This is a genomic window from Brevibacillus nigriterrae, assembly GCF_049846925.1.
Lineage (GTDB): Bacteria > Bacillota > Bacilli > Brevibacillales > Brevibacillaceae > Brevibacillus_H.
In genome coordinates, this window is sequence record NZ_JBNCMT010000002.1 from 7885 (window position 1) to 65555 (window position 57671).

Here is a 57671-nt window from a genome sequence, read left to right on the forward strand (position 1 = left end):
CTGGTTTCTGTAAAAAACGTCTCGACGTTTTTTATAAAAAGTTGATGTGACCGCAGGTCGTCAAAAAAACAGTCAGCTGTTTTTTTGACACACAATGTTCAAACTATTCCGATAGTTGCCCTCTTGTCTATACTAAAATATGGAGCAAGGGGGTAATCGCCATGCTAGAAAAGCTAGATTTACAACAAAGCTACGCAACCGAAAAAGAATATAAATCCATGCTGAAAGAATACCAGCTAGAATTACTCACCCTGCAAAGAGAACTGCACAGTACAGGAATTCCAACAATCATCCTGTTCGAAGGTTGGGACGCCGCAGGTAAAGGTGGCACGATTCGCCGGCTGACAGAACGGATGGACCCTCGTGGTTTCCAGGTGCATTCAATCGCAGCACCCGATGGTATCGAGAAGAAGCATCACTATTTATGGCGTTTTTGGAACCGCTTGCCTCACCAAGGCAGTGTAGGCATATTCGACAGATCCTGGTACGGACGTGTTCTGGTCGAACGGGTTGAGAAATTTGCACATGAATATGAATGGAAACGTGCCTACGACGAAATCAACCAGTTTGAAAAAATGCTGACTGATGACGGCTATCTCGTGATCAAGTTCTGGCTTCAAATATCGAAAGATGAACAGCTTCGTCGGTTTGAGGAACGTCAGAAAAATCCGTTCAAACAGTGGAAGCTGACCAAGGAGGATTGGCGAAACCGCGAAAAGTGGGACTTTTACGAAGAAGCCGTCGAAGAGATGCTGTATCGTACGAGCACGACGTACGCACCCTGGCAGCTCATTGAAGCTGAATACAAGTGGTTCGCCCGTGTGAAGGTTTTACGAACGGTTGTTGATAAAATTAAAGAACGCAAAAAGCTTTAAAAACAAAAATCCCCGCCTAAGCACGAGGATTAACAACTTCTGACAGCCCTTAAATTTCATCACCTCTGTATATAAAATGTCACTTGGTAGGTTCCTTCTTCATTTGGCACAAAAGTACCATATGTGTAATAATTCTTCTTTGTTGTAGTAGTATTAATATTACTTAGGGATAACACTTTACCGTAAAAAGTTTATCGGTGCCTGTAATGAGTTTGCTGAAAGTTACTGGCTTTTCAGATGAGAAAGTATTGAATCTAACACACAAAACACAGCGGCCGTCTAAGACTTTTTTTAATAAGTCCTAGTCCTGCCGCTGTGTTTTTTTATCTATTTCATATCCCAGTAACTCAAGAATTCCAATCCAAAACTTATTTATCGCTGGACACAATCAGCTCAAGCGCATGTTTGATGATAGTTTCTCCCGATACAGTTCCTGCTCCGCCACCTTGACCCATCTCCGGCTTGCCTCCGCCTTTGCCATCGATGAGCGGGAGCACCTGCTTCAATAGTTGTGTTGCGTCGAGTGAGATTCCTTGGCCTCTGGCAAAAACAAGCTGTGTCCGTTCCCCCTCGGAGGCTAACAGAACAACACTGTCTTCGAAGCGAGCTGTGATCGTCTGAGCCATCCGCTGCAATTCCTGCATGGATGCCTGATCAAGCACCTTCGTGATAATATGCATTCCTTGGTGAGTGATTGCCTGCTCTCTTAATTCACTGATTTCATACTCCATCAATTGAAGACGAGCTTCTTGCAATTGGCGAGTGGAGTCTTTTTGTTCATCCAGCACACGAGTCATGTTATGCAGCAATTCTCCTTCACCACAGGTAAGCAATCGAGTGAGACTTTGCAATACGTCCATCTTATCCCGCAATAATCCAAGTACGCGTGAGCCACTTACAAAGCTAAGCCGGATTTTCCCTTTATTCCGCTCCCAACCAATGACCTTGATCATACCGACTTCCCCGGTGAAACGAGGATGAGTTCCTCCGCACAGGTTATAGTCGAAATCTGGAATAATGACCATCCGAATATTTTCGGTAACCGTTGGAGCTTTACGAATCGGCATTTTCGCCAATTCTTCCTGGCTTACAAACCGTGCTTCAATCGGACGGTTATTCACAACCATCTGATTCGCCACATCTTCTACACTCCGTACCAGATCTTCCGTAAGTTCGGCAGTATCAAGATCAATGGTCACGATCTCTTTGCCTAAATGAAAGCCGATCGTTGCAATATCAGCCTGATGATAAAATGCTGCTGAAAGAATATGCTGCCCATTATGCTGCTGCATGTGGTCGAATCGTCTTGCCCAGTCGATGCGTCCCTCAATTTCCGCAACATCCTCTGGCAGCGGACTCTCCAGATAATGTCGAATCTGTCCGTCTACTTCCTCCACTTGTGTAACACAAATGCCCTGAATCATTCCCGTGTCACAAGGCTGGCCCCCGCCTGTTGGATAAAAAGCGGTCTTGCTCAGTTCTATGTAATTTCCGATTGGATCGATCCCCCGATTGGTCACGGTGGCGTTGAATTCTTGTATGTAAGCATCCTGGTAATATAATCTGTCTTTCATACGAACCTCTTTTCTGTGGAAATTTATTCCTGATACCATTCTATTTTACTTGTTTGCAAACAACTGTACTAATTATTCTAAGTCATGTAAACTGTGATGATCAAAACAGACTCTTACATGTCGTTCTGATAATGTAAAATGGACTTGATAACCGAAACCACCAAATAGAAATAAACAGGGAGAGAACAAGTAAAATGAGTAAAGAGATTGCAACAATTAAAGAAATTATCAGGCATCCCGTCAAATCATTCCGTGGTGAGAGTGTGGCTTCTTGTTCAGTTGAAGCCTATGGACTGTATGGCGATCGGAGCCATACCTTTTTGGATGAGACAAGACCAGGCAGCTACTTAACATCTACTCAAATTCCAGCAATGCTCGAGTACAAGGCCGAATTCATCGGTGAAGAAGATTATGATACATACCCGGATGTAAAAATAACTACACCACAAGGAAACGTATATTCCTGGAACGATCAAGCGCTTCTTGAAGAAATCCAGCGTCTTGCCGACCGCCCGGTTTCACAAATGAGGTACACTCCCGATCATGTACCCGTCGGAGCCATTGATGTGGAACCCCTCACCATCACAACGGAATCGTCCATTCGCAAACTGGAAGAGCTCTGGGGGAAATCGATACACCCTCGTCGCTTCCGCTCCAATCTTTTGCTCACTCTGGATGAAGATCGTCCGTTTGCAGAAGAAGAATGGATCGGCAAACATCTGGTAGCAGGCGATGTAATCATTCGTATCACGGGCGCTGTTGATCGCTGCCCTATTATTAATATTGATCCAGATACGTTAGAAAGTGACAAATCCTTGCACAAGCTGGTACTGGATAAACGCAACAATTTCTTTTGTGTGTACGGACAGGTTATTCGCACCGGGAAAATTAGTGTGGGAGACCGAATCGAACTTCACGATCCAGAAACCTTATAGAATGAAAAAGGAGCGTGGCAATAGCCACGCTCATATTGTTGCTACCATTGTCCACGACGTGCCTTCTTCGCTAACTCTTGCAAAGCCGAAGCGCTCATAGAGTCTGCGGGCAGGATTTTCCGGATTGACGCTCAAGGAAATGGACGAAATCTGATTCCTTTTTGACTGGCTAATTATTTCATGGAGTAATGACGTTCCAACACCTTTTCCCCGATGCTCAGGGAGAAGGGCAATACCCAGGATTGGGGTACTCTCGCCTACGTATCCGTAAGTCCGGTTCAGCTCATCGAAATGGCGAATCCACACTGCTCCAAGGTTTTGATTGGCTCGATCAGTCGCAATGAGCGCAACGTCGCCAATCCGTCCCCAATTCTCCAGACATCTTGCCAACTCTGGCTGTTTCAGAATATCTCTTGATGGCCGCTTTTCCCCTTCTGGAATGAACAAGGCTTGATACAGCATTTCCCACAGAAAAGGCAGATCCGAATCAGTAGCTGCTCGAATGTGAAAATCCGTCATTCCCATCAAATCTCCCCTCAACTTATTTGAAGAGAAGCCTATTTTGTAGCAGTGACCAATCGATCAGCCGTCTGAGCAATATGATCAAAGGCATGATGCAATTCCTGCATGCTCGCCGAGTGCTGTTGTGTATAACTCGCAACTTGCTGAATCGTATCGTTTATTTTGATCACAGCATCCTGTATGTGTTGAAGCTGGTCGTGAATATTCTTGGCAGAGACCTTGCTTTGTTCAGCCATTTTTCGTATTTCATTCGCTACAACAGAGAACCCTCTTCCATGCTCACCAGCCCGTGCAGCTTCAATGGCCGCATTCAGGCCCAACATATGGGATTGACTGGCAACATCCTGAACAAACGCCAAAACGGAATGAATTTCTTTAATATCGTTGATCATGTTCTCTGATTCACTTAACAACCCTTGCAACCGGTGAGCCATATCGGCTGATGCAGATGAAACTTCTTGTGTCGTCGCTGACATTTCTTCAACCGTAGCGGATAATTCAGTGGCACTGGTGCGGAGTGTATCAATTTGCTCGGATGAAACAACAGCACAAATGACACCGATCACCTTGCCATTTTCACGAATCGGAACACCAGAGGATATATATGCCATGCCAAACTGCTCAGGCCCCCGTTCTTCCTGAACCACTTTTCCTGTTTCAAAAGCTTTATAAGCCACTGTACCTTTAAACATCTCAATGGGTGTCCCCACCTTTACCTTGAGATCAACCTTTTTTCCTGGCAGATAGGCAACCACCTTTTCCGTATCTGCTACCACTATACAGGCATCCTCCGGGTAAGTTAACTGGTATGTCTCCATTGAGTTCATGATTTCCACGATCTTATGATTCATATGAATCCCCTCAATCCTGTATTTCTATTTGATATAATTATGAATAATATTTGCTTCTGTGGTGCTTTATTCTATATCGGTGGAATCAAGAAGTTTTTTAAGTCAAAAAAAGACGCCATAATAGCGCCTTTTTCCATTTATTGTTTCTGAATTACATACAAAATGCGGTCTATTTTTGCATCGAGTTCAGCCAGTTTGCGAAGCACTTCCTGTTTGAATTCCAGATCAATTGCCCCACCGGATACAGACTCCCGCATGTGAGAGACTTCATCACGGATTTGGTCGTTCGGAATGTTGAATAATTTGTAAGCTAATTCTTTCTTTTGTTCCATACGCCCCACCCCCACTTAGTTTAGTAGGATTTTTCGACGAGGGTGATCGGCTTCCTTCACTAATTTGTTACCAAAATGTGAGCATTTCAGTTCACTAGACAGAAAAATGTTTTTCAACAATTGCGGCTCTGAGCGATTGCAAACAAATGGACTCTTTCATAATGTGCAACGCTTTTCTTTCACGCAAAAAGGCTTGTTGAATCTCATCTACCATTCGCGTTTGAATCGTCAGGCTTGGGCAAGGAACAGGGATCTGAAAGACCTCTCTCGCATAGATAGCCGCTACATTTGTGGTAGCTCTTTTTATCTGTCCCAGACCGGTCAACCCGTCAGGTGATTGAAGATAATAGTGGACATACCATGGATGAACTCCCTCTTTGAAACGAATCCGCATGATGTTGTTATTAAACAGATCAGGTATAGCTGATTTGTTCGTAAAAATCGCGTTTTTGCCAACCAGCCCCCAACTGTTCCGCATATTGAGCAGGAGGTCATCATTACAAAGGGTGTATGCTTCCACTTCTTCTTCAGTCGCATGCACCTTGGTAAGATCATCCCAATCAAGCTCGCCAGCAGCAGTAATGTTGTTCATTTTAAAATAACCGTAGGGGTGATTGATCGACTGGTCCACTTGTTTACGAGCTAAACCAACCTTCGATTCCCTCACGAGTTCCCCAAAGGGCATCACATTCCAATCCGCAGATTTCCTCCGGTAGCTGGAAAATGTTTGAGCGAGAATCGATTGACGCAGCTCGTTACCTAATTCTTTCGCTTCCCTGACCAGTTGCTCGATTCGATCAAGCCTTGCCAAATCCCGCTCGATTTCGTTCACAATCTGTAACTGCTCATGCATAGACGGCAGAGGAAAGGGCAGCTTGGACAGCCTGCTTTTACTAACAATGGCAATTGTCGTAATGGAGACCTGTGCATGCAGCAACCGCTGAAAAAACGGAGTAAGTGAATAGTAATACGTATACTTCGGGAAAACAGCAGCAGAAGGAATGAGGCTGTTGATCTGCTGGTTGGTCCGCACGGGGATCCGTGTAAATGCTGATTTCCCCACTGAACCGATACAGCATACCAAGGTGGAGTTGGCTGGGATGCAAGGAACGGATTGTGCGCCCTTCTCAGTCAGGTATTCACTTGACTGCACCAACTGTTCACCCTGAGACAAGTCAGGTGGTTTGACGAAAGGGATATCTCCTCCATAACACTCTTCACACTGTCTGGAGGGGGTTGAACCTGTTATAATTTCATGCGCCTCTCCCAGTGTGACCCATTTTCGGCCAAAAGCCATAACTACCCCTCATCTCTTCTCGTCTTCAAATCCTCCAGCAGTTCTTGTAAAAGCCGGGATGCCTCTTCTAGCTTACCGATCGCATTCTCTGCCAATCGGACCGGATCTGAATTATTTTCCAACGCCTGACGGTGGAGCAATCCCAGATCGAGATTATCCCCCTGTTGGCGAATCTGCTCTCTTGAATAATACGACCATCGCTGATCTGCTATCGCATGCCGATCATTTGCACGATACGCCTCGATAAAATCAGTAAAATACTGCTCGGTCAGTTGTACTCGCTTGCCGAAGTTGGGCATGTCTGATCGCAAATCATAAAACCATACACCCTGGGTATTCGCCTCATCACTTGTACCTCTCGTAAAAAACAACACACTGGTATGGACGCCAGTCGCATAAAAAATTCCCGTCGGCAGGCGAAGCACCGTATGCAGATTGCACTTTTCCATCAGATCACAGCGTATCTTCTGTGCTTCATTGTCCTGAAACAACACATTGTCTGGAACAATAACAGCCGCACGTGCGGAACCATTGGGACGGAGCGCTGAATATATGTGCTGAATAAACGCCAATTGCTTGTTAGAGGTGACAAAAGGCAAATCAGGACGAGCAGGACGTTCCCCCCCTTTTTTTGATCCAAAGGGTGGATTCGTTAAAATGACGTCCATATTCATTTGTGACTCTCTTCGGACGGCAAGGGTATCACCTAAAATGATTTGACTTTCCAATCCGTGAAGCATGGCATTCATCAAGGCAAGGCGGTGTGTATCCTGCACCAATTCACACCCGGAGAACGCTGATTGATGCTGGAATAATCTTTCCTCTTCACTGAGCTTCCTGTAATTGTTGCTTAATGCACGAACATGGCGCTCTGCTGCAATCATAAAGCCGAATGTGCCGCAGGCAGGATCGTTACAGCGGTCTCCTACCTGAGGGTTCATTAACTCTACAAGGAGCGTAACAAGTGGCCGAGGTGTAAAATATTGACCTGCCCCCGACTTCTTTTCGCTTGCATTTTTGGCGAGCAGCCCCTCATACAGGTCTCCCAACCCTTCTACAGAAGAACTGTACCAATTTCCTTCATTCATGGCTTGGATAATTTTCTCCAGGTTTCTTGGCTCGGCAATATGCGTTCTGGCTCCAGCATAGATTTCTCCAATCAAGCCTGTCCTTGTCGCACCTAATTGTGTAAGCAGGTGAGAATAGGTTTCGAGCAATTTTTCTCCTTTCAACTCAGTCAGGCGATCCCAACGAAAGGCAACAGGTAGAATGTGCTCCTGCCCTGTCTCCCGGAGCAGCTTGATAAACAGCAAATAGGTTAATTCAACAACGTACTGATGATAGGTGATTCCGTCATCCCGCAGCACATGACAGAGATTCCACAGTTTCTGAACCAGCTCTTGCGTCTTCATCCGTTAACCCTCTACAAGTGATTTTAGATCTATCATATCAAAAAAAGCTCACCCTTTCGCAGATCGCTTAACAATCTGGTGTGGATGAGCTTTCCGGAGATTACTTAACGAAAAGTGGGTTGCCTAACGCTACCGCTCTGCCTGTCAAATCGATCTTCAGCTTCACAACGCCTGTCAAATCAACTTGAATCCTGTACGGTTTCTCGAGATCGGAAGGAATGGCTTTGCTGTCATAGACAAGCTTGTCATCACAATAAATCTTGAGGCTGCCGATGTTATCCGATTTGTTCCGTAGCCCCCATGCTTCCCCAGGAGCCAGATCAGCCACAAAGCGCTTGTATTGACCATTCAGGGCGTACTCGTAGCGAATAAACCCATCCTTGGCATCCAAACCGACTTTATATCCTGCATCTAGGGTCACGTCCCGATTAGTTGTAACTGTTTCCGAAAATTTGCTATTGTTTTCACCTGCAGCCGTTGGTTTGATGTCCTTCATATGAACCGTTTGCTCATCTACAGAGCTTCCGATGTACAGCGAATACGTCTTTGGCACATAAGTGACGGTTTTTCCTATCGCATCGGCCATAAAGCGCAAAGGAACATAGGTAGTTCCGTTATAAATAAAGCTTTGCTGCCCTTGAGGCGGAGCCTTCACAGCCCCGTCAAAATAAAATGTGAGCGGCAAAAATGTCACATTGATTCTCGTTGCGGCAAAAGCCACGCTGGTAAACAGGATGGAACCAACGAGAAATCCCGCTGATATGTACAAGTATTTTTTCCAGTTCATCGAGCTTCCCCCTCCTTATTGGATTAACCGTGGATCGAGCATGGCTACCTGATCCTTTGCAAACCCTTCAATTGTAAGTTTGTTGTATTCACTTACATCCAGGTCGATCTTGATCGGTTCCTCGAGATTGGAAGGTATCGTTCCTGAATCATAAATTTCTCTACCGTCACCAAAAATTTTAAATCTGCCTACATCCGGATCAACTGGCTTATCAGCCCAATAGATGGAGGGAGCCAGTTCAGCCAGGAATTTGGTATAGCCCTTACTCAATATATATTCTGCTTTAAAATTGCCTCGGTCCAGCTTGAATCCTTTCACGACTTCATACCCATTCGAGTATGCCTTGCCTGATACCGTAGTGAAAGACGTAATCGGTTTCACCATATCTCCACTATTCCCTTTGCTTTTGTCAAAAGTACTTGGTTTCAATGCAGTCAGATAGGTAACCGTACCTTTCGGGGCCTTTCCCACATATACGGAGCGTGTCTCGGGAACATACGTGACTGATTTACCGATGGAGTCTGCCATAAATCGAAGCGGAACATACGTCGTTCCGTTGTAGATCAACCCTTGTTGCCCACTGGCAGGTTGTTTTTGCTGACCGTCAAAATAAAATTGTAAAGGTAAAAAGTTCACGTCAATCTTCGTGGCCGCAAAAACAGCACCTGTACAGAACACAGTACTTAACAAAAAACCAACAAGCATATACTTCCATTTGTCATACCGTTTCATTCTCATCCCCCTATGTATTGTGCCTTGTTCGAAAAAGTTCTGCCTCGCCAAGCCTTTTTCCTCCCGTCGGAATGTATATCACAGATGGTTTGTCTATATTCTTTTGAATTTTTGGTATTTTGTGAACTTTATCACTCTTTATGGTATGCTTACTGTAATGAAAACGCTTACGAGGTGAGCTGATGGAACAAAAGATGAGTTTTATGGAACGGTATAAAAAGGACCATCAACATCCTATGAACAAGCTGACACATGCGATTGGTATACCGATGATCGTTGTTTCGCTTCCGGTCTTCTTCTTTGATTGGAAGTGGGGGATCGGTTTGTTTATCCTCGGATGGGTGTTTCAATTTATTGGTCATTTTTTTGAAGGCAACCCTCCTTCCTTTTTCAAAAATCCAATCTTTTTACTGGTTGGCCCATGGTGGATTGCCAAGCGAATGTGGGGTTTTGTCACTGGAAAGCCGTACAAATAAAATGAAAAAGAGCAGTTAGCCTGTTGCATGCTAACTGCTCTCTTTTTAAGATTTACTCCCAGCAGCAATGGTTATTTTTTTTTCTGTTGTGGTGTCTCTTCTTTTTGTTATCCTCTTTAACGATAACTGTTACTTTTACAACAATAACCTTTTTGCCTTTTTTGAAACTAAAAGATTTTGCATCTTCTCCGTACATGATGGCTCCCCCCTTATCGTTAGGATAGGATAGTCTACGCTTTTTTCCGATTGCTTGTCACGGCATTTGTACGAGACCGAACGCATATTTCAATCGAGTAAACTGGAACCTATCCCTAAAGGAAGAAATGACTACAGCAATGAATCCAGAGCCACATGAATCATGTCGTTGAAAGTGGTTTGACGTTCTTCTGCAGTCGTCTCTTCACCCGTAATCACATGATCGCTTACAGTCAGAATGGACAGTGCTTTGCGATTAAACTTGGCAGCAAGTGTGTACAGAGCTGCTGTCTCCATTTCCAGTGCCAATATCTGATAGTCTGCCCAACGCTTGATGCTCTCTTTATCCTCGTTATAGAAAGTATCACTCGTAAATACATTTCCGACCTTCACTGCCAAGCCTCTGGATGATGCCGTATCATACGCTTTTTTGAGCAAATCGAAATTGGCAGTAGGAGCAAAATCGATTCCGTTAAAACGAATGCGATTTACTGCTGAATCCGTTGAAGCACTCATGGCAATAATAATGTCTCTTACTCGAACATCTTCCTGGATGGCACCACAAGTACCAACACGAATCAGGTTTTGAACCCCATAGCTTTGCATTAATTCATTCACATAGATAGAGATGGATGGTATTCCCATACCTGTTCCTTGGACGGAAACTCGCTTGCCTTTATATGTACCAGTAAAACCAAGCATTCCACGTACTTCATTGTAGCAAACGGCATTCTCCAGAAAATTCTCCGCTATATATTTGGCACGAAGCGGGTCGCCAGGCAGCAGGACCGTTTCGGCAATTTCGTTTTCTTTGGCACCGATATGTACACTCATTTGTAACTCTCCCTCCGTAATGGACAAATATCACACCTACAAAACTACCACATTCTCTCAAGGAAATATATGCAAAAATAATTGAACAGCACAACATTGTACTTGTATTTGGAAACGATTCTAGTATAACTTAATTATGGAAATATATTCTTGATTAGTAGGTGCGACGAAGTGGGCCATGCTTGGAAAGACATCTTGATTAATGTATTTTTTATTATCTTCCCATTATTCCTTTATCAAATCCTTTCTCTGGATCGATTTCATATCACCAAGAAACAAAACAAATTAATCATTGCTTCCTTCTCAGCGATTAGTATTTTCCTATGTATGAGCTTCCCGTCTATTATCATACCCGGCTATCATTTTGACCTTCGCTTCATTCCTTTTATCCTTGCCTCTCTTTACTGCGGATTTCCTACTGCAGTTGTACTTGCCATTGAGATCATTGGTTATCGATTTTTGTTAGGGGGAACAGGTAGCCTAGCAAACCTTGTAATTTATGGCTCCATGCTGCCAATCATTTACATAATACTTCCTCACTACAAAGGATTCACCATGCGATCCAAATTACTGGTCACAACATCTCTGGCATTTTCCACATCAGTATTTTCAAACCTCTTATATTTGATTTTTTGCGAACTGCCCATCTTTATGATTTTCGTCGCAGAAGAACTCATTCTAATGAAAGTCATTATTGCCTTACTTGTTACTTTCATGGTAGAGCGTATACGGGAAAATACTGTGCTGAGAGAAATGATAAACCGTGCTGAAAAGTTGAGAGTGGTAAGTGAAATGGCTGCTTCCGTCTCTCATGAAATACGAAACCCTCTGACTGTTACCAGAGGATTTATCCAGTTGCTGCTAAAGGCTGATCTTCCCAAAGGGAAGCGTGATGAGTTCCTTCAGCTATCGTTAGAAGAGCTGGATCGAGCCGGTTCTATCATTACCGATTATCTTACTTTGGCCAAGCCTCAATTAAGCAGTATCGTAACATTGAATGTCTCTGATGAAATCAAGTACGTACTGGATGTGATGGCGCCATATGCCACTATGCACAATGTAGAGTTACATAAGGAGTTAAACGAGCTTTGTATCATATCTGGTGACAGGCAGAAACTTCATCAATGCCTGATTAACCTCGTGAAAAACGGGATCGAGGCAATGCCAGACGGGGGTACATTATCCATCTGCAATTCATTTCACAATCAGATGGCGGTAATTGAGATTACCGACTCAGGAACAGGAATGACAGCAGAACAAATTGCCCGCCTGGGAACACCCTATTATTCAACCAAAGACAAAGGGACTGGATTAGGCACAATGGTCGCCTTTAGCATCGTCCATGCTTTCAACGGCAAAGTGAGCATAAACAGCGTGTATGGTAAAGGAACCAAGTTTACTTTGTCATTTCCAGGCTCATGCAAATAACCGCCAAACCCCCATAGTAAAATGCGTATTTAGATAATAACCTAATTAGGTATTAGTCTAATCATTTTGATATTTCAATGATAACTTCAAGGATGAAGGATGTATGGATAAGTGCACCAATACAAGGGGAACATGGTAGTAAACAGCTTGATAGGAGATGTCTACATGTTACCCGAAGATATTCAGAAGAAAATTCAGGAAATAAGGGTAGTAGGAAACTTCGAAGAGAAATACAACTCGCCAGATGACGAACAGGTACTTCAAACCATTCTAGCTGAGCAGAATATGTCGATTCCAAGTGGAAATCATACGGCGGATTGGTCAAGCGTGAAGCAGGTGCTAGACCAAAAAAAACAGGAGCTAAAAAAACGAAGTGAAGAATATTTTGAGAGTGGTTTTTGGTAAACATACCGAGAACCCCAAGGCAGTTTTTCCCTTGGGGTGTTTCGTTATTTTTCAAGCTACCTTCGTAAACAAACCAAAAACTAGCAGTATTAAGAAAAGGCTGATCATTACACTTACCCAAACGATTGAACCAGTATCGATTCTATTTTTCCATTTCACTTATCATCACTCCTTGTCCTACTACTAAGCTATTCAGAATTAAGGGGATAATAGGACAAAAAAAACCACCCGGAAACATTTCCAAGTGGATAAAGGATTAGGGGTAGTACTGAAAAAAACATGTTGCTGGTTTTATAGACGTAACAAAGCAAATCCAAGGTTGCAGGAAATTTAAAGTTTGGACATAAATTAAAACATTGATTTGGAGCAGGTCAGATATGCTCCGACTCATTTTCATGCTAGTCTGCATACATGCACAGTCGCAAACACAGTTTGAATACCGTTATTTCGAATATTGGGTTTCTGTTAATTGATCACGTTCCTCTTCGGATAAAAAACGAAAATCATACATAAGCCCGAATTCCTTTGCGTTCTCTAATAAATTAAGAAAGAGTTCCTCCCCTTCAACATCAACACCTTTTAATCCGGTATAGATCCCTTGGAGTCTTTGTTGACCATCCAATTCTATAACAACCGAAGGCAAAATTTTTGTATTGACGCTACTGCCATTCTCGACCGACGAAAGAAACAATCTGCTCATTTCCCCAACGAGGCTTGTCGTGTGGAAAAGCGGTACTCTCCTGTCTCCTCCTCGCACACATAGTATAACCCGATACTGATTCCTAAATTCGAAAACCCGCCTCTGCATTTGCAAAAGGCGGGCTACTGGTTGCAAAGATTTACCGTTGAGGTTCTCTGTTGTCTCTTCTGTTGCGCATTCCGGCTAATCCTGCCAGACCTAACAAGCCAAGCCAGCCCCAGTCAACATCATTGTCGCCAGCAGCAGCCCTTGTGCCATAACCATTATTATTCGTACCAAACGTACCATTATTGGTCATACCAGTTCCATTTGTGCCGTATGTGCCATAGGTGTTGTTGTAACCTGTCGTACCCGTTGTACCTGCTGTTGTACCAGCAGAGCCTCCGGTTGTCCCATAAGTGTTATAGCCTGTCCCTGTACCCGTCGTAAAACCTGCGCCGCTTCCACCAACCCCTACGCCTGCTCTTGTACCACCTGTTTCAGCGTATGCTGAAGCACCCATTGCCAACATAAGCACCATTACAATAACTGACATTCTGGTTTTTTTCATAATGAAAACTCAACCCCTTTCTTAGGTCTATTCAACTTATTTCCTAGGTTGAGTTGGATTATTCATTCCCCTCCACCCCTTTGAGCGCTTTCTTCCATAATGTGCCGTGTGGTATAATCGCTAAATTACAAACCACGTGTGTTGGAGGGTCTTCATGCTTACATTTGAAGAAAAAACTGCTATCATTGAATCTTTTCCAGAACTGCAAAAAAAAGCCGTATCGCTCGGCCGAGTAAACTACCAGTTTGAGGAAAGCAAACACGAAAAGAAAAATGTGGTATATCATCTGCATCCGAATGGAAACGGGTTCGTTTATGCAGGACTGATTCGCGGATATAAAACAGATGACAAGGGCTTCGTAAATATCCGTGACTTTTCTGCTGATGCCTTGCAAAAATTGATTCGCTCATCCATTCAATCACTTTCTGAACCGCCTCGGACAGAAGCAGAAGAAGCGATTATCGGAGAAGGACAGGAGGAACGCTGGGCTGGACCCGACAATCAGACCCTGATCCTGCTGAACGAGGATGAGTGGTGGAACATTTACGCCGGGTTGAATCTGGAGGAGTCTTTCGGTTCGTATGAAGAGGCGACACAATATCTGGAAGAAGAAGGGTTTACTCGAATATAAACCTGCTTAACAACACCAATTCAAATAAAAACGCTCATCTCCGTAATGGAATGAGCGTTTTTGGTTACAGTTCATATCGAACGGCTTCCTACTCCAACAATTTCATTAATTCATTGAATTCTTTGCTTGTCAGATTGCGCCAGTGGCCGATTTTCAGATCACCTAACCGTATATTCATTATCCGAATCCGTTGCAGTCGGGTCACCTGGTATCCAAATGCCTGGCACATCCTGCGAATTTGACGATTGAGTCCTTGTGTCAGGATGATCCGAAACACCCTGTCACTGACACGGCTTACTTTGCACGGTTTCGTTTTGGTTCCCAAAATCTTGACTCCGCTAGACATCCCTTGCAAGAATTCCTGAGTGATCATTTTGTTCACCGTGACGATATACTCTTTCTCATGATTATTTTCTGCCCGCAATATCTTGTTGACAATGTCTCCGTCATTGGTGAGCAGAATCAGCCCTTCTGAATCCTTATCGAGACGCCCAATCGGAAATACCCGCGCTGGATGGTTCACAAAATCTACGATATTGCCCTGAACATGCTTTTCCGTTGTGCTCGTGATGCCAACAGGTTTGTTCAAGACGATGTAAACTGGCTTTTTCTTGGTGCCGATCGGCTTGCCGTCGATCATGACCATATCACCCGGTTCTGCCGTACTGCCAAGCTCCGCCACTAGCCCATTGATGGTTACCCGCTTGGCATCAATCAGCTTGTCAGCTTCCCGCCTCGAACATACTCCTGTCTCACTTATAAATTTATTGATTCTCATGCGGAAATCCCTTCTCTATCTCATGGTTCTTGTTTTTCCTACTCAATTGTGCTTACAAGCATTTTCCATTGTAACACAAAGGATGGGGCGAAGCATCCAGCCCCACCCCATCCACATTTATTTGCCTGTTTTTACTGGACCTTTCCAATCAAGCATACCACCTGAAACATTCACAATATTCGTATAGCCTTGCTCCTGAAGCAATTTCGCTGCTTGCATGCTTCTGTTCCCACTCCGGCAAATGATAACGACCTCTTTGTCTTTGGGAATTTCAGCTAAACGATTCGGTAAAGAGCTCAGAGGTACATTGGCAATCCCCTCAATATGCCCTTCCGTATACTCATTCTCTTCTCGCACGTCAATGAACACGGCTGAGGAATTCAACTGTTGCTGCAATTTTTCTTGTAATTGTGTAGTTGTCACCTGTTGAATCGTGCTACTCGTCTGAAAAAACAGCATCCAGACAACAGCTCCGATTGCAATCACAGAAAGTAGGGCAATTATCGTTCGGTTCATTTCTCCCAATCTCCTATATCCTCTATTTTTTAGCAGTAAATAGACTATTCAGTTGCTCTAGCAAATTTCCTCCACCGGACAAAGAGACATGTCCGATCCTTTCACAAATTCGCTCCAGATATTCCAACTCTTTCAAACGGGACAAAGTCTGATTCTCGTCCATCAGCTTCGCCGTATTGAGTAGACTTCTGGTCGATGCAGTCTCTTCTCTTCTAGTGATAATATTAGCCTGTGCCTTCTTTTCTGCCAGTAACACCATATTCAAAATCTCTTTGATATCACCAGGCAAAATAATATCTTTTACACCTGCAGACAGGAACTGCACGCCGAAATCCTCGCTTTTTTCCTGCAATCGTGACAAAACGAATTGTCCTACTTCCTGCTTGGTTCGCAAGAGGTCGTCAAGCTTCAGCGTACCGACATATTCTCGTAAAACAAGCTGCAACAAAATATAGATTTGCTCTTCAAATGATTTAATCTCCATCATTCTCAAAGGATTCACAATTTTGTACTGGCAGACAAAGTTAAGCCGAAGCGCAATTTTGTCCTCAGTCATCATTTCCTGTCCAGTCATATCCAATTGCTGCTGGCGTAAATCAATCAGTTTTACTTGAATGGAGACGGGCCCTCGCCAAAAATAGTACTTGCCCGGTGGTAGAGTACGCTGCATGACGTTGTTAAAGAAGAGAATGCCCGTCTCATAACTCGCAACCTCGTAAATAATAGCATAACTATTCACCCGAGGGCTGCTGAAAATCGACCGATCAATCTCCGGACGTACCTCTGGTTCTCTTGTATCGACTGTTATAAAGTCGTGCTTATGTAACAGATTCCAAAATACGTACTTCCCCGTGGTCAGGACAGACTTGAATTTCTCATCCACGTAATGAAGGACATATTCGTAATCTTTCACTTCCACTACAACCAAATCCTTATTCAACTCTGGATCGTGAAGTAGAAGATTGATATTTTTATCGGGCACCTGAAACGGCTGATCGATTTTCAGTTTAATGACTTCGTTATTCACAAAGGGTGGAAAGAAATACTTCCCCGGCTGAAGATAACGTTGGTAGTTGCCATCCTTGAAGAGAAGGCCTCTTTCATCGTCTTGAATGATCACTTTTTTCATTTCTCTCTCCCCTTGCTTATCTCTTTATTGAAATCCTCCTGAAATGAATGCGGAGTCTGATTTAAGCATGAACGCACAAGACTCTTTCCCAGTTACTCATTTGCTCCACTTCGACTGCTTGAAGAAGATTTTCACGGCAAAGCGAAAAGCTGATTCATCCGATATCCACCAGCCTGCAAAGCGTTCATTTCAGTGTGGGCTTGCCACAGAGGATGATCAATAAAGAATAGGTTAGATTTTTAAGGCTTGATTGTTCATCAAGCGATTCGACCAGAAGTCACCTTGAAAGGGTGAGCTGAGGAATCGAACCTCTGCATGGTGGGATAAGGATGTCACTGTGCTCCAGCATACTGACCATCCAAGTGGAATGCAGCACTGTCGGATCATTCAGAAATCCGCACATAGGAGTCAATGCCCCATCATTACCCACAACCATCATAACAAAACTTGGAATTGGAGGGAAAGTTATTCTTCCAATTCCCACTGTGGATTCCAGACGACTTCCCACAAGTGTCCATCCGGGTCTTGGAAGTGACCGGAATATCCGCCCCAAAAGGTATCATGCGCCGGGTCGGTTATGATCGCTCCAGCAGATTGGGCTTGTGTCATCACCTGATCCACTTCTTCCTTGCTGCCTACGTTGTGACCAATCGTAAATTCAGTAGGATTCGGTGCGGTCTGAACAACCTTTGCCTCATGAGCGAGGTCTTTACGATTCCAAATGGCGAGCTTTAAACCTGCTTGTAAGTCAAAAAAAGCAACGGCGCCATGCTCAAACTCCTGACCGATGATCCCTTGAGTCGGCAGCCCCAGCCCATCACGATAAAATTTCAGTGATCGTTCCAAATCATCTACACCCAAAGTAATGACAGTAATTCGTGGTTTCATCCTATGTTCATACCTCCATAAGTCTTCTTCCTACTACTGCTCCCCCTCATATGCCTGCTTTAACACTTGAATATCCAATTTTTTCATTTGGAACATGGCTTTTAATACTCTTTCCGATTTTTGTGGATCGGGGCCACTCACGAGCTCGGTCATTTCGGCTGGGACAATTTGCCACGACACACCAAACTTGTCTTTCAACCAACCACACACTTGTGCCTTTTCGTCTCCGCCTTCGGAGAGTTTTTCCCAAAAGTAGTCCAGTTCTTCCTGTGACTCACAATGGACAATAAAAGAGATGGCCTCAGTAAAAGGAAATTGCGGGCCGCCATTTAATGCAACGAATTGTTGATCTTCCAACTGGAACTCCACCGTCATTACGGCACCTTCTGATCTTCCGTGGATTTCATGTCCCACTTTTGTATATCGAGTGATTCTTCCAATACTAGAATTTTTAAAGATAGAAGTGTAGAACTTCGCTGCCTCTTCTGCTAGTGTGTCGAACCACAGGTTTGGCGTGATTTTTTGGATTTTGTTTTTCATTCTTACTCTACCTCTTTCTCTAGTGATTTTGTTTTCTTCCATTGTTCATTAATCGCTTGAACCTTGTTCCACAGATCGTCTCGCGCCTGTTTACTATAATTCACCAGATGTTCGCCAAAAATATCCCCCAAGACTTCAAACCATTGTGATTTTGATAGAATCTCTATCTTCTCAATCACATGTTTCTCCCGTTTGCTCCAGACACAACCTCTCAGTTCATTGCTTCCAGTCGCATGCCGATGTCGGACAAGAAACAGATTGATCCAGGGTGAATTTGCAGATCGGCTGTAATGCTCGTGTTTCGGATAAAACTCTTCCAGCTCATCCACAACCTCAGGATCATAATCTACTCCAGTAAATGTAGAAAGTGGATCATGTTCCAATCGCCAGCCATTGGTAACGACACTTGATTCAGTCACTTTATAAATAAAGGGATCTTGGTCATAGATTCCAGCTTGCAGAGGCAGTGGTTCAAATGGCATATCTCCAAGACCAACATCAATAATCCACCGTTCATTCTCTAATTTTACAGTGAGTCCAAGGTGAAAGGAATTGATTCGAGGCTGCTCTCCCATCGGCTGAACACCAGCTCGATGCCAAGAGACCTGATAACCCAAGGAACGAAGAAGCTCGCTAAACGCTCCGTTCAGATGAAAACAATAACCGCTTCTACCATTGATCATCAGTTGCACGGATTCCCTGGTATCAATAGCAGTCGGCCTTCCAGCGAAAATATCAATGGTTTCCCACGGGATATTTTTCACGTGCGCTTTATGTAGTTCAGACAAAAATGAAAGGGTAGGCGGCTCAATTTCTTTAATTCCGAGTCTATGTAAATACGCTTTGATTTCTTCATTTTTCAGCATTTCCATCTTCCCCTCCTTAGAGACATCATAGTTTTTCAAAGTATCGATAGACATCTCCTTTTGTTACTATTTTCAACATCCATATTCATCCATTTCATTCATATTAACAAATACAGAAACACATGCAATAAGGTGACCAGCACTTTTCAACTCGAACCATGAAAATTTACAAAAAAAAATCCCTCCGAAGTTGGAGAGATTCTAACGATCAAGCAATCTCTATCGTTCTTTGATAGATCTCTTGTTTCCTGATCACCAAATTTGAAAGAAAGATACTCAGTTCATACAAAAGAACAAGAGGGATACAAACGATTAGATCAGAAATAACATCTGGTGGCGTAATCATCGCACTTACGATAAACAAGAGAAAATAGGCGTATTTGCGATATTTCCTCAGGATGTCTGGATGTAAAATATGGATCACTGTCAGAAACATCACCACCACAGGAAGTTCAAAAACGCCAGCTACAGGAATCACAATCCCCAACAAAAAGGATATATATTTATCCAATCCATACATTTGTTGTATTTCCATGTGCATATTTAACGAGTTGGTAAACAGAAGTACCATGCGGAACACGACAAAGTAGCCAAATAGCATTCCTATCGCAAACATACATGCTGAAAAAGGGACGTATTTTAAGGCTGCTTTTTGTTCTGATTTTTTCAGTCCTGGTTTGACAAATGCCCAAAGTTGATACATGACATAGGGCGCTGTAATAATAAGCCCCAGCGAAAAGGATAATTGCATATAGATACTCAACACGTCTCCTGGAGAAAAAACGTTCCATACCACCTTGATTGGCGCTGTTCCTTGGAGCAAGGACAAAAAACCAGGCGTATAATACAAACTAATTATCATTGATAAAACGAGTACAATGCCAATCCGAATGAGCCGCTTACGTAATTCACCGAGATGATTAACAAGAGACATGACATTACCCTCCTATTTGGGACATGCTTCTTACGGTCATCGAATCTTCATGTGTCAGCATATAGGCTTTTGACATTTCATGAGACTCTGGCTTTTGGTTTAGTACTCGGTGAATCATTTCTATCATGTCAGTTTCGCTATCTATCCATTTTCGAATGTAGGATTCGTCGTTCCAAAACAAGCATCCTTTGAGATAGCCATCGGACGTTAAACGCAGGCGATTACAGGAATGGCAGAAGTGATTGCTTACCGCATGAATCAAACCAAACTGCCCCTTTGCTCCGTCGATCTTGTAATACCTGGCTGGTCCATTTGCATTTTCTGCTTGCACTGGCCTTGCATTCCAATCATGCATGTGACAAGTTTGGATCACCTGATCTAGTGGTAGAAAACCATTCTTCCAAGGTTTCAAGGACCCAATTGGCATATACTCAATAAACCGGACGTGTATGGGCAAAGTGATACTTAATCGCAAGAAATCAGCTATCTCATCGTGATTGACACCATCGATCAAAACCACATTCACTTTAATTGGACTGATACCAATCCGCTGACACTCATCGATGCTATTTAGTACACGCTGAATATCTCCACCACGAGTTATCATCGAATATCGTTCTGGCTTTAGCGAATCCAGGCTGATGTTCACTCGTTTTAGCCCTGCTTCTTTTAGTTTTTGGGCTTTTTTAGCCAACAATAGTCCATTGCTTGTCATTGAAATATCTCGAATCGTAGGAATAGAGGCCAAACTTGCCACTAATGACTCCACATCAGGACGGAGCAAAGGTTCACCTCCTGTCAGGCGGACTCGCGAAATCCCCATTTTAGCCATGACCCGAACAACCTTCACAATCTCCTCATTCGTCAATAACGATTGATCGGGTAGAAATGATGTCCCTTTCGGAGGCATGCAGTACATACAACGTAAATTGCATCTGTCCGTAATTGATATTCGTAAATAATCATGCACTCGCCCAAATGAGTCAACCAGCTTTCCTGACATAATCCTCACCTATTCCTGCTAGTTCAGCCATAATTTCAAATCTTGCTGCTTTCAGAAGACTCCTTGTGAACTGGTTTTTCTTCATCCGCCATCATTTCTTTGGCACTTGACTTAAACTCTCGTAACGTTTTGCCAAAGGCACGTCCAAGCTCTGGAAGTTTCGATGGGCCAAAAACCAACAAAGCAACGAACAAAATCAGGATCAACGTTCCAGGTCCAATATTTTGTAACATATCAATTCCTCCCTATTCTTAGATCAGGCTGGATTCTGACTGAAACAACACTTCAGCGGGATGTTCCACAAGCGAAATATTCTTTTCCCAGCAAACTTCTCTACACAAGCCACATTCTACACATGTAGCTGGTTGCAATCTGATTTCTCTTCCTAGCCCATTTTCCGTTTCTATCATGCGAAGTGCTTGCGTCGGACAGAGAATGGTGCATGCTCCACAGATATCACATGAATCGTTTATTACTGGCAACTTGACGGTCATCCGTTGCATAAGGTTCTGATCCTGCTGTAGTTGATGCAACAATATTTTTCGTCTTTCCACATAGGTGTATCGTGATTCTCTCAGGATTTTTTCTACTATTTCTGCTTTTTTCTGCCGGATTTCCTCTGGTATTTCTGATATCTCAGCTAGTCTCTGTTCCTGTGTCTCACCAAGAATCTCTTTGAATACTTCCTTACCTGATTCTTTGAATTCATGAAGTGCAAATTGCAAAAACTGACGACGGCTACTATCGTAGGCATAGTCCCTGTCTATTTTCTCTACGGAAAAATATCGAGTTGCTTTCTTCTCGCAGAGGGTTTCCGCACGCCCCAACTGTTCGCTCCAAACCCGCTCACCTGTTGTAACCTCACACGTTTGACAACTTCCTTCTGGTAAATAAATAGAAAGCGAAGGAGAGGTAAGCAGCATTGACATCCAGACTTCCCAAGGAATTACTGCTAAACAAGGCACCTTCAAACCTACTATCTGTTCAGGAAATAACTGCTTGGAACAGGTAATATAAACTCTGCCTTCATCCACAAATTGACGTTCTGTTTGCTCCAGCATTCGTTTAAAGGAGGGGCGCTTCCAAGAAAATGCGTTGGTTGGACAAACCACTCCACAGATTCCACATTCCAGACAGTCTGTCATCACGATCTCTTTGGCTGTTAATCTGATACTGTTTGAAGGGCAGTTGTCCATACAAAGCGTACAGGTACTTGCCGTTGATTTTAGCCGAGTGCAAACTTCCTTTTGAATCTCCACAGGTGACGCGTGTCGCTCGAACGCATTCATCAATTTAAACAAGTTAATCATGGCTGCACCCTCCTTTCTTCGAACATACGTCTATAAATGAACCGCCGTTGTATAGAACAAGATTCTTCCTAACAACTCACTTATCATCAGCAACAAAAACATGAGACTACAGGTAACTGTATTATTGCTTTTGCTCCCTTTGATCGTTGGAAGAAGCATGGCTAGCACTACACCCAATAAAGCCATGCGAATCCAAAACATGCCACTGTTTACGATCTGAACGCCAGACTGTGCCGCTTGTTCCAATCCAGAGAATAGAGAGGTGAGGTAAACAACTAGAAATATGACGGACAAACCCGTACTGACCAGGGTAATACGTGAAAAGTCAAAGTTTTGCTCTTTTCTCCATTGCAGGACAGCTCCTACAAAAATGGGTCCCAACAGGATTGACGTCAGAAAAAAGGAGAGTGTCGTTGACCCGCTGTTCCATGCTGGAATCGCTGGAATCGTATAAATCATCGCAGAGGAAAAAATCGTCCCTGCTCCGAACAGAGTAGCTAAAGCACCAACTGTTTTTCGATTGGCAGGGCGGTCTGCTTTCCAAAAATAGCAATACATCAGACTGAACAGTATGAATATTGCATATACAGTAACCTCGCGACTTAGCCAGGACTCGCCAATATTAAGAATCGCCCGATACGCTTCCAACGGATGCCCCAAGTGAAATAAGGAGATTAGCACTCCGACGATTGCAATGCCAGCAATTACAGAACTGATGGTAAAGCCAGATGAAACGGAAATTTTTTTGCCTGTTATCTCCAGCAGCCATAAGGTCACAAGTGCACCAATTGCAACCTGAGATAAAACAGTGAAGAGTACGAGTGGAAAGTCATGCATTACACGTCCCTCCTTACTTGCTTTCCTGTTTTCGGTAGGATAAATCGAGTAGTCGGGTGGGTAATGGCCGTGTTAGCAAATCCAGCGACAGATACTTCGAGGTTGGCTCGATTTTCCTTCTCCAAATCAATCACTTCTAATGCATCCATTGGACATTTGGATACACAGATGGGTTGTTTTCCTTCATCCTGCAATTGATAGCACATGCTGCACTTGTCCATTTTCTTCGTTGTATTGTTAAACTGCGGGACTTTGTAGGGACAAGCCTTGGCACACATTTTACAGCCAATACAGAGACTAGGATCGTGGACGACAATGCCATCCTCTCGTTTGGTATACGCTCCGACAGGGCACGCTTTTTTGCATGCAGGATCATCACAGTGATTACACGCAGAAGACAGATATGCTCGTGTAGGAGACCCGGTTAATAGCTCTGGCAACTCTCTTACGGTTCGACGGCTCATGTCAGGTTCCAACTGATAAAAGCTTTTGCATGAAATCTCACAGGCATGACAACCGATACAGCGATCAATGTTAACTACAAATGCTTTTTTAGCCACCTCCTATCCCCCCTTATGCTTTTTCGATGTTTACGAAATTATCGTGGAATGCAATTCCGGGCATCCCTGTTTGATAGGTTCCCATATCAGCCGGGATGGCTTTCACGGTAAAATTCACGTTAAAATCCTGATCTTTGTACCATGCTTCGTATACCGCTACTGTGTCCTTAGGCACATTTTGGGTAATCTTGGCTGGCACAATAATGTATCCGATATCGTTAAACATTTTGACATTATCGTTTTCACTGATCCCTTTTTCTTTCGCTAGTGATGGGTGAATTTCGATAAACGGCTTGTTATTAATTTTCTCTACCCAATCAAGATTCTGGAATTGGCTATGAAGACCAAATTTCCAGTGCGGTGAGATGCAGCGAATCGGATACGCCTCGGGTGCTTGAAGCTCTTCGAGATAGACTGGGAGCTGATGATTATTAAATTCAGTCGCCTTTTCAGACCAGAATTCATACTTACCAGATGGTGTTTTGAATTGATTGTCTTTCCATTGGATTTCCATCCCTTTTGCTTTGGCAGTTCCCGTTTTATACAGGTCTTTCCAGTCGTTTAGTCCAAACATCTGATAAATACCATCATTAAATTCTTTGCCTACCCACTCTTCCAAATTACCTGACGTTGGGTACGTACATGATCCGGGTTCGATTTCATTCATTTTTTTGGACAATCCCATCGCAATTTCTACATCGCTCTTGGCTTCATACATTGGTTTGATCGCCTGTTGGTTGATATTAATCCAATAGTGCCAGTAGCTTACATTTACACCCCAACTCTCGAATGGAGTCGTAACGGGCAGCACCAGATCAGACATCTTTACGGTATTGGTCATAAACATGTCTGCGGTAACAATGAAATCCATCTGCTCAAATGCTTTTTGTACAACTTGCGTTTCCGGATCTTGGGAAAGTGGATTACGACAGGCGATCCACAGCATTTTGATCGGCGGCTCTTTTGCCGCTAATACCTCGGCGCCAAAATTATTAATGTTGATGGCACGATCCTTTTCTCCCCCGCTTCCCTTTGGAGCCTTTTGGATCATCGCATGGTAATTGAAGCCCCATGTCGTAAGTTGTGCGTAGTTAGCGCCACCGCCTAAAACTCCTATGTTGCCGGTCAATGCAGCCAATGCATCAATCGCCCTGACGTTGGCCCCACCATTGGTATGACGCTGCGATCCGTACCCAATCCAGATATTTGCCGGTTTTGCTGTGGCATATTCTCTCGCCAGGCGCTCTATTACTTCAACTGGTATACCTGTTTTTTCAGATGCCCATTCTAGCGTTATATTGGTTTTCACATAATCCAAAAACTCTTTGTATCCTTTGGAGTGCTGCTGCATCCAGTTCTCATCATACAGCTTGTGATCAATAATATATCGGGCCATGCCTAGCGCAAGCGCACCATCCGTACTCGCCTTGACCTGGATATATTCATCCGCTTTGGCTGCCGTCTGCGTCAGAATAGGATCAATGACAACGATCTTGCACCCTTTTTCTTTTGCTTTCTCAATAATGCTCATCGAGTGCACGGCACACCATGCAGGATTTGCTCCCCAGACGATCAGATACTTGGCATGTACCATTTGTTCTGGATCGGCATTGGCGATTGTCCCCATATCATACGCCTGCGAATCAATTCCAGCAGGCCAGCAAGGAGTTCCTGTCGCTCTGGTGGTATATCCGATGCTGGACAATGTACCTTCCACCCCATAATTGAGGATGTTGAAGTTGCCAGAGTATTTGTTTAAACAAATCGGAAGTGTGCTGCCATACTCTTTTTTAATTGCGAAAATCTTTTCGGCAATGATTGTAAAAGCTTCGTCCCAACTGATCCGCTCCCACTTGCCGCTGCCTCTGCCGATCTGACGCATGGGATACTTGATGCGATCTGGCGAATAGACCATCCTTGGATAGGTGTTCCCTTTGATGCACAGCTTCCCGTTTGTATAAGTGTTGTTTTCATTCCCGGTTACAAAAGTTATCGTGCCGTCTTTTACCGTTGTTATCATTGAACAGGTATCATAGCAATTTCGCGGACATGCATTGAAAAATGTTTGTTCAGCACCCTCCGCTCCCGCTTTCTGTGGAGCAAGGCCCAGAAATTCATATTCTTTGGAGAATTTCAATCCAAATAAAGCACTAACGGTAGCTCCCACAGTTCCTGTCACTTTTAAAAAGCTGCGTCTGGATATTTTATTGTCATTCATCGGGCTCATTTCCCTCCTTTATCATTGGTAAAATAGCCTCTCCTGCTCAACCTCCAAAACTCCTTCCAAGAGATACGCCATTGCCTGACAAATTCGATTCTCAGCGTGTTTGTGAATATTTTCACAAAACTCCTTAAACCAAACCAAAAGATGTTTCTCTAGGAACTCTTTATACTGGTCAGGAAATCCCTCTTCGGCATGAGTGGCAAGCAGGTAACAAATAAACTCTAGTTCCAAAGCAAGATGATCATCCGGCTCCATTCCCTTGTTGGCTACCTCTACACCTGCCTGTGAATAAAACAATCTAACCTGCAAGGTCTCCCTTTGCATCAATGTTTTTTCGGGGTTTCGGTAGCTTGATTCATACGGTGAAGCAAGCAGCTTGTCTGGTCCAACAAAGAGCCTATTAAATTCATACTCCACTTGCAGTGCATCTTCTTCTTGTATTCCAAGCAATAAATCAATGCATTTCCATATTTTCTGACTAGGTAAAAGCAGTTGATACGCCTCTATGCTTGTGCAAATTTCCTTCCAATCTTGCGCACTCCACTTCAATGAACGCCCTGCATAAAAGTTCTGAAGGATCATGAACATGCGAAAACACTCTTCCAGATGCTGGCTATACGTGTGGTTTGGTAGCATCCTTCTCTCCTCCAGTACCCTGTTTTTGAAGCTGTTTCGATTGTTGCATCAGAGCATCAAACCGTTTTTGCTGTTCATCCGTAATTTTGACCTTTCTTTCCACAATTGGCTTGGCTATTCCCTGATACTCTAAGTTGGATGATCTGCTTTCAATTAGCGCACTCTCTGACTTTGCAGGCTGATTCGTGCACGCCGTCATCACCAGAATAGAAAGTACCAGGCAAGAATAAATGATCATCTGTTTACCCCGCATTTTCTCACCTCCTGTTTCTAGTGAAATCGTATCACCTGCCCCACTGTACAAATGAACATGTTTGAAGGAGGCAGGGTGTGAATCTATCACATTTCGGTGTGCAAGATTGGGTGTTGTTCATCATTTGCACAAAAAAAAGCTACAAGTTTTAGAACTTGCAGCCTCATGTTACTATTTGAGAAATTTTAAGTGTGACAAAAACATTTAACAAATCTTCATACGAATTCAGGCTGATATCCAGTAGGCTTTCAATCTTCTTTAACCGATTTCGCAGCGTATTGGGATGAATATAAAGAGAGTCAGAGGTTCGAGAAATATCTCCATTTTCCTGAACATACACTTCAAGCGTTCGAACCAATTCTCCATCATGCTCACGATCATACTCCAGTAATTCTCCAAGGGTTTCTTTGAAGAATGTAATGAGAACATCGTTGTTAATGAGACAAAGTAACCGAATCACACCAATCTCTTCAAATAAAAATACGCCTTTTCTTTTCTGAAGAAATCTGCCCATTTCCAGTGCAATCTTCGCTTCCTGAAAACTCCGAAAAATCTCCAGGTTGGATCGATACAAACGCCCAATACCAACCGTAATCCTTACATCGGGAAACTTGCCTGCCAGTACCTGCTGAATTTGTGTTGCAAGGTATTTACTGAAATCTTTTCTTTCTTTTTTGGACTGTTTCTTTTCATCAAAAACAAAGACAACCACTTGATCCTGAAAATTTGTAACGATACCTGTAAGAGCCTGTGACTGGAGGATGAAGGTAATTTGATGCTTCATACTCTCCAAGAGTTCCATACTAAGGGACTGATCATTTTCGGAATGTAATTGCAGCACCATCAGCAACGGCTGCTTGGTAAAATTCCATCCCCAGAGTTTTCCTTGCGTAATCAACATCTCTTCCGATTCAAAATTGTTATACAAGACATCATAAAGAAACTGATTGGCGTATTTTCGATTCGTCTCAAGTATCGCTTCTTCTTTCTTAAACCAGGTCACGAGGCTTGGCAAAACCTGATGAACCAGTTCAATGGTCATATCAGTAATGGTTCCTCGCTCTTGTTTGATCAACAGGAATCCGTGGTTTTCCAGTTTGAACAGCAGAAACGATTCTTGTTGTTCTTGCAATAAACGGTAATCGTCTTTGGAACCGTTTCTCATCTGTACGTACCTTTGCTTCAAAAATGTGTATTGATCCGAACCATCTACGGAGGGCATGGAAGAATGCAAAAAGAAAAAGGGGTCCAACAAGACAACTGGATTGTCGATGATCTCTGACAAACGATCCAGCACTTTCTGGATATGATTCTCATTTATCATCGTGAGCCAGTATCTGGTCGATTGTTCCCACGCATACCGAAATAGTCCTAATTGCTTTAGTTTTTTCATTTCCTCAATCGTGCGAATGATGGAATCAAGGTCTGTATTGTCGAGAAACAGGACTGGTTTGTGTACCTCTTTGATTTTATCAAGTAGACTTGGACGAATGTATTTTTTATCCAGATGGTAGAGTAAGACTCCCTGAATATAATCATGGTTTACTATCTCTGGAAGTTTTTGAATGTTTTCTTGCGATACTTCAAGAATCAGCAGCGTTTGCCTCTTTACTGCTTGCAGATTTGACGCTACATCAATAAAGAAATTACCTTTTCCTGACCATCCACTAAGTATCTCAGCTTTCTGAAAAGGGTGCGCAATAATTAGCTCTTGAAAAGTCATCGTTGTTTCCAAATTACTCACTCCCTCTCATCTTGTGCCCAGAAACGTTGTGATTGTACCTTTTTTTCTTTGAAACGAATAGAAGGACAAGTAATGGATTTCATCTGATAGGAAACGATTGCTTTTTGGTGCCCGGAGTTTTGCTCGCTGTTGATGTCGATGACCTGAATTGCACCCACAATGCATGATGAGACACAAGCAGGAAGCTCTCCCGACCTCTGCCTTTCCATACAAAAATCGCATTTGTCTGCTTTTCCCGTATCAGGAATGATCGTTATTGCGTGAAACGGACAGGCATTGACGCATAACTTGCAGCCCGAACAGTTGCTTGAATCTAGCAGAACAATCCCATTCCGAGTCTTTTTAATGCATGCAGTCGGACAAACAGACAAACAAGCAGGATTTTGACAATGGTTACAAGCGATTGACAGATAGCCGAAGATGTTTCCGTCATTTTGAGAAAGTGAAACCACTTTTCGTCGAGAGGTATCCTTTCGATTCCTTTCGTTTTTACAGGCAAATTCACAGGTTCGACACCCGATGCATTTTTGTGTATCAACCAAGAAACCTAGCTGTTTTTCCATGGGTAGCCCTTCAATTCTTCTCTGTCATGTTGGTTGCTAAAAATCTATCGTTAGTATACTATTAGCACGAATAATTGAGCGGCACATATATTACAGATTGTTGAATCCTAAGGGGGTCAAAACATGCTCGAACCTTATACCGTAACCAGACATGTTTGCCCTCGCAACTGTTATAGTTCCTGCAGCATGCTAGGCTATTCCACTGATGGCATCCTTCAGAAAGTAGGAGGAGACCCTCTCCATGGCTACACAAAAGGAAAGCTCTGCCCCAAAGGCTTTAACTATGTAAATCTCGTTTATCACCCTGAAAGAATCAAACACCCCATGATTCAGGAAAAGAGAGGCAGCGGCAAGTGGCGCAAGATTTCATGGGACACCGCTTTGGATATTATTTCTGAGAAAATCATTGAACTCCACCATCGCTATGATTCTCACCTGTCTCTTGCTCTGAATAAGTACTCAGGCAATTTCGGCATCTTGCATCAAGCCGTAGAAGGAATGTTTAACAGCCTTGGTAAAACTTCAAGAGCAATCGGATCACCCTGTTGGTCACCAGGACTGGATGCCTTTCATTTTGATTTTGGTTGGCACCAAACATCTGATCTAGAAGATTTGATTCACGCCAAAACGATCATTCTCTGGGGTGTCAATCCGGTATGGACCTCGATTCATGCGCTTCCCTATTTGTATCAGGCTAAAGAAATGGGCGCCACACTTATCACGATTGACCCAGTTTACACGGCAACTGCACAGAAATCCGATTTGTATTTTCAAGTGAAGCCAGGCAGTGACGGGGCTTTGGCACTTGCAATCGCCAAATACATCATTGATCATCAATTGCAAGACATGGATTTCATTGAAAAAAATACGGTTGGCTGGGATGAATGCAAAGCATATGTCGATTCCTTTCCAATGGAAGAGGCATTGCAAACGTGCGGTCAAACACTTGAAGCCATCAAGGAATTATCCTATCGGCTGATAGAAGGAGATCCTGTTTTTATTTGGACTGGATTCGGGTTACAGCGGCATGTACATGGTGGCCAAAGCATTCGAGCAATCAATGCTTTAGCAGCTATCACTGGGAATATTGGACGAAGAGGAAGTGGAGTACACTTTGCCAATGATCCCCAATGGAAGTTCACCTCAAACATTACAAAACACTTTCCGGATCATGTGGATCAGAACAATTGCATCCGTCCGATTGACATTAATAACTTTGCAAAAGAGCTTCTTGGCCTGCAAGACCCTCCCGTGAAATTTCTCTGGATTTCTTGTCGCAACCTGTTAACCCAAAATCCGGATCGAGCTGTACTGATTCGGGCACTCCAATCATTAGAGCTGATTGTGACAGTCGACCTGTTCCTAACTCCCACAGCACAGTTATCCGACATTGTCCTTCCTACCACAACGAATTTTGAAGAGTGGGATATTGTTTCAGGATACTGGCATCATTGGATCAGTATCAATCAGCCAGCAATCCCTCCTTATCACGAAAGTAAAAGTGATTTACAGATTGCCAAACTCTTATCCCAGAAATTAAATGAAAAGTCTCCCGGACTGTCTTCGTTTCCGACAGAAAAAACGCCCATTCAATTTATTGAGGACGAATTTACTGATGAAATATATAGAGATCTGCAAATTTCTCAATGGACAGATCTTCTCAATGGCCCTAGAAGGAAACCTAGCCCCAATACAGCTTGGGAAAATTTACAGTTTGGCACTCCTTCTAAAAAAATTGAGCTTTATTCTCAATCGGCTGAAGATAGTTCCCTTCCGCCACTAGCTATGTATGTTCCTGCTCAGCAAGGAAACCAGAAATATCCCTATCGTCTGTTGATCACTCATGAACAATATCAAATCAATTCTCAATTTATTAATATTTACTCGCTTCACGCAATCAAAACTGAACCGCACGTACTGCTTCACCCTGCGTTAGCAAAAGAAAGAAATATTGAATTGGGTGACATGGTGCGAATTTACAACAATGATGGAGAGATGGTGATTAAAGCCAAGATTTCCTCGAGTGTAAGTAAATATACCCTACAAATTGCTCATTCGAATAACTTGCCCGTAAACAATCTGATTTCGTTTATTCCTGCTGATATGGGAAAAGCAGTTACAGGTGCAAATGGTGTAGCGCTGAACGATACTTTTGTTGCTATTGAAAAGCTTGACGACATCAAACTTGTCGAGTTACACCATCGTTAACATACAAAAAAATCCCTCCGAAGTTCGGAGAGATCCAAATAAAAACGCCCTATCGATTATATAGGGCAGAGGTTTGTACGTGATAGATACAGTATATTCATCTTAAGCAATATACTCAATAGTGATATATAGGTATTTAAACCTTATAATAGCAAAAAAAATTGGCTGCTCACCCTGCGAATTTTGAGCGCCAATTTATTCCCCAGATCGGGTTGTACTAGATACTACCCTATATTATAGTTTTCGTAAAATTTATATTGGGGTTATATAGGTTTTTACTGGTAATTCATCGATTTTTCCTAACATACAAAAAAAAATCCCTCCGAAGTTCGGAGAGATCCAAATATAAACGCCCTATCGATTATATAGGGCGGAGGTTTGTACGTGATAGATACAGTATATTCATCTTTATCAATATACTCAATGGTGATATATAGGTATTTAAACCTTATAATAGCAAAAAAAAAATTGGCTGCTCACTCTGCAAAATTGGAGCGCCAATTTATATCCCCAGATCGGGTTGTACTAGATACTCCCTATATTATTGTTTTCGTCCAATTTATATTGGGGTTATATAGGTTTTTACTGGAAAATTGCTATATTCAATACATCGAACCAATCCTACTCCTGAATCGTTAACCTGCTTACAACCTCAGTCAGACGATCCAGGTTTTCTTCATTCGCCGGAACAACAATTTCTTTTACCCTTTCCAGCTCTTCTACTGTCTCAAAACACTGCCGGAAAGTTAGACCTGTTTTGCCATGCAGGTCATCGAAAATGGCTGTTATTTGGAAGCGGTGAACCGGACCGATATGAGTCAAAACAAAGCGTTCTGGGAAGCTGATTTCATCAAATACACATTCATTCGGGTAGTCTACACCGTTCGGGCCATGCATGGTTAATTTCCAGTTTCCACCCGGCTTTAGCTCAAATTCATGAAACGTATTCGTGAAACCTTTAGGCCCCCACCATTGCGCCAGAAGTTCTGGGGATGTCCAAGCGCTAAAAACAATTTCACGTGGTGCATTAATTATTCGCTTATGCACCGATTCGCAGGTACCTGCACCTTCCGTAGAGCCTGCACTCAAATGAGCATCTGACATTTTGAATCCCTCCGCTTCCATTATTATTTCCGCTCTCGATCTCCTACTTGCTTCGGAGCCCTTCGCCGAGTTTATCCAGCATGAGTTGTGTGCCATGCTCCCGCTGTTCTGGTGAATCATAGCCATCAAGGAACACACCTTGCTCTGTGAAGACCAGCCGTGTACCGTTATCAACGGGTTCCATTTCAACCGTTACCAAGGATACTGAGATTCTGGTTTGCCCCATATCCAACGAGTAGCTGTAAACAATACGCTGTCCGGCTACAATCTCCTGATAACAAGCTTCGAACGTAAAGATTGGACCACCGGGAGGTCCCCCCTGATTCGTTTCCCTTCCTCCAACCCGAAAGTCAAACTCATCAGGCTTTTGAAACCATTGTGCTTTCGCTGCTGGATCTGCCCAAGCGGCAAATACCCTCTCAGGCGTGGTGCCATACATACGTTCAATTACAAAAGTAGCATGTTTGGCAGATCGTTCGTTCATCAGTTATTCCTCCTTTTTAAGCACAGCATTCGCAGGCTTGGACAGAAAATCTCCCAGTCGGTCAAAGCTGCGCTCCCAGTCCAGTTTCCGCGCCGCAAAAAACTTTTCATGACTCTTCTTCATGAGCTTCAACAACTTCGTAAATTCCTCGACTGACACTTCTTCTTTTGTTTGCATCAGCCCGAGCACGTACTCCAATTCTCCCAAAAGCTTTTGTTGAATCCGGATATTGTCTTTTATTAGCCTGATTTGCTGGGACACAACCTCGATTGGATTGTAATTTTCTCCAAGCAGCACCGATTTAACTTCATCCAGCGATAAATTCAATTCCTTTAGTGCCAAGATTTGATGTAATCGGGATAAGTCCTCTTCGTTATACAACCTGTGTCCAGAATCAGAATATCCCGATGGGGAGAACAAGCCTATCTGATCGTAATAGCGTAACGTCCGGATCGTTAACCCCGTTAGCTTCGCAAGCTCGCCTACCTTCCAGGTTGTTTTCATTCTCATCTCCTTTCTTCCACGTGACGAATTACCGGTACCCTAACTATAAAACATTACGTAACGTTAGGTGCAAGTGTTATTTGGTATTTGCAACCATATCTTGAACGATTCGTAAAAGTAGAAAGAAATCCATCCGAATATGATGAAACGACATTCTACAAATGCGTGTGCAGGATAAAATCCTTAGTGGCAGGGAAGTGAAGCTTGTGAAAAATGCACTAATGGAAATATTGACCCAAGAGCGAATGCAACGTTGGGCAAGCCCTCCAACTCATCATCTAACAATTGGTCTGGTATCAAAAGCGGAAAGACTGGTATGGACAAAAGGTCAATGGGATGAAGACAGCGCAGCAAAATCTCTCTATGAGATCGGTTCTATTACCAAGACGATCATCGGACTATTGCTGGCAATTGGCGAACAGAAGGGAATTTGGAGTCGTTCCAATTCATTATCAGACCTCTTTCCCGAATGGTCATCAAGCTCGTTTGCACAACAAACGACCCTCTTGCAGCTTGTGACCCATACAGCAGGTCTGCCAGAGGTTCCTGCAAACTTCCGAGATACGATCGTAGATAAGCTTGATCCTTATGCAAATTATTCAGAAGGACATTTAATAGAAGCAGTTTTAAGAGAGAGCCCGAAAACTAAAAAAAGCCACCAGTACTCCAACTATGGCTTTGGGATACTCGGGTGGCTTCTTTCCAAACGATTAGGCAAAAACTTGGAAGATGCGCTAAATGATGAGGTTTTCAAACCTTTGGGAATGACTGATTCTCGCATCGGCTTGATTGCACAGATGAATGAGAGCAACGGCTTCGCCACCCCTCTTCCGGTCTTTAATGCGAAAGGCAAATCTGTGCCTCACTGGCATTTTCTTGACACTATGGCAGGAGCCGGGGGCGTTTGTTCCACGATCACAGACATGCTTAACTACATCGAAGCACATTTGAACCTTACAGATGAACCAATACTGAGATCTGCGCTGGCACAATGCCATCAAGAGCACCATGCTATTTTTCCTGACAAAGGGATTGGAATCGGCTACGGTTGGATGTTCTATAAAGAAAAGGATGGCTCTACTACTCACTGGCACAATGGAGGAACATACGGATCAAGCAGTTTTGCCACTTTTAACCGAGACAAGCAAACGGGATTGGTCATTCTGTCCAATAATGGAACCGATCTTTGGAGTCAATTGCCGCTCATCGGTATGCACAAAATGAATGTAGATAAGTTGGCTCAAATGCTGACTACCAGGCTGTATCAAAGCTGATTTGTCACTTTTTTAGCGAAACAGAATGAGAATTTGGTTCGGTCCGGTTCGTCTCATCACCCAATACCCGCTTTCTGTATTTGTAGCGATCCCGCCATCGCTGGGCAGGCAATAGCCGCCTACGAAACAAGTCCCGTCATCTCGGACGAGAAGCTTTCCGATTAGACCAACCGCTGCCCATTCCGGTCGATCCATACGAGATCGGCACGGTTTCTCCGGTTCCCAGAATGGATTGATTACAGGTCGTCTCTCGGTCCTCTCTGGAGCGAGAATTCTACCATCCTGATCAGTAACGGCTGGAAAAAAGACATCCTCGTACTGCTTGCGGTTCCATTCATCGAGCAGGAATTTGCCACAAGCAGGATCTTCCACATCGGCTAGATACCCTGGATTGGAGCTAGTCACTCCCAGAATGTAGCTATCACTTGCAGTTGCCTTACGAATTTTCTCACTACCACTGGCAAACGTCACGAAATAGCCTACGTCTATCAGCTCTCCGTTAGAAGATTCAAACATCTCTGCAAAGTCGCAGGCACCTGCGGAAGTGATTACTCCAGCCGTGGTTACCGTTGAATCGAAACAGGCGGTTCCGTTACTTTGGATTTTGGCGACGACACCCGCTGTAGAATACTGAGAAGGACCGTTCATCAGATACCAGGAAAAGGGCAGATCACCGCCAGCAGGGTTAGGCTGCCCGTCCCTCCCCATGACATGGACACCTTGCAAGCCATTGGTGGCAGTAAAAAAGCCTTCTGCATGGGATTGGGCTGCGTCTGCCCTTGTATTGCTTCCTTGCGCATGAGAAGAATTACCGGAAGCCTCCGTTGAACTACCCTCTGCATGAGCTGCAAAAGCTGAAGCAGTGGTAAAAGATCCCTCTGCATGAGCAGTGAAACCTGTAGCTTTCGTTGCACTACCCTCCGCATGAGAAGATACACCACTCGCAGTTGTCGTCTCACCCTCCGCATGAGCAGCAGAACCAGTAGCCTGGGTAAAAATGCCCTCCGCATGGGAAAAATCACCGCTGGCAATCGGACCTGGGAAAAATTCAACATTGTTTGAACCCCCTTCCGCATGAGATGCAAATCCGCTGGCTCTAGTACCAACCCCTTCTGCATGAGATCCATTTCCGCTTGCTATTGTCTGGAAACCTTCCGCATGGGATGCCTCACCACTTGCTTTCGTAAGTTCTCCCTCGGCATGCGAGCCATTCGCCTCAGCAATGGTTTGGTATCCTTCTGAATGAGCAGTCACACCAATGGCAGTAGTTTGATACCCTTCTGCATGCGAGGCTTCACCAAACGTAATCGTAAGTTCTCCTTCCGCATGGGACGCAGGCCCGCCTGCTGTAGTATTGTTCCCTTCCGCCTCCGAGCACGGACCAAAAGCGTTATTATTGCATCCATCTGGCATAGGAATCATCCTTTCTTTTGTTGGCTTATCAGCGTTATCCTAACTTTGCATTAACGGAATACAACAAGAACTTGATTGGTTCCAGTCCGTTTCAATATCCGATAACCTGTTTCAGATTTGGTGGCGATTCCCTCATTATTGGGCATACAGTACCCTCCAACTACACAGGTTCCGTCGTCTCGGACAAGGAGTTTGCCGATCATGCCCACTGCTGCCCATTCCGGTCTTTCCAAGCGGGAACGGCACGGCTTCTCCGGTTCCCAAAAAGGATTTAGAACAGGACGTTTCTCCATTCGTTCAGGAACGATAATATTGCCTTCCCGATCCGTAATAGCAGGAAGTACGATATCTTCGTACTGCTTGCGGTTCCATTCGTCGAGCAGAAATTTGCCACATGCTGGGTCTTCCGCATCTGCCAGTACTCCTGGATTAGAGCTGGTGATCCCCAAAATGTAGTCGTCACTTGCGTTTGCTTTGCGGATTTTCTCACTGGCACCGTCAAGGGTTACAAAATAACCAACGTCAATCAACTCGCCGGTTGAGGTTTCATACATCTCGGCAAAGTCGCAGGCGCCAGCAGCCGTGTTAAAGGCAGAGGCAGTAACTGTTGAATCGAAGCAGGCTGTGCCGTTACTTTGGATTTTGGCTACAACTCCTGCTGTTGAGTAAGGAGCGGCTCCGTTCACCAGAAACCAGGAAAAGGGTAGGTCGCCGCCAGCCGGGTTAGGGGCCCCATTTTGTCCCATGACGTGGACGCCTATCAAACCGTTTGCGCTGGTTCTTCCGCCCTCTGTATGGGCTAACGATGCATTTGCTATGGTTGCAGATCCTTCTGCATGAGCTGAAGTAGCACTTGCTATACTGCCATCACCTTCCGCATGAGCCGATTGTCCTGTTGCTTGAGTACCAAGCCCTTCTGCGTGAGAGCCAAATCCGCTGGAGGTGGTACTGACACCCTCCGCATGAGCAGCAACTCCGCTGGCCTTGGTCTCAATGCCTTCCGCGTGAGAAGAAGGTCCGCTGGCTTCTGTAGAGGTTCCTTCTGCATGAGCCGCTCGTGCAGTAGCATCAGTGCCTTCCCCTTCCGCATGGGAGGCAAATCCGCTTGCTAATGTAGAGTTACCTTCCGCATGGGAAGAAACGCCGCTTGCTAGAGAAAACGCTCCTTCTACATGAGCGCCTAAGTTTGATGCTTCTGTTGTGAACCCCTCAGCATGAGAGGCAAATCCACTAGAGGTAGTTCCACTTCCTTCCGCATGGGAATTAACTCCGCTGGCCGTTGTGTTGTCTCCTTCCGCATGAGCAGCATCGTTTGTCGCCTTAGTAGATATACCTTCCGCATGGGAAAAGTTGCCGCTGGCTATCGGAGCAGGAGTAGAAGCAATATCTGGTGTACCTCCTTCCGCATGAGCGCCGAGTCCACTGGCGGTTGTAGCAATCCCTTCTGCATGAGAGGCATTTCCACTTGCCGTTGCTTGGAAGCCTTCCGCATGGGATGCCTCACCGCTTGCTTTCGTAAGTTCACCCTCGGCATGCGAGCCGTTCGCTTCAGCAATGGTTTGATATCCTTCTGAATGAGCAGTCACACCAATGGCAGTTGTCTGATATCCTTCCGCATGAGAAGCTTCACCAAAAGTAATGGTAAGTTCACCTTCCGCATGGGATGCAGGTCCACCAGCCGTGGTATTATTACCTTCCGCCTCCGAGCAAGGACCAAAAGCGTTATTATTGCATCCATCTGACATGCAAAGCGCCTCCTTTATTGATAAGGCTTGTAAGTAGTTTTTAGCGGAACAAAACAAGAATCTGATTAGGCCCTGTCCGTTTCATTACCCAATATCCACTTTCTGTTTTCGTTGCGATCCCATCATTGTTGGGCATGCAATAACCAGCAGGTATACAGGTTCCATCGTCACGTACAAGAAGCTTGCCGACAAGCCCAACCGCAGCCCATTCAGGCCTTTCCATGCGAGATCGGCATGGCTTTTCCGGTTCCCAGAAGGGATTGCGAACAGGTCGTCTCTCCGTCCGCTCGGGAACGATTATATTGCCCTCGTGATCGGTAACTGCAGGATGTATGAAATCCTCATATTGTTTTCGGTTCCATTCATCGAGCAAAAATTTGCCACAAGCAGGGTCTTCCGAATCTGCAATGATCCCTGGATTGGAGCTTGTCACCCCTAGGATATAGCTGTCACTTGCTGTTGCTTTACGGATTTTTTCCCCGGTTTCATCAAATGTCACGAAATAGCCGACGTCAATCGTCTCTCCGGTTGAAGATTCAAACATCTCAGCAAAGTCGCACGCTCCAGCAGAAGTGATTACCCCGGCTGTGGTTACCGTTGAATCGAAACATGCAGAGCCGTTACTCAGGATTTTGGCAACGACTCCAAAGTTTATCAGATACCAGGAAAAGGAGAGGTCACCGCTAAGAGGGTTCGGGCCGCCATTGGTTCCCATGACATGGGCACCTTGCAAACCACCGGCATGAGTTGCCAATCCTTCGGTATGGGAAAATGCTCCATTAGCGATTGTGCTTTGTCCCTCAGCATGGGACGCAGGTCCGCTGGCAGTTGTAAAGGTTCCTTCCGCATGAGCAGATAAACTGGAAGCTAGTGTACTATTTCCCTCTGCATGAGATGTAATTCCACTAGCCACTGTAGCTCCTCCCTCCGCATGGGATGCCGGTCCGCTGGCCTCGGTACTGAATCCTTCCGCATGAGCTGCAGCAACTGTAGCTTTCGTATTTGATCCCTCTGCATGGGAAGCTTGGGCACTGGCAATAGTTGTAAACCCTTCCGCATGAGCTCCTTCCGCTGTGGCTTGAGTAGATCTCCCTTCCGCATGAGCAGCAATGCCGCTAGCGATTGTGAGGAGGCCCTCCGCATGAGCATCCGGACCTGTCGCCTGTGTTTGTTCCCCTTCTGCATGAGCACCGGGACCGCTGGCAGTTGTATTTCTCCCTTCTGCGTGAGAGTGTGTACCGCTAGCAGTTGTCAGTGAACCCTCCGAATGAGCCGCATCACCTGTAGCCTTGGTTTGAGAACCCTCCGCATGAGAAACATCCCCTTCGGCCTTGGTTTGCAGACCTTCTGCATGAGAAAAAGTTCCACTGGCCATGGACTCAGCACCCTCCGCATGAGCGGCATCTCCACTGGCAACTGAACCCTGCCCTTCCGCATGAGCCGCAGGGGCTGTAGCTTGTGTTCTTAATCCTTCTGCGTGGGAAAAATCACCGCTGGCAACCGGGCCTGGAGCAAATACAGGATTTTCTGTACCACCTTCGGCATGAGCGGCAAAGCCACTGGCGGTTGTCACAAAACCTTCCGCATGAGCGGCATTACCACTAGCAGTAGTCTGCAATCCTTCCGCATGCGATGCCTCACCGCTTGCAGTCGTAAGCTCCCCCTCTGCATGTGAACCATTTCCACCAGCTATCGTTTGGTATCCCTCCGAATGAGCAGTAACACCAATGGCAGTAGTCTGATATCCTTCCGCATGAGAGGCTTCGCCAAAAGTAATGGTTAGTTCGCCTTCCGCATGGGATGCGGGTCCACCTGCTGTCGTATTGTGCCCTTCCGCCTCAGCACACGGCCCAAAAGCGTTATTGTTGCATCCATCTGCCATTTGAGTCATCCTTTCTGGTTACTTGATCATGTTTTGCTTTGATCCATCTCTTTCCTTGAAAAAGAAGTTTACGAGATATTCACCCAAAGGGAACTAGGCTACTATTTACTTCGATAAATAACAATACAGTTTATGAAAGAATGAGAAGTTTGCTTGTTCGAGTGACATGCCCGTTACCGCATGGATACGCAGGTTAATAACCATTTTTAGGGGAATTGGTACTTATTTAGCAATATTTTGGGGAGGTGAGAATCCTATGTTCTCATATAAAAAAAACGACATCTCTGCCGTTTTCATAGTAGTTTACTATGGTGAACAATAGGTTGGTTTCAGTGGTTTGCAAGACTTTGTTCTCTTATTTGACCGTGATGACTACGTTCCCCTTTTTATGCCCTTGTTCTACATATCGATGAGCCTCGCGAATTTGCTCCAAAGGATATCGTCGATCGATGACTGCTTGTAGCTTCCCTGTCTCGAATAGTTCTTTGAGCAAGAGCAGATCTTCTATTCGTTCCTTTGCTACTCCCTGCCCTTCCACCGACACAAATGTCCCGTTAGTCGTCAATACTTTCTTGCAAATAGATTTTGAGGTTTTCCCTACAGCATCAAAGATGATGTCATAACGCTCGCTTCTTTGCGTGAAATCTTCTTTGGTGTAATCGATGACCCGACTGGCTCCCAGCGATTTCACCAACTCGATATTTGTAGTACTGCATATCCCTGTAACCTCAGCACCAAGATACTTGGCAAGCTGTACAGCGGACGTCCCTACTGCTCCAGAGGCTCCATAAACAAGAACCTTTTTGCCTTTCTGGATATTTCCTTTTCTCAGAAAATGGAGTGCAGTGGTTCCTCCAAAAAGTATGGCAACAGCTTCCTCATAACTCGCATTGGTTGGTTTTATTGCCACCAAACCGTCTTCCGGCAAACTGATGTACTCGGCATAGGCACCAAATTGCATACCAGTAAAGGAAAATACCTGGTCACCTTTTTTAAAACGCTTCACATCTTTTCCGATTTCCTCGATTTCTCCCGCTAACTCCACTCCAAGTATCGGTTTTCTTGGTTTTGTGATACCTAAGAATAGTCGCATAGGTATCCAGTACAAGAGCGGACTATTAAACGTTCGGACTCGACAGTCCCCTGAAGTTACCGCTGTCGCATGAATCTTTACCAGTACTTCCTTATCCTTGGGAACAGGTTTTTCTACCATTTTGAGCTCCAGAACATCTGGTGATCCGTATTTTGTACAGACAACTGCTCTCATAGGGATTCCTCCACATTTCAATTTTGCAGTAAGTATATCTACAACATGGCATTGACTTGACAAATGAATACAAAAATATCAATTTTATGTCATTATTAGAAAAATAAGCAGAACAATGATATTCTGAACGTGTATAAATTATAGAATATTGAAAGGAAGTTAAAGATGGGCATACGATTTCCATTCACACTTTCACTCATAGCATTTGCATTTCTGTTGCTTTCTGTTTTTCCAACACAGGGATATGCTGAAACCAAACCGCCTGTAAAGTGGACATACAAGTTGTCGGTTAATGATCCTGATGTGCAGGAGGGAGAATACATACCAGTATGGAAGTCCATTGAGCAACTAAATGAGAATATTTACATCACGTTTACGTACAAGAATCCGCGTACAGCCCTCCAGGTTATTGGTGTTGACGGAAAAAAGAAGTGGGATATCATTGCCAATACGAGCGGGAAGTATCATTTTACCTCAACCCCTGATACCGACGGAGCCGTGTATGTTTACACGAAGGAAATGAGCGAATTTCAAAAATACGACTCCAAAGGCAGCATGGCTTGGAGCATGCCGTTGACGAATGGGACCTTTCCATCCAAGGCGGTTATCGGATCAAAGGGATTGGTATACATCATGCATGAAATAGTGCCAGATGTGTTTGAATTGGTAGCAGTAGATAAAAAGACAGGAAAAACGGCATGGAAGTACGAGCCAGTATCATACCGATCGTTTTCCGCAGAAGAGCAGCTTGTTATTGGTCCCGATGGAACGATTTACATGTGGATTACACCTAATACACTTTCGGCCATTCGCTACGATGGAAAAGTAAAATGGACAAAGAATATCAATGCGTTCATTCTTTCCACACCTATTTTCGACAAGAAAGGAAATCTGTATCTTTTTACTTCCAAAGGAATATCAGCACTTGATAAGGAAGGCGAGAAAATCTGGACATATCAACCGAAGGATGGGCACTTCTTTCATATGGCACGAGGTGAGGATGGCACGTTGTTTTTGAAGTATGAAAACAAGATTCATGCTGTCAAGCCGGACGGCAAATTCAAGTGGGAATATACGCTAAAACAGGATGAAGACAAAGCCGAAAGGCAGTTTGTCGGCGTTCCGTTAGCTGGGAAAGACGGCTCGCTGTATGTGCTTGCCGAGGGTGATCGATCAACTGAACCTTACTATTTGTACGCTATCGATAAAAATGGAAAAGAAAAATGGGTTAGTGAATTGCAGGGAGACTTTTCGGGATTCTTCGTTTTTCCAATGGATACGAAAATACAAATAGATAAAGATGGAATTCTCTATGTTCCAATTAGAAACAAGATTTTTGCGGTGACTCCAAAAGGGAAAGAAGAATGGACACTGGAATACGACAGAGATGACTTTGCAGGGCCAATTATTGGAGCTGATAGCAGTGTATATATCGGTTATGAGAATAAACTAACGGCAATCAAAAAAGGCAAAAAGAGCAAGTAGTCTTTAATCGTCCTGCAAATGGTTCCCCACGAAAAAACGCGGTCTCCTTGAGGCTGCGTTTTTTTACCGTTTCATCACTCGTCCTTCACATATATGATGACATTCCCCCTTTTGTGCCCTTGTTCAACATAGCGATGGGCCTCGGAACTCTGTTCCAACAGATAGCGTCTATCGATGACTGATTTTATTTTTCCTGCCTCAATCAGTTCTTTGAGGAAAAGTAAATCTTCATATTTATCGATACTCGCATTCCCGCCTATCACTTTCTTGCCGCTTGTCATAGAAATCCACAACCCCTGAATAATCGGTGATAGCTCCATGTGGACGGCTCTCAGATAGACTCCATTTTGCTTGAGTGATTTTACACAGTCTGAAAACGGACTCTTGCCTACCGTGTCAAAAATAACATCATAGGTCTCCCTGCTTCGGTTAAAATCCCCTTTCGTGTAATCAATGACCTTATCAGCTCCCAAAGATTTCACCAATTCCAGATTCGTGGCACTGCATACCCCGGTAACCTCTGCCCCCATGTACTTGGCAATTTGTACCGCAAACGTACCTACGCTTCCAGAAGCACCATAGACAAGAACTTTTTGCCCTACTTGGATCTTTCCTTTTCTGAGAAAATGCAATGCAGTCATTCCCCCTATAGGAACGGATGCTGCTTCCTCAAAGGTCATGTTACTTTTTTTGGTCGTGTGAGACCGTTATAAAGTCTCGCTAGGAATGGGGCGGCTTTTCGGATGCGCCAATCCCCTGCTGTTACGGTTGTTGCATAGATTCGTACTCGAATTTCATTATCCTTGGGAATCGGTTTTTTCAATCTCTTTGAGCTGAAGAACTTCAGGTGGTCCGTACTTCGTGTACACGACAGCTTTCATGGACTTCCTCCCAAACTCTGACTTACTCTCGAGCTACCACATCAGATCGATATAAAAATTCGTTATAAAGAAATACGTGAATCCGCTTTGGAAAATTCCGATTATCTGATAAAAGAAAGGCCTACGAATATGCAAAAAGAAAAAACGCAGTCTGGATTTCGGCTGCGTTTTCGACTGATATATGGTGGTACACAGTCTTTTGTGCTTTTTTGACTATGGTGCTGATTTTACAACAACGGTAATCTTCACTCTTTTCTTTCCGTAGGATGCAGTAATTGTTGTCTCTCCTGCTTTGAGTCCTTTTATTTTTCCATCCTTCACCGTAGCAATGCTTTTGTCTTTGGAACTCCAGACTACGCCATCTTTCTCTGTAACCAGAACTGAGTCGTTGTCTGCTGTATAAAGGGCACTCAAGGTAACTTCTACCTCGCTCTCCTCAGCAAGCTCAACTTCTGTCTGACTCGCTGTCAGCTTTTTCAGCGTGACATCGATAGGGATTGTTACTGTTTTTTCATCAAACGTTGCAGTAATTGTACCCTTGCCAAACTTGCCGGTTGAGACAACATAGCCATCCTTATCGATTTCTACAATTTGAGGTGATGAGAAATTCCACTCGACACGATGGTCGTTCGTTACTTCGAAATTTTTTGTTTTCGAAACCCAGGCCAACAGTTTTAGTGGCTTACTGCTTCTATTTCCAGGTTTTAACGAAAGCTTCTCTACGTTAAAGGAAAGAGATTCTATGGAATCACCAAACAGAGCAATTTTGAGAGTTTTTCCACCATATCGCGCGATAATCGTTCCTTTTCCGCTCTTATTTACGGTAATGGTACCCTCGTCATCTACCGTAGCAAAATTTTCGCTGCCCCCATCAATTGACCAGTCTATTTCATCCCCTGTCAAATCCACGATCGTTTTATCAGACAAAACTGCTTTCACAGGAATGCTTACGGATTTTTCTGGGGCAACCACCAGTTTTTTGACTGTCGTCTGGATCGATTTTATCGTGGAATCTACCTGAATCACGACTTGTTTTCCGCCGAAGGAAGCTGTCACATCGATTTTGCCAAAATCCTTGGCAGCAATGATTCCATCTTTACTCACTGTAAATGCACTCTGGTTCTCATTGTATTTCCAGTCCACCTTGGATGGATCAACTGGAACTGTACTACCATCTTGGAGGACAGCTACAAGAGTGATCGGATTGTCCTGTGTACTGGTTCCAGGTTTAAGTGCAACCTTTGTTTTTGAAGCTTTCAGCAACTTAATAGTGGAGTCGACGGTGAATTCAATCGTATTTGACTCAAAAGTTGCTTTGATCGATGCAATTCCGTAGTCTTTGACGGAGATCGTACCATTATCTACAGTTGCCACCGCAGCATTGGAGGATGTCCATGTGGCAAGACCGGTAACGTTTTTTCTCGATCCATCCGAATACATCGCTTCCAGCGTCACAGGATACGTATCACCAGGCCGTTTCACGATCATTGTTGTACTAGGGCTTGCACTCAATCCAGTTAGTGTAACTGGTATTGGAATAGGAACGGGAGTAGGTGAATTAACGGTTACTTCAAACGTTTTTGACTCAAACGTTGCTTTGATCATAGCCGTTCCATAGCCTACGACAGTAATCGTACCCTTATCGGCAGTCGCCACCGCAGCATTGGAGGTTGTCCAGGTAGCCTGATCGGTAACGGATTTTTTTGATCCATCCGAATAGGTTGCTTCCAACGTCACTGGATACGTATCGCCTGGTTTTTTCTCGATTTTCGTTGCATTTGGGTTAGCAGTCAATCCCGTTATTGTGGCTGGAGGTGGAGCTTGATCACTGACAACAATTTCAATCTTTTTTGCCCCATGCGATGCTCTGACCGTTGTAATTCCTTTGCCTACAACAGTAATTATACCTTTATCGACAGTTGCCACCTCAGTATTGTAGGCTTCCCACGTAGCGAGTTCGGTAACATCTTTTTTCGATCCATCCGAATAGGTCGCTTCCAGCGTCACAGCATACGTATCGCCGGGTTGTTTCACGATCCACGTTGCACTTGGGGTAGGAGTCAATTCAGTTACTCTGGGTTTCGTGGGATCGTTAGACTCGACGGTTAATCTAATCGATTTTCCCTCGAATGTGGCTTTGATCGTTGTATATCCTAAACCTACGACAGTAATCATGCCCTTATCGACAGTTGCAACATTTGAATTGTCAGTTTTCCACTTAGCCAAATCGGTGACCGTTTTTTTCGATCCATCCGAATAAATCGCTTCCAGCGTCACAGGATACGTATCGCCAGGTGCCGTCAAGATCGTAGTTTCACTCGGGGTAGCAATCAATCCCGTTACTGTAGGTGTATTGGGATCGCCTGCATCGATCGTTAATTCAACCGATTTATTCCCATACGTTGCTGTGATCGTAGCTTTTCCGTAGCCTACGACAACAATCGTACCGTAATTTATTGTCGCCACCGCAGGATTGGAGGTTGTCCAGGTAGCCTTGTTATTAACGAACTCTGTCGTTCCATTGGAATAGACCGCTTGCAGCCATACATTATATGCTTCGCCAGGTTTTTTCACGATCGTTGTTTCACTTGGAATGGTTTTTAATTCAACTACTGTGACCGGAGGCGGATCGGTGGCCTCAACGATTATTTCATACGTTTTTGTCTCAAAAGTTGCTTTGATCGTAGCCGTTCCGGGGCCAACGACAGAAATTTCCCCTTTATCTACAGTCGCCACCGCAGGGTCGGAGGTTGTCCACGTAGCAAGGTTGTCTGCCGGTTTCACCGATCCATCCGAATAACTTGCAAACAGATCCACTTGATACTTGTTACCAGTATGTTTCACGATCTTTTTTACATTAAAGTTGGTATACAATTCAGTTACTCTAAGTCTATTGCCATCGATCAGTACAATATCCTGCGTGGTACTTTGGTTGGCGATAATGATACCCTCACTTCCTTCAGGAGTGGGATACCCGTCCTTTGCAGCTTTTGCAAAATATTGACCAGCCTGAAGACCACCAATCACATAGTTTCCATCCTTGTCCGTATATGCGGTGTAGGCACCGGCGTTTCTCGAATCATAAACCGTTACCAAAGCATGCGGAACCTTATTCCCATATTCATCTGTAACGACGCCTGTAAGCGTTCCATTATCCGCACTTGGTGCATAAGGGATGGTGAAATCAACGTTACATACTCCCGACTTTTCACATTGGATGTAACCCTTATCCACAACTACGACTACACCCAAATCCTTGTTCTCCACTTCAGCTCGTACTTTATACGATCCAGACATAATGATGTCAGATTGGAACTCACCTTCATTCGGGTAGAACTCATAGCCGTGTTCAGCCGACTTCATCGTCACCAGAACATCGATATTGCCATCTGACAATTTTTCGCCTGTTGCATACTCCTTAACAGTACCAAGCACCTTTGAGGCATCCCCACTATTTGCTGTAGGGATGTAAATGTGAAGATCCTTTGTTACGCCAGCAGCAATTTCATAAAAACTTCCATAGGTACGAACGAGCCCCCCGCCTGCATAGGTTTCTGCTGTGAGCGTATAGGCAGGTTTAATAGGAGAATATTCCGCTGGCGGGATTCCGCCAATCGAGAATTTGCTTATGCCATCGCCAAATTTCGTGTTACCGGAAAACGTCCAAGTCCGTTTGTTTTTCGGGTCAGTAAGTGAAACACCGTAATAACCTTCAGGTGCTTGAGCGCCACTAACCGTTACGACTCCTTCAAATGCGCCTGTTGCGCTGCCAGCAGTAAGAGATAATGGGAAAGAAAGAACTGTTTCTTTTCCGCTATCAATACGGATATCCTCTTGGCGAAACGACAGATTGCTAATCCCTGCACTGAGTGCATAAGAATCCTGCGGCAGTCCGCTGAACGAGAAGTTTCCATCTGCATCCGAATTTGCTGTCCATTGTTTGGATCGGTCTGTTTCACTTCTCAGCTCTACCATTTGTCCCGGTAGCCCTTTTCCATCTTGGTCTGTTACGGTTCCTCTCAGTATCCCAGTCGCGTCCACAGACTCATCTTGACTATTCTTTGCCTTGTTTACTTCTGTGTCACTTGCGGCGCTAACAATGGATGGCATTCCACCCATCAGTAGAGCCAAAATTAAAAAGATTTTGGCTGTCCAGCTTACGCTATTTTTCATGTTGTGTGCCCCTTTTAGTAGAATAAAATGCAATACATCTTGATTCTGAAATTCTACCGAACCATTCTCACAAAAAACTCACAAAACTGGATCGAAAATAATGCATAAAAAAAACAGCACCTGAATGAAATCTCAAGTGCCGTTTTTTTGTCTACTGCTTGGCTTTTACATTGGCATAAAGCTGAAAATATACCTCTCTTTTTTCTTCAAGAGATAACTTGTTTTCCATCAGGGGGAAAAGTGTATGATCTTCCTTTTTAATGTGCTCTCTGATAAAGGACACAAAGTTTTTCGCCGCTCCATTTACTTGTTCTACATGGTCATTCGTCCAGCTATTTTTTAAAGAAGAAATGGAGTGTTGAAGCTGCTGAAATAAGCTTCGAAGCTGTTCGTGCTCAGCTATAATATCAGGAATAATCCCGCTTTCAAACCCGATGTGCCTGCCTAAGACTGGAAACAACGCCTCTTCTTCATTATAAAAATGCGGCTCTAACTCTTTGTTAATTTTCTGTTCCACTTCAAGCAACCCTGTTAGTTTCTGCGATTGTTCTTGTGGAGCAGTAATGGAGTCCAGACGAACGAGCAACTGGTTTAATTCTTCTGTATGCTGCATCGCCTTTTCATGCTCTTGTGCAAATGCCATCACTTCTGACGTGAGATAAGGTGCGTGATACATCGTAACCCTCCTGTACAGATAATAATATCCATTGTAAACATATCTATTTTTTCTTATCCTCTCTTCTAAAATTCGCATCTTTCTTCTTCTGTCAAAAAGAAAAATCCCTTCCAACTTTCGTAGAAGGGATCACCGACTTTTCCATTTCAACTAATTCAATCATGCATACCTAAACCCCAAAAAACTCCTTCGCTGTTTTCGTAGTAGCATTAGCAACTTCCTCAGGAGTCATTCCCAAACAATGAGCGACTGCATGCGAGATATGTCTCAGATACATCGGTTCATTTCGTCCATCCACAGGTTTTTCTTTTAAGTCACGAGGCGTTAGAAACGGAGCGTCCGTCTCGATCATCAAACGATTCAAAGGAATCTTTTTCACAAGCTCCCGCAGATGCTTCCCCCGCCGTTCATCACAAACCCACCCGGTAATCCCGATATGGAAATCCATGTCCAGATAGGTTTCCAATTCTTTGGCACTTCCCGTAAAGCAGTGTACGACCGCTCGATTGATTCGTTGGCGATGTTCTTTCAGAATGGAAAGAAAGTCAAGATGCGCATCTCTCTCATGCAAAAACAACGGCATTTGGAGATCAGTAGCTAAGTTGATTTGTTCGATAAACCACTTTCTTTGCACATCTCGAGGCGAGAAATCACGGTTATAATCCAGACCGCACTCCCCAATGGCAACAACGTGAGGCAGCGATGCGAGTTCTCTCAATTTACTGATGGTAGAATCGCTACAGCTTTTTGCATCATGAGGATGAATACCTGCCGTGGAAAATAACTTTCCATTGGAGCGACTCGCATATTTTGAGGCATCTATGCTGTTTCTTAGGCTTGTCCCTGTCAAAATAAGCGGATAGATTCCTTGTTCCACCGCTCTTGAGACGACTTCCTCGCGATCCTGTTGAAAGGAGCGGTGCATAAGGTTAACTCCAATATCAATAATCTGTGTGTTCAAAAGAATCAATCCCTTCTATATACAGCAATCGTATGCATGTCAATTTTTGGTTGGTACCCATTATAACGAATTGAGTGGACAAGTTCTAGTTAAATTACCAATCTATACCGCATACATTTTCGTGAGCTTTGATCAACCGAGCAAATGCCTCCCGATCCCCTGCCTGTGCCCACTCCTTGGTTATCTGCTAAAAATCCCATATCATCTTCACGTTTACCATCGTGGAGATACATGGGATTTTTTGTTAGTGATTAATCAATCACTATATAAGATGCCCATTATTGTTTTGAAGCATGCGAACCGTATCGGCAATTCCCTCTTCAAAGGATGTCATACGAACTGGACCGATCAACCGCTCGTATTTGTCTCTACTCAAGATAAGGGGCTCTTCTGTTAAGTAGAGCATTTCCACTACTTCCTTCATCACCGGCACAACTAGGCCAATCAATGATAGACTTATTTTTCCTAGAGGAAAGACGGGCTTGGAAATTCCGCTTGCCTTGCTGGCGATTTGCACGATCTCTTTACCCGAAATCAGACCAGCACCTGGAATATTCCAGTTTTCCCCCCAAGTATCTTCCTTGGCGGCCAGTTCCGCAATCATAAACGCCGCATCCGGCAAGTAAATAAATTCCCGAGGGACACGCATGTTTCCGATGAATAATGCCATCTTGCCAGCAGCAATTGCTTCGAGCGTCGAGCCCAGATAAGAAGCCTCATTGGCTGTGGGACCATAGTAATCTGGCAACCGGACAATCATTACCTTGGCCTTGCTCCAACGGCTGTCGAACAGCATCTTCTCATAGGCAAGACGTGTCTTCCCTTTTCTAGTATGCGGCTGTTTCGGATGTTCCTCCGTCACCCGGTCCATCTGTCTTCTTCCATAAGGATAAATGCCGTCAATCGCAACGACCTTCAAGCCTAACTGATCAGCAGCCTCCATCACTGATTCGCCAAGAGGAATCAGCTTGGTTTCCATCTCGTGATACGGCACGTTCGCACAATGGAATAGGACATCCGCATCTTCTGCAGCCTTAACTATGTCATGTGGACGGAAAGCGTCACCTGTTGCAATCAGTAGATTCTCTGGATTTCCGAGTTTAGCCCTAAGTCTCTCGAGCTTTTGCAAAGATCTGCCAAAAGCCACCGTGTGTATCCCTCGCTTGACCAATTCCTCCGTAATCGCAGCACCCGTACCACCAGTTGCTCCTACGACAATCGCATTTTTCACAAGGATCACCTCATTCAATTTTTGTAATTGATCAATCACTAACAAAACTTGGTGTTTACTTAGTTATTGATCAATTACTAACTTGATGACAATGTATCATGTAGTTAGTGATCAGTCAATAACAACTTTTCAAAAATTATTCCTACTTCAAAATTCCTTTAATTCGGGCATGTTCAGTGCTGTCGAAATGTTGCACAACATTCCTCTAGCCAAAAACAGCATCGTCCGTTCCTCGGGATTCGCAATACCGGCTGCACGAAAAGCGTCCAGTACCATACGGCGCACTTCCCTGAATCCATTGCGCATCGCTTCCTGTATCAATTCTTCCTGGATCGTTTGAGCTTGCATTTGCAGCAGAATTTCATTCCGGTAGGAGTTCAGAATTTCATCATAAGCCATGATTAAATCAGTTTCCAACTGTTCCGGTGATGCTAATTCCACGACTTTACGGAAAGAATCGATCACTCGTGTCCATGATACCTCCAGCGCTGCGAGCAATAAGGCTTCTTTTGTTGAGAAAAAACGAAAGATATATGGCTGCGATATTTGGATCCGTTGTGCCACTTGTGCAGTCGTTGCCCGATAGTACCCAATCTCTGCGAACACCTCAATTGCTGCAGAGATTATCTCGGTTTTGCGATTAACTGATGTCGTCTCGGATTTCGCCATTGGATTACCGCCTTTATTACAGGTTAGTGATTCATCAATCAGTTCTCTATTATATACCAAGATTAGCCTCGATACAATTCGGACGAAAAACCCCCCTCCACAAACCTTGAAAATGAGAGAACCTGACAGGTTTATGAAGGGGGATCGATTATTTTGGTTGGGCATCAATACTCAGTGGAACGTTTTTTCCTTTAGGGACAAACACCAGTTGCACGTCATCTTTTTCCTCGGAATACAGGTAACACAATTCCCACTCAAGTTCTGCCAGCAGCATTTCTTTTGCCGTATCGGCTGAAATCGTCACCTTGCCTTCTTGAAACTTCTTGTCTAGACGAATCGGTTCCACTGTCAGTCCCACGATTTTTCCCGTAGTAGGTTCCGTTTCAATCAGCCAGGACTCTCCGTTCACAGGAATCCCATTTACCAATCGGTGCACAAGGTAGTTGTTCTCAAGTTGCTTGATCTGTACACCTTCTACTTTCTGGTTCATATTTCTCTCCAAAAAGGTTGTAATAATCTGTTTTTTCGCCTGTTCCGTCAGTCCGGTGTAGGGCTTTTTCAGATACTGCTTCTCCACCTTGGCACTCAGAAGTTGCCCCGTTTCCGCTTCCAACTCGATTTTGATTGCCTTTAACTCCCCGTATTGCTTGGATGTCCAGGTGTACAAAATTGCTGAAGCAGTGTCAGAATCTGTTTCCCTTACTTCACTAGCGGAAAATGCAAGCTCATTTGGCTTGATCCCCCACTCTTCTGCAACAAAGCGGTTCAATTCATCAATGGAACGAAATGCCAAGTTGCTTCCCTTCCCTTGCAAGGGTTGCCTTTGCAGTTTCCAGTCAATCGGTTCTACAGGTGTACCGTTTACCGCATTGAGTGGCCCAAAATAGTTGGGCACGAATTGCAATTTTGCTTCACGATCGCCTTGCTCTGCAGTATATTGTAGTTTCATATTGAGCAGCTTGGCATACGATTGCTTGATTGTTTCTGGTGTTTTCCAATTGGGAGGAAGCTCCACATTGGATTCATCCCACTTGTTGTCAAAATTGGTTTTTAAGCCAAGAATGCTTCCATCACCATCCACCCTGATTTCAATCCACTTTTTCTTCACGGGTAGTTGATTGAGGCTCGGATAAAGCACAACCGTTTTGACCCCCGCTTTTTCATTGGCAATTGTCTCGTCTGCGACATGGAAATTCTCCATTAAAACAATATCAGCGAATCCAGACGCCCGCTCTTTTGCCAATTCATCACTTGGGGGCTCTGCGGAAGCTGCCTTTGGCAAGACCATGCTATAGTGGCTAAGCTGTCCTTCCGAACCAAAGGTGATCCTCACGTTTTTACTGCTTTTCCCATTCTTCTGCGGGCTGCTTAACGACAAAAAGCTGTTCTCCCCATTTTGGCTAAAATAGGCTTGATCCGTATCCAGTTTTTTCCATTCCGGTAAGTATTCTTTCAAGTCTTCCAGTAGTTCCTGAATATGAGCAGGAATCTCCGTAGTTGAAATCACGTTTGTTGTGCCGGCGTTTCCTTGTGTAAGTGGTTGTTCGGAAAAAACGGGCTGAACGAATAATAGCGAACTTGCTATTACCATCATTGGGATCGTTCTCATTTTTTTCAAGACTTTCACCTTCCTGTTTTTCAAATACACAGATTTACGCTAATTTTTGCATCATAAATAGTACGAATCAGAACTTGAAAAGGTTTCCAATTTATTTGATTTTTTACAGATTTTTTAATAGTTATAGTGCAAATAGACCCTTGAAGAATCGAGGCAAAATCACAACATACAAAAAAGCTGCCCCATTGTCATTTTTCATGACCTTTGGGACAGCCCCAGACCCAGACGCTGTAGGAGATTCTTCTCCAGCTTATTTCACTCGCTGATAATACCCGGAAGCAAAATGCAGGAACAGATGCAAGGCAACACGAGATGTCATATCACGCACATCCTTGGTTGGATCCACGCAAACCATATCCATCCCGATCACTTTATTGCATTGTCCTACGGCAAATGCCGCAGCAAACAAATCTGTCGCCGAAAGACCCGCAGGACCAATGGCCGGAACTCCTGGCACTACCGATTGATCCATTGCATCCACATCGAAGGTGATATAGATGGCATCGCATTTTTCCTCGAGATAGCGGATACTGTCTGCCACTACCTGCTCCATGCCACGTTCTCTGACCTGATTAGCAGTGATCAACGTCATGCCTTTCGCTTCTGCATACCGGCGATATTCACGCGAGTTGGCAAAGCTGCGCAAGCCAATTGTCACCATATCCTCGCCACGAACTGTCTCTGATTCAATTAGACTTCGCATCGGTGTTCCGTTGGAAGGACCGCCGTAAGAGGTATCCCGAACATCCAGATGCGCATCGAACTGGATCAACCCGATCCGCTGCGGCTTTGCCCGCTTGATGCCTGTAATCGCCGGATAGGTAATCGAGTGGTCGCCACCAATTACTACAGGTAGAGCAGTTAGCTGCTGTGTCACTTCATGCAATGCTTCTTCAATATTCTTGTGGCAGCGCAAGATGTCGGTCACATGCATCGAAACATCACCCAGATCAACCGCTGCGAGCTCGGACAGCTCAATATCCTTGTCAAAGTTGTAGGTGGTAAAAGCGCTAAGCAATTGCCGGAACTGTAATGGATGGGCATGTGCCCCTGAAAAGCTGATCGAACTTTTGGACAACGGTACGCCGAGAATAGCAAAATCGTAGTCTACAGTTGCATTATATGTCTGTTCAATCCATTCCGACAGACGGGTTACGAACGGATCACCTTTTCCCTGCGTATAGCGAAAGGGTGGGGCTGCAATATAGTTGAACATGTTCCTATCCCCTTTGTACGTCTTAATGTGATAGTACTTTGCTAAGAAACGCCTGCGTACGTGCCTGTTCTGGGGCCGAGAAGATTTTTGCTGGTGCTCCCTCTTCGATCAGCACACCACCGTCCATCACTACCACTCGATCCGCCACTTCCTTGGCGAAGCCCATTTCATGAGTTACAACGACCATCGTCATGCCTTCCGTGGCAAGCTGCTTCATAACTGCAAGCACCTCACCTACCAGCTCTGGATCAAGAGCAGAGGTAGGTTCATCGAACAGCATCACCTTGGGCTTCATGGCCAGCGCACGGGCAATGGCAACACGTTGCTTTTGTCCACCTGAAAGCTGATCCGGGTAATTGGTTGCCTTTTCAGCGAGGCCCACCTTGCGGAGCAACTCCCGAGCAAGCGGCTCCGCTTCCTCTCGCTTCATCTGCTTCACAGTCATCGGAGCCATCATCACGTTTTCCAATACACTCACATGTGGGAACAAGTTAAAGCCCTGGAATACCATCCCCACCTCAGCACGCACCTTGTCGAGCTCTTTCTGCGGCATTTCAACCAGCTTGTCGTTTTTCGAAATCAGCCCAATCGGCTTACTCTCGATTTCAATCGTGCCTGACTGAATCTGCTCCAGATAGTTCATGCAGCGAAGAAGCGTGCTCTTACCCGAGCCACTTGGACCAATGATGACCACCACTTCCCCCTGCTCTACGTTCAGGCTGACGTTTTTCAACACATGATGACTGCCGTACGATTTATTAATTTGCTTGATTGCAATCATGAGCGCGCCCCCTCTACCGACATTTTCCGTTCCAGGCGACCGATGCCCACCGAGATCGAGTAGTTCACAATAAAGTATAGGATCGCAATGCCGATATAGATTTCAAAGTAACGGAAGTTATTGGAAACGATCAGGTTGCCTGCCCGCATCAATTCAGACACGGTGATAACGGACAACAGCGACGAGTTCTTGGTCAATGCAATGAACTCATTACAGAGCGGTGGCAGCATCCGGCGAACGGCCTGTGGTAAAATTACCTTCCGCATCGTTTGCCAGTGGCTCATGCCAAGCGAACGTCCAGCTTCCATCTGCCCTTTGTCGATTGACTGAATCGCCCCGCGCACAATTTCCGAAACATAGGCAGCACTATACATGCCAAGACCCAACACCCCAGCCATCGAGGCGCTCAAATCCACTTGCAAGCCAATCGCCAATCCATAATAGAGAATCATGAGCTGCACCAACAATGGCGTCCCTCGAAACCATGCCAGATACCACGAGCAGATAAGCGAAATCCATTTTTGCGACGACATCCGACCAAGACCAATTGCCAAGCCTAGCACGGAGCTTAATACAAGCGCCATGAAGGTCATCGACACCGTAACCCATAGTCCCTGCAGCAGTGCCATAAAGTTGTTATCTTCAAAGATCACCATGAAATCAAGTGACATTGGTGCAGCACCTCCTGTTTTTATTCACCAAACCATTTCGTTACGATTTCTTTGTGCTTGCCGCTATCTTTCACCTTTTTCAGAGCATCATTTACTGCTTTCGTAAACTCAGGGTTATCCTTGCGAATGCCGTAGCCGTACTCTTCTTGAGTCAACTCCTGATCAAGCACCTTTACCTTGCCGCTCTGCTTTGCATATACCTTGGCAGCAGGGCCACCCGTTACTACCGCTTCAACACGTCCACTCTCCAGCTCCAGGAACATTTCTACGTTTTTCTCTACTTCTACCAGCTGCACATCTGGGTATTTTTCTTTCAGAAACTTGGCAGACTTGGTACCAATCTGTACAGATACCTTTTTGCCCTTCAGATCGTCCACGCTGTTAATCGTGGTGTTATCCTTTCCTACCATGATGCGAAGACCGCCCGGATAGTAAGGTTCTGAGAATTCTATCGTTTTCTTCCGCTCATCTGTGATGTACATGGCAGAAACGATCATGTCGAACTTCTTGCCCTGCAACCCTGGAATCAGACCTTTGAAATCGGTGTCAACAAACTCTACCTTTTCCGCCCCAAGCTCTTTGGCAACGGCTTGTACCAGTTCAATGTCGAAACCTTCGTATTCATTTTGAGCGTTCTTGTATTCAAACGGCTGGAATGTCGCATCAGTACCGACCAATAGGGTTTTGCTTTCCTTGATCTTTTGCAGCACTTCGTCAGCAGGTGCCGCCTGTTCGGTACTTCCTCCGGCAGCTGGCTGCTGTGATGCTGGTTGGGAACCACAGCCTACAACCAATGCGCTAGTCAACAAAACGGTCAACATTGAGAACAAACCTTTTCGAAACGCTTTCATATTTTTACCCCCAATTTTATTGTTTTCTTATTTCGAAAATTTATAATTACAAGAATCGTGCCAACTAATAAAACGTCACAAAATAGCCATTTTTATAAAAAGGAAACAAAAAAAGGCGGCAAAATCCGCCGCCCTGCGAAAATTGCCGCCTGCCATTTTTGCCGCTTCACTACTATTCCCCTGCCTCAACATTGTACTTCTTCAACTTATCCCGCAGCGTCCGTTCACCCATCTCCAGCATCTGTGCCGTTTTTCGCCGGTTGCCATCCAGATAGTCCAGCGTGTGCAGGATGACCCGCTTCTCGATCTCATCCAGCGTCTCACCAACATATACCGGGATTAGCTTCGTTCGATCATCATCCGCACCAAGGCGTCCCTTTCCCGTGTCTGAAGCAGCTATTACGCTTACAGAAGCACCAGCTCCAGCCCCCAAATCAATACCTGCCTCTGGATCTCTTTGCTCCTGGCGTTCATTTAGTAGCTCCGGTGGCAAATCGTTTGTTTCAATCATCGGTGAACTGGTCAAGGCAATGGAGCGCTCCAGAATGTTTTGCAGCTCCCGAATGTTGCCAGGAAACGAGTATTTCTCGAGTACCTGCAGTGCTTGATGAGAGATCCCCTCGATAGACTTGCCCATCCGTTCGCTAATCTTCTTGATAAAATGTTGGACCAAAAGTGGAATGTCACCGTTTCTCTCCCGCAACGGGGCCAATTGAATGGGAATCACGTTTAGCCGATAGTACAAATCCTCACGAAAGCGGTTTTCCTTTACTTCCTTCCATAAATCACGATTGGTGGCAGCAATGATCCGCACATCTACCGACTTTTCCTCGACGCCGCCAAGCGGGGTTAACTTCCGCTCCTGTATTACCCGCAGCAACTTGCTTTGCAGGGTTAAATCCATCTCGCCAATTTCATCGAGAAAAATGGTTCCTCCGTCAGCGAGCATGAATTGTCCAGGTTTGCTGTTCACCGCTCCAGTAAAGGCACCTTTTTCATAACCGAACAACTCTGATTCTAGCAGACTAGCTGGAATGGCAGCACAGTTGAGCGCCTGGAAGCGTTTTTTTTGCCGTTTGCCCTGGGTGTGGATCGCCCGTGCCACGACCTCCTTGCCTGTCCCGCTCTCGCCATGGATCAATACGCTCGAATCAATATCCTTCACCTTGTTGATCAGTTCATACAACTGCTGCATCACCTTGCTGTTGCCGATCAGGCCGCTGTTGTCAGAGCGCTTGTCCAGCTCCTCACTTAGCCACT

At 44.5% G+C, this 57671-nt stretch carries 57 protein-coding genes and 1 pseudogene (1 of these 58 running past the window's edge); 10 read left to right on the forward strand and 48 right to left on the reverse strand.

Annotated elements, in window-relative coordinates:
• The first annotated feature begins 161 nt into the window (after positions 1-161).
• Positions 162-875: a polyphosphate kinase 2 family protein gene (locus ACPW7N_RS01770; protein ID WP_425649284.1), complete on the forward strand. Its 714-nt coding sequence runs from the start codon at positions 162-164 to the stop codon at positions 873-875.
• Between the two features lie 368 nt (positions 876-1243).
• On the opposite strand, the gene ACPW7N_RS01775 is transcribed toward ACPW7N_RS01770, so the two are convergent.
• Complete coding sequence (locus tag ACPW7N_RS01775; protein WP_425649285.1) at positions 1244-2449, reverse strand: alanyl-tRNA editing protein; 1206 nt, start codon at positions 2447-2449, stop codon at positions 1244-1246.
• A gap of 194 nt (positions 2450-2643) precedes the next feature.
• Here ACPW7N_RS01775 and ACPW7N_RS01780 point away from each other — a divergent pair, with 194 nt between their 5' ends.
• Positions 2644-3384 carry an MOSC domain-containing protein gene (locus tag ACPW7N_RS01780; RefSeq protein ID WP_425649286.1) on the forward strand — a complete coding sequence of 247 codons (741 nt, stop codon included), beginning with the start codon at positions 2644-2646 and terminating at the stop codon, positions 3382-3384.
• A 30-nt stretch (positions 3385-3414) separates the two neighbouring features.
• Here the strand turns inward: ACPW7N_RS01780 and ACPW7N_RS01785 are convergent, their stop codons facing one another.
• The 7 genes from ACPW7N_RS01785 to ACPW7N_RS01815 all read right to left on the reverse strand — a co-directional run bounded on the left by ACPW7N_RS01785 (position 3415) and on the right by ACPW7N_RS01815 (position 9317).
• Entirely contained in the window at positions 3415-3903 is a 489-nt protein-coding gene (locus ACPW7N_RS01785; protein WP_425649287.1) for a GNAT family N-acetyltransferase, read from the reverse strand.
• 38 nt (positions 3904-3941) lie between these two features.
• A complete protein-coding gene (locus ACPW7N_RS01790) occupies positions 3942-4757 on the reverse strand; it encodes a methyl-accepting chemotaxis protein (RefSeq protein ID WP_425649288.1) in 816 nt (271 codons plus the stop codon).
• Between the two features lie 137 nt (positions 4758-4894).
• Entirely contained in the window at positions 4895-5089 is a 195-nt protein-coding gene (locus ACPW7N_RS01795; protein WP_425649289.1) for a hypothetical protein, read from the reverse strand.
• A 94-nt stretch (positions 5090-5183) separates the two neighbouring features.
• On the reverse strand, positions 5184-6386 hold the full coding sequence (locus tag ACPW7N_RS01800; protein WP_425649290.1) for a restriction endonuclease subunit S: 1203 nt from the start codon (positions 6384-6386) through the stop codon (positions 5184-5186).
• Between the two features lie 2 nt (positions 6387-6388).
• A complete protein-coding gene (locus ACPW7N_RS01805) occupies positions 6389-7798 on the reverse strand; it encodes a class I SAM-dependent DNA methyltransferase (RefSeq protein WP_425649291.1) in 1410 nt (469 codons plus the stop codon).
• 100 nt (positions 7799-7898) lie between these two features.
• A complete protein-coding gene (locus tag ACPW7N_RS01810; RefSeq protein ID WP_425649292.1) occupies positions 7899-8585 on the reverse strand; it encodes a stalk domain-containing protein in 687 nt (228 codons plus the stop codon).
• Between the two features lie 15 nt (positions 8586-8600).
• On the reverse strand, positions 8601-9317 hold the full coding sequence (locus ACPW7N_RS01815; protein WP_425649293.1) for a stalk domain-containing protein: 717 nt from the start codon (positions 9315-9317) through the stop codon (positions 8601-8603).
• Positions 9318-9499: 182 nt separating this feature from the next.
• Here ACPW7N_RS01815 and ACPW7N_RS01820 point away from each other — a divergent pair, with 182 nt between their 5' ends.
• Positions 9500-9793 carry an Mpo1-like protein gene (locus tag ACPW7N_RS01820; protein WP_425649294.1) on the forward strand — a complete coding sequence of 98 codons (294 nt, stop codon included), beginning with the start codon at positions 9500-9502 and terminating at the stop codon, positions 9791-9793.
• Positions 9794-9845: 52 nt separating this feature from the next.
• Here ACPW7N_RS01820 and ACPW7N_RS01825 read toward each other — a convergent pair whose 3' ends face one another.
• Entirely contained in the window at positions 9846-9989 is a 144-nt protein-coding gene (locus tag ACPW7N_RS01825; RefSeq protein ID WP_425649295.1) for a hypothetical protein, read from the reverse strand.
• 131 nt (positions 9990-10120) lie between these two features.
• Positions 10121-10822 (reverse strand): purine-nucleoside phosphorylase, encoded by a 702-nt coding sequence (gene deoD, locus ACPW7N_RS01830; RefSeq protein WP_425649296.1) that lies wholly within the window; start codon positions 10820-10822, stop codon positions 10121-10123.
• A gap of 171 nt (positions 10823-10993) precedes the next feature.
• On the opposite strand from deoD, the gene ACPW7N_RS01835 reads away from it, so the two are divergent.
• Both ACPW7N_RS01835 and ACPW7N_RS01840 read left to right on the forward strand, forming a co-directional pair.
• The gene (locus ACPW7N_RS01835) at positions 10994-12250 is read left to right on the forward strand and encodes an ATP-binding protein (protein WP_425649297.1); all 1257 of its coding nucleotides are present in this window, start codon (positions 10994-10996) and stop codon (positions 12248-12250) included.
• 165 nt (positions 12251-12415) lie between these two features.
• Complete coding sequence (locus tag ACPW7N_RS01840) at positions 12416-12655, forward strand: hypothetical protein (RefSeq protein WP_425649298.1); 240 nt, start codon at positions 12416-12418, stop codon at positions 12653-12655.
• Positions 12656-13097: 442 nt separating this feature from the next.
• Here the strand turns inward: ACPW7N_RS01840 and ACPW7N_RS01845 are convergent, their stop codons facing one another.
• Both ACPW7N_RS01845 and ACPW7N_RS01850 read right to left on the reverse strand, forming a co-directional pair.
• Positions 13098-13355 (reverse strand): hypothetical protein, encoded by a 258-nt coding sequence (locus ACPW7N_RS01845; RefSeq protein ID WP_425649299.1) that lies wholly within the window; start codon positions 13353-13355, stop codon positions 13098-13100.
• Between the two features lie 139 nt (positions 13356-13494).
• The gene (locus ACPW7N_RS01850) at positions 13495-13905 is read right to left on the reverse strand and encodes a WGxxGxxG family protein (protein ID WP_425649300.1); all 411 of its coding nucleotides are present in this window, start codon (positions 13903-13905) and stop codon (positions 13495-13497) included.
• A 154-nt stretch (positions 13906-14059) separates the two neighbouring features.
• Here ACPW7N_RS01850 and ACPW7N_RS01855 point away from each other — a divergent pair, with 154 nt between their 5' ends.
• On the forward strand, positions 14060-14536 hold the full coding sequence (locus ACPW7N_RS01855; protein WP_425649301.1) for a hypothetical protein: 477 nt from the start codon (positions 14060-14062) through the stop codon (positions 14534-14536).
• 88 nt (positions 14537-14624) lie between these two features.
• On the opposite strand, the gene rluF is transcribed toward ACPW7N_RS01855, so the two are convergent.
• From rluF to ACPW7N_RS01870, 3 genes are all read right to left on the reverse strand, one after another.
• Positions 14625-15314 (reverse strand): 23S rRNA pseudouridine(2604) synthase RluF, encoded by a 690-nt coding sequence (rluF, locus tag ACPW7N_RS01860; RefSeq protein ID WP_425649302.1) that lies wholly within the window; start codon positions 15312-15314, stop codon positions 14625-14627.
• A 117-nt stretch (positions 15315-15431) separates the two neighbouring features.
• Positions 15432-15830 carry a rhodanese-like domain-containing protein gene (locus ACPW7N_RS01865; protein WP_425649303.1) on the reverse strand — a complete coding sequence of 133 codons (399 nt, stop codon included), beginning with the start codon at positions 15828-15830 and terminating at the stop codon, positions 15432-15434.
• A gap of 22 nt (positions 15831-15852) precedes the next feature.
• Positions 15853-16959 (reverse strand): slipin family protein, encoded by a 1107-nt coding sequence (locus tag ACPW7N_RS01870; protein ID WP_425649304.1) that lies wholly within the window; start codon positions 16957-16959, stop codon positions 15853-15855.
• Positions 16960-17026: 67 nt separating this feature from the next.
• On the opposite strand from ACPW7N_RS01870, the gene ACPW7N_RS01875 reads away from it, so the two are divergent.
• Positions 17027-17182: a hypothetical protein gene (locus tag ACPW7N_RS01875; protein WP_425649305.1), complete on the forward strand. Its 156-nt coding sequence runs from the start codon at positions 17027-17029 to the stop codon at positions 17180-17182.
• 242 nt (positions 17183-17424) lie between these two features.
• On the opposite strand, the gene ACPW7N_RS01880 is transcribed toward ACPW7N_RS01875, so the two are convergent.
• The 14 genes from ACPW7N_RS01880 to ACPW7N_RS01945 form a co-directional block, all read right to left on the reverse strand.
• Positions 17425-17847: a VOC family protein gene (locus ACPW7N_RS01880; RefSeq protein ID WP_425649306.1), complete on the reverse strand. Its 423-nt coding sequence runs from the start codon at positions 17845-17847 to the stop codon at positions 17425-17427.
• A gap of 33 nt (positions 17848-17880) precedes the next feature.
• Positions 17881-18387: a VOC family protein gene (locus tag ACPW7N_RS01885; protein ID WP_425649307.1), complete on the reverse strand. Its 507-nt coding sequence runs from the start codon at positions 18385-18387 to the stop codon at positions 17881-17883.
• A gap of 2 nt (positions 18388-18389) precedes the next feature.
• Complete coding sequence (locus tag ACPW7N_RS01890) at positions 18390-19259, reverse strand: arylamine N-acetyltransferase family protein (protein ID WP_425649308.1); 870 nt, start codon at positions 19257-19259, stop codon at positions 18390-18392.
• 202 nt (positions 19260-19461) lie between these two features.
• Entirely contained in the window at positions 19462-20187 is a 726-nt protein-coding gene (gene tatC, locus ACPW7N_RS01895) for a twin-arginine translocase subunit TatC (RefSeq protein ID WP_425649309.1), read from the reverse strand.
• Positions 20188-20191: 4 nt separating this feature from the next.
• Positions 20192-21190, reverse strand: coding sequence for a GTP 3',8-cyclase MoaA (gene moaA / locus ACPW7N_RS01900; RefSeq protein ID WP_425649310.1), 999 nt, complete (start codon positions 21188-21190; stop codon positions 20192-20194).
• A 35-nt stretch (positions 21191-21225) separates the two neighbouring features.
• Positions 21226-21423, reverse strand: a complete 198-nt coding sequence (locus ACPW7N_RS01905; protein WP_425649311.1) for a twin-arginine translocase TatA/TatE family subunit — start codon at positions 21421-21423, stop codon at positions 21226-21228.
• A gap of 18 nt (positions 21424-21441) precedes the next feature.
• On the reverse strand, positions 21442-22500 hold the full coding sequence (locus ACPW7N_RS01910; protein ID WP_425649312.1) for a 4Fe-4S dicluster domain-containing protein: 1059 nt from the start codon (positions 22498-22500) through the stop codon (positions 21442-21444).
• A 30-nt stretch (positions 22501-22530) separates the two neighbouring features.
• Positions 22531-23337: a dimethyl sulfoxide reductase anchor subunit family protein gene (locus ACPW7N_RS01915; RefSeq protein ID WP_425649313.1), complete on the reverse strand. Its 807-nt coding sequence runs from the start codon at positions 23335-23337 to the stop codon at positions 22531-22533.
• Positions 23337-23897, reverse strand: coding sequence for a 4Fe-4S dicluster domain-containing protein (locus ACPW7N_RS01920; protein ID WP_425649314.1), 561 nt, complete (start codon positions 23895-23897; stop codon positions 23337-23339). The genes ACPW7N_RS01915 and ACPW7N_RS01920 overlap by 1 nt, the downstream gene beginning before the upstream one ends.
• A 13-nt stretch (positions 23898-23910) precedes the next feature.
• The gene (locus tag ACPW7N_RS01925) at positions 23911-26115 is read right to left on the reverse strand and encodes a molybdopterin-dependent oxidoreductase (protein ID WP_425649315.1); all 2205 of its coding nucleotides are present in this window, start codon (positions 26113-26115) and stop codon (positions 23911-23913) included.
• A gap of 21 nt (positions 26116-26136) precedes the next feature.
• On the reverse strand, positions 26137-26757 hold the full coding sequence (locus ACPW7N_RS01930; protein WP_425649317.1) for a TorD/DmsD family molecular chaperone: 621 nt from the start codon (positions 26755-26757) through the stop codon (positions 26137-26139).
• Positions 26735-27010 (reverse strand): hypothetical protein, encoded by a 276-nt coding sequence (locus ACPW7N_RS01935; protein WP_425649318.1) that lies wholly within the window; start codon positions 27008-27010, stop codon positions 26735-26737. The genes ACPW7N_RS01930 and ACPW7N_RS01935 overlap by 23 nt, the downstream gene beginning before the upstream one ends.
• 163 nt (positions 27011-27173) lie before the next feature.
• On the reverse strand, positions 27174-28745 hold the full coding sequence (locus ACPW7N_RS01940; RefSeq protein WP_425649319.1) for a PucR family transcriptional regulator: 1572 nt from the start codon (positions 28743-28745) through the stop codon (positions 27174-27176).
• Between the two features lie 5 nt (positions 28746-28750).
• Positions 28751-29317: a 4Fe-4S dicluster domain-containing protein gene (locus ACPW7N_RS01945; protein ID WP_425649320.1), complete on the reverse strand. Its 567-nt coding sequence runs from the start codon at positions 29315-29317 to the stop codon at positions 28751-28753.
• A gap of 123 nt (positions 29318-29440) precedes the next feature.
• Between ACPW7N_RS01945 and ACPW7N_RS01950 the strand changes: the two genes are divergently transcribed.
• Positions 29441-31525: a molybdopterin-containing oxidoreductase family protein gene (locus ACPW7N_RS01950; RefSeq protein ID WP_425649321.1), complete on the forward strand. Its 2085-nt coding sequence runs from the start codon at positions 29441-29443 to the stop codon at positions 31523-31525.
• Positions 31526-32146: 621 nt separating this feature from the next.
• Here the strand turns inward: ACPW7N_RS01950 and ACPW7N_RS01955 are convergent.
• From ACPW7N_RS01955 to ACPW7N_RS01965, 3 genes are read right to left on the reverse strand one after another with little or no spacing between them, the layout of a single operon-like run.
• Positions 32147-32629, reverse strand: coding sequence for an SRPBCC family protein (locus ACPW7N_RS01955; protein WP_425649322.1), 483 nt, complete (start codon positions 32627-32629; stop codon positions 32147-32149).
• A 43-nt stretch (positions 32630-32672) separates the two neighbouring features.
• The gene (locus ACPW7N_RS01960) at positions 32673-33113 is read right to left on the reverse strand and encodes an SRPBCC family protein (protein ID WP_425649323.1); all 441 of its coding nucleotides are present in this window, start codon (positions 33111-33113) and stop codon (positions 32673-32675) included.
• 3 nt (positions 33114-33116) lie between these two features.
• On the reverse strand, positions 33117-33617 hold the full coding sequence (locus tag ACPW7N_RS01965; protein WP_425649324.1) for a MerR family transcriptional regulator: 501 nt from the start codon (positions 33615-33617) through the stop codon (positions 33117-33119).
• Positions 33618-33823: 206 nt separating this feature from the next.
• On the opposite strand from ACPW7N_RS01965, the gene ACPW7N_RS01970 reads away from it, so the two are divergent.
• The gene (locus ACPW7N_RS01970; protein WP_425649325.1) at positions 33824-34891 is read left to right on the forward strand and encodes a serine hydrolase domain-containing protein; all 1068 of its coding nucleotides are present in this window, start codon (positions 33824-33826) and stop codon (positions 34889-34891) included.
• 12 nt (positions 34892-34903) lie between these two features.
• Here ACPW7N_RS01970 and ACPW7N_RS01975 read toward each other — a convergent pair whose 3' ends face one another.
• The 4 genes from ACPW7N_RS01975 to ACPW7N_RS01990 form a co-directional block, all read right to left on the reverse strand.
• On the reverse strand, positions 34904-36304 hold the full coding sequence (locus tag ACPW7N_RS01975) for a peptidase G2 autoproteolytic cleavage domain-containing protein (RefSeq protein WP_425649326.1): 1401 nt from the start codon (positions 36302-36304) through the stop codon (positions 34904-34906).
• A 50-nt stretch (positions 36305-36354) separates the two neighbouring features.
• Complete coding sequence (locus ACPW7N_RS01980; RefSeq protein WP_425649327.1) at positions 36355-38049, reverse strand: peptidase G2 autoproteolytic cleavage domain-containing protein; 1695 nt, start codon at positions 38047-38049, stop codon at positions 36355-36357.
• Positions 38050-38089: 40 nt separating this feature from the next.
• The gene (locus ACPW7N_RS01985) at positions 38090-39931 is read right to left on the reverse strand and encodes a peptidase G2 autoproteolytic cleavage domain-containing protein (RefSeq protein WP_425649328.1); all 1842 of its coding nucleotides are present in this window, start codon (positions 39929-39931) and stop codon (positions 38090-38092) included.
• Between the two features lie 355 nt (positions 39932-40286).
• Complete coding sequence (locus ACPW7N_RS01990; protein WP_425649329.1) at positions 40287-41198, reverse strand: NAD(P)-dependent alcohol dehydrogenase; 912 nt, start codon at positions 41196-41198, stop codon at positions 40287-40289.
• Positions 41199-41363: 165 nt separating this feature from the next.
• Here ACPW7N_RS01990 and ACPW7N_RS01995 point away from each other — a divergent pair, with 165 nt between their 5' ends.
• On the forward strand, positions 41364-42683 hold the full coding sequence (locus ACPW7N_RS01995) for an outer membrane protein assembly factor BamB family protein (RefSeq protein WP_425649330.1): 1320 nt from the start codon (positions 41364-41366) through the stop codon (positions 42681-42683).
• 74 nt (positions 42684-42757) lie between these two features.
• On the opposite strand, the pseudogene ACPW7N_RS02000 reads toward ACPW7N_RS01995, so the two are convergent.
• The 12 genes and pseudogenes from ACPW7N_RS02000 to ACPW7N_RS02055 all read right to left on the reverse strand — a co-directional run.
• A pseudogene (locus tag ACPW7N_RS02000) lies at positions 42758-43564 on the reverse strand (NAD(P)-dependent alcohol dehydrogenase).
• A 213-nt stretch (positions 43565-43777) separates the two neighbouring features.
• Positions 43778-47737 (reverse strand): carboxypeptidase regulatory-like domain-containing protein, encoded by a 3960-nt coding sequence (locus ACPW7N_RS02005; protein WP_425649331.1) that lies wholly within the window; start codon positions 47735-47737, stop codon positions 43778-43780.
• A 151-nt stretch (positions 47738-47888) separates the two neighbouring features.
• Positions 47889-48413: a hemerythrin domain-containing protein gene (locus ACPW7N_RS02010; RefSeq protein ID WP_425649332.1), complete on the reverse strand. Its 525-nt coding sequence runs from the start codon at positions 48411-48413 to the stop codon at positions 47889-47891.
• Positions 48414-48582: 169 nt separating this feature from the next.
• Positions 48583-49383 carry a TatD family hydrolase gene (locus tag ACPW7N_RS02015; protein ID WP_425649333.1) on the reverse strand — a complete coding sequence of 267 codons (801 nt, stop codon included), beginning with the start codon at positions 49381-49383 and terminating at the stop codon, positions 48583-48585.
• Positions 49384-49636: 253 nt separating this feature from the next.
• Positions 49637-50605: an SDR family NAD(P)-dependent oxidoreductase gene (locus ACPW7N_RS02020; RefSeq protein WP_425649335.1), complete on the reverse strand. Its 969-nt coding sequence runs from the start codon at positions 50603-50605 to the stop codon at positions 49637-49639.
• Positions 50606-50752: 147 nt separating this feature from the next.
• Complete coding sequence (locus ACPW7N_RS02025) at positions 50753-51274, reverse strand: TetR/AcrR family transcriptional regulator (protein WP_425649482.1); 522 nt, start codon at positions 51272-51274, stop codon at positions 50753-50755.
• Positions 51275-51422: 148 nt separating this feature from the next.
• The gene (locus tag ACPW7N_RS02030; RefSeq protein ID WP_425649483.1) at positions 51423-52883 is read right to left on the reverse strand and encodes a YcdB/YcdC domain-containing protein; all 1461 of its coding nucleotides are present in this window, start codon (positions 52881-52883) and stop codon (positions 51423-51425) included.
• A 259-nt stretch (positions 52884-53142) separates the two neighbouring features.
• Positions 53143-54108, reverse strand: a complete 966-nt coding sequence (locus ACPW7N_RS02035; RefSeq protein ID WP_425649336.1) for an agmatinase family protein — start codon at positions 54106-54108, stop codon at positions 53143-53145.
• 22 nt (positions 54109-54130) lie between these two features.
• Positions 54131-54889, reverse strand: a complete 759-nt coding sequence (locus ACPW7N_RS02040; RefSeq protein WP_425649337.1) for an amino acid ABC transporter ATP-binding protein — start codon at positions 54887-54889, stop codon at positions 54131-54133.
• A complete protein-coding gene (locus ACPW7N_RS02045; RefSeq protein WP_425649338.1) occupies positions 54886-55560 on the reverse strand; it encodes an amino acid ABC transporter permease in 675 nt (224 codons plus the stop codon). Before ACPW7N_RS02045 ends, ACPW7N_RS02040 begins: the two co-directional genes overlap by 4 nt.
• 20 nt (positions 55561-55580) lie before the next feature.
• Entirely contained in the window at positions 55581-56411 is an 831-nt protein-coding gene (locus ACPW7N_RS02050) for a transporter substrate-binding domain-containing protein (RefSeq protein ID WP_425649339.1), read from the reverse strand.
• Between the two features lie 172 nt (positions 56412-56583).
• Positions 56584-57671 carry the 3' portion of a sigma-54-dependent transcriptional regulator gene (locus tag ACPW7N_RS02055; protein WP_425649340.1) on the reverse strand. Its footprint extends 376 nt past the window's final position, so only the last 1088 of its 1464 coding nucleotides appear in the window; the start codon falls outside the window, past its right edge — the gene reads right to left on this strand; the stop codon is at positions 56584-56586.

Excerpts from the sequence above, each read along its gene's own strand:
- ACPW7N_RS01770 (WP_425649284.1), top strand. The coding sequence starts at position 162 with ATGCTAGAAAAGCTAGATTTACAACAAAGCTACGCAACCGAAAAAGAA.
- ACPW7N_RS01775 (WP_425649285.1), bottom strand. The coding sequence starts at position 2,449 with ATGAAAGACAGATTATATTACCAGGATGCTTACATACAAGAATTCAAC.
- ACPW7N_RS01780 (WP_425649286.1), top strand. The coding sequence starts at position 2,644 with ATGAGTAAAGAGATTGCAACAATTAAAGAAATTATCAGGCATCCCGTC.
- ACPW7N_RS01785 (WP_425649287.1), bottom strand. The coding sequence starts at position 3,903 with ATGACGGATTTTCACATTCGAGCAGCTACTGATTCGGATCTGCCTTTT.
- ACPW7N_RS01790 (WP_425649288.1), bottom strand. The coding sequence starts at position 4,757 with ATGAATCATAAGATCGTGGAAATCATGAACTCAATGGAGACATACCAG.
- ACPW7N_RS01795 (WP_425649289.1), bottom strand. The coding sequence starts at position 5,089 with ATGGAACAAAAGAAAGAATTAGCTTACAAATTATTCAACATTCCGAAC.
- ACPW7N_RS01800 (WP_425649290.1), bottom strand. The coding sequence starts at position 6,386 with ATGGCTTTTGGCCGAAAATGGGTCACACTGGGAGAGGCGCATGAAATT.
- ACPW7N_RS01805 (WP_425649291.1), bottom strand. The coding sequence starts at position 7,798 with ATGAAGACGCAAGAGCTGGTTCAGAAACTGTGGAATCTCTGTCATGTG.
- ACPW7N_RS01810 (WP_425649292.1), bottom strand. The coding sequence starts at position 8,585 with ATGAACTGGAAAAAATACTTGTACATATCAGCGGGATTTCTCGTTGGT.
- ACPW7N_RS01815 (WP_425649293.1), bottom strand. The coding sequence starts at position 9,317 with ATGAAACGGTATGACAAATGGAAGTATATGCTTGTTGGTTTTTTGTTA.
- ACPW7N_RS01820 (WP_425649294.1), top strand. The coding sequence starts at position 9,500 with ATGGAACAAAAGATGAGTTTTATGGAACGGTATAAAAAGGACCATCAA.
- ACPW7N_RS01825 (WP_425649295.1), bottom strand. The coding sequence starts at position 9,989 with ATGTACGGAGAAGATGCAAAATCTTTTAGTTTCAAAAAAGGCAAAAAG.
- deoD (WP_425649296.1), bottom strand. The coding sequence starts at position 10,822 with ATGAGTGTACATATCGGTGCCAAAGAAAACGAAATTGCCGAAACGGTC.
- ACPW7N_RS01840 (WP_425649298.1), top strand. The coding sequence starts at position 12,416 with ATGTTACCCGAAGATATTCAGAAGAAAATTCAGGAAATAAGGGTAGTA.
- ACPW7N_RS01845 (WP_425649299.1), bottom strand. The coding sequence starts at position 13,355 with ATGAGCAGATTGTTTCTTTCGTCGGTCGAGAATGGCAGTAGCGTCAAT.
- ACPW7N_RS01850 (WP_425649300.1), bottom strand. The coding sequence starts at position 13,905 with ATGAAAAAAACCAGAATGTCAGTTATTGTAATGGTGCTTATGTTGGCA.
- ACPW7N_RS01855 (WP_425649301.1), top strand. The coding sequence starts at position 14,060 with ATGCTTACATTTGAAGAAAAAACTGCTATCATTGAATCTTTTCCAGAA.
- rluF (WP_425649302.1), bottom strand. The coding sequence starts at position 15,314 with ATGAGAATCAATAAATTTATAAGTGAGACAGGAGTATGTTCGAGGCGG.
- ACPW7N_RS01865 (WP_425649303.1), bottom strand. The coding sequence starts at position 15,830 with ATGAACCGAACGATAATTGCCCTACTTTCTGTGATTGCAATCGGAGCT.
- ACPW7N_RS01870 (WP_425649304.1), bottom strand. The coding sequence starts at position 16,959 with ATGAAAAAAGTGATCATTCAAGACGATGAAAGAGGCCTTCTCTTCAAG.
- ACPW7N_RS01875 (WP_425649305.1), top strand. The coding sequence starts at position 17,027 with ATGAACGCACAAGACTCTTTCCCAGTTACTCATTTGCTCCACTTCGAC.
- ACPW7N_RS01880 (WP_425649306.1), bottom strand. The coding sequence starts at position 17,847 with ATGAAACCACGAATTACTGTCATTACTTTGGGTGTAGATGATTTGGAA.
- ACPW7N_RS01885 (WP_425649307.1), bottom strand. The coding sequence starts at position 18,387 with ATGAAAAACAAAATCCAAAAAATCACGCCAAACCTGTGGTTCGACACA.
- ACPW7N_RS01890 (WP_425649308.1), bottom strand. The coding sequence starts at position 19,259 with ATGGAAATGCTGAAAAATGAAGAAATCAAAGCGTATTTACATAGACTC.
- tatC (WP_425649309.1), bottom strand. The coding sequence starts at position 20,187 with ATGTCTCTTGTTAATCATCTCGGTGAATTACGTAAGCGGCTCATTCGG.
- moaA (WP_425649310.1), bottom strand. The coding sequence starts at position 21,190 with ATGTCAGGAAAGCTGGTTGACTCATTTGGGCGAGTGCATGATTATTTA.
- ACPW7N_RS01905 (WP_425649311.1), bottom strand. The coding sequence starts at position 21,423 with ATGTTACAAAATATTGGACCTGGAACGTTGATCCTGATTTTGTTCGTT.
- ACPW7N_RS01910 (WP_425649312.1), bottom strand. The coding sequence starts at position 22,500 with ATGATTAACTTGTTTAAATTGATGAATGCGTTCGAGCGACACGCGTCA.
- ACPW7N_RS01915 (WP_425649313.1), bottom strand. The coding sequence starts at position 23,337 with ATGCATGACTTTCCACTCGTACTCTTCACTGTTTTATCTCAGGTTGCA.
- ACPW7N_RS01925 (WP_425649315.1), bottom strand. The coding sequence starts at position 26,115 with ATGAATGACAATAAAATATCCAGACGCAGCTTTTTAAAAGTGACAGGA.
- ACPW7N_RS01930 (WP_425649317.1), bottom strand. The coding sequence starts at position 26,757 with ATGCTACCAAACCACACGTATAGCCAGCATCTGGAAGAGTGTTTTCGC.
- ACPW7N_RS01935 (WP_425649318.1), bottom strand. The coding sequence starts at position 27,010 with ATGCGGGGTAAACAGATGATCATTTATTCTTGCCTGGTACTTTCTATT.
- ACPW7N_RS01945 (WP_425649320.1), bottom strand. The coding sequence starts at position 29,317 with ATGGAAAAACAGCTAGGTTTCTTGGTTGATACACAAAAATGCATCGGG.
- ACPW7N_RS01950 (WP_425649321.1), top strand. The coding sequence starts at position 29,441 with ATGCTCGAACCTTATACCGTAACCAGACATGTTTGCCCTCGCAACTGT.
- ACPW7N_RS01955 (WP_425649322.1), bottom strand. The coding sequence starts at position 32,629 with ATGTCAGATGCTCATTTGAGTGCAGGCTCTACGGAAGGTGCAGGTACC.
- ACPW7N_RS01960 (WP_425649323.1), bottom strand. The coding sequence starts at position 33,113 with ATGAACGAACGATCTGCCAAACATGCTACTTTTGTAATTGAACGTATG.
- ACPW7N_RS01965 (WP_425649324.1), bottom strand. The coding sequence starts at position 33,617 with ATGAAAACAACCTGGAAGGTAGGCGAGCTTGCGAAGCTAACGGGGTTA.
- ACPW7N_RS01975 (WP_425649326.1), bottom strand. The coding sequence starts at position 36,304 with ATGCCAGATGGATGCAATAATAACGCTTTTGGTCCGTGCTCGGAGGCG.
- ACPW7N_RS01980 (WP_425649327.1), bottom strand. The coding sequence starts at position 38,049 with ATGTCAGATGGATGCAATAATAACGCTTTTGGTCCTTGCTCGGAGGCG.
- ACPW7N_RS01985 (WP_425649328.1), bottom strand. The coding sequence starts at position 39,931 with ATGGCAGATGGATGCAACAATAACGCTTTTGGGCCGTGTGCTGAGGCG.
- ACPW7N_RS01990 (WP_425649329.1), bottom strand. The coding sequence starts at position 41,198 with ATGAGAGCAGTTGTCTGTACAAAATACGGATCACCAGATGTTCTGGAG.
- ACPW7N_RS01995 (WP_425649330.1), top strand. The coding sequence starts at position 41,364 with ATGGGCATACGATTTCCATTCACACTTTCACTCATAGCATTTGCATTT.
- ACPW7N_RS02005 (WP_425649331.1), bottom strand. The coding sequence starts at position 47,737 with ATGAAAAATAGCGTAAGCTGGACAGCCAAAATCTTTTTAATTTTGGCT.
- ACPW7N_RS02010 (WP_425649332.1), bottom strand. The coding sequence starts at position 48,413 with ATGTATCACGCACCTTATCTCACGTCAGAAGTGATGGCATTTGCACAA.
- ACPW7N_RS02025 (WP_425649482.1), bottom strand. The coding sequence starts at position 51,274 with ATGGCGAAATCCGAGACGACATCAGTTAATCGCAAAACCGAGATAATC.
- ACPW7N_RS02030 (WP_425649483.1), bottom strand. The coding sequence starts at position 52,883 with ATGAGAACGATCCCAATGATGGTAATAGCAAGTTCGCTATTATTCGTT.
- ACPW7N_RS02035 (WP_425649336.1), bottom strand. The coding sequence starts at position 54,108 with ATGTTCAACTATATTGCAGCCCCACCCTTTCGCTATACGCAGGGAAAA.
- ACPW7N_RS02040 (WP_425649337.1), bottom strand. The coding sequence starts at position 54,889 with ATGATTGCAATCAAGCAAATTAATAAATCGTACGGCAGTCATCATGTG.
- ACPW7N_RS02045 (WP_425649338.1), bottom strand. The coding sequence starts at position 55,560 with ATGTCACTTGATTTCATGGTGATCTTTGAAGATAACAACTTTATGGCA.
- ACPW7N_RS02050 (WP_425649339.1), bottom strand. The coding sequence starts at position 56,411 with ATGAAAGCGTTTCGAAAAGGTTTGTTCTCAATGTTGACCGTTTTGTTG.